This window comes from Cupriavidus phytorum (assembly GCF_003254285.1).
Lineage (GTDB): Bacteria > Pseudomonadota > Gammaproteobacteria > Burkholderiales > Burkholderiaceae > Cupriavidus > Cupriavidus phytorum.
Genome location: NZ_QKZN01000020.1, coordinates 1 through 54,294 on the forward strand (window position 1 = coordinate 1; position 54,294 = coordinate 54,294).

Consider the following 54,294-nt stretch of genomic DNA (forward strand, 5'->3'; position numbering starts at 1 on the left):
TGGTCTTCTTGAACCCCGAACGAGCTGAGCAGGAAGCTACCGGGCACCGGAAAGCAGCATAACGGCGGACGCGACAACTACCTTGACACACACCGGAGCGACAGAAAGTAACCAAAGAACGCGTCGCCTAAGCGGCTGGCTAAGGCGGCGTTGGTGGTTCGAACGGCGGTGACTTGCGGTCGTGCTGGTGGTGGTTCGACCCTGCTGACGCTACCGGGAGGTGCCTGGCGTTCGGGGTCGGATGGACGAACCCGACTTTAGGTCGGTGGCAGCCTGCTAAGCACGTTATTGGTGGGACGCCTTCGGCTGCGCTGCGCGCGCTCACTATCTCAGGTCTGCTGCTCTGGCACGGAGTGCGTCGCTGCGCTCGCACGCGTTGTCGCGGGCGAACCCAAAGGATTTCCGCCCCACGCTGGTTTGCTCCCCTCTCCCGCGCGCGGGAGAGGGGCGGGGGAGAGGGCGGGAGCCTCAACGAAGTCGGGCCCATGCAGGTCGGTGACCCAGGCAATCTGGCGATACCGCATCAACGCCTTTGCCTGCTCTACGCGCAAACACCCAAAGATCGTCAGCGCATATTTAGCCTGCACAGCAGCCGCAGGCCTTAGCAGGCTCGGCCAAAACGTGACTCGCAGGCTACTCCGGCGAAACAGCCGCGCCTGCAAGCACGATAGCTCTGCAGCAATTCTCCAAGTCTCCCTAAGGGTTCCACCTTAATTGACGCGCCTCCCCTTCCCTCATATATTTTTATGAACATCTAGTTCATTTTTGAACACAACTACCATCACTCAACTGGAACCCATGCCTCTCAAAATCGGAATCAACGGCGCCGGCATCGGCGGCCTGGCCGCGGCCATCGCGCTGCGCAAGCTCGGCATGGAAGCCGTGGTCTACGAGCAGGCGCCCCGCTTTGCCCGCGTCGGCGCCGACATCAACCTGACGCCCAACGCGGTACGCGCCCTGGACGGGCTTGGCGTGGGCGAGGCCCTGCGTGAAACCGCCGCGCGCCCCAGCCACCGCATCAGCCGCACGTGGGACACCGGCGCCGAAACCTCGCGCCTGCCGATGCAGGAAGAGGCCGAGCAGCGCTACGGCGCGCCCCAGTTGACCATGCACCGCGCCGACCTGATGGCGGCGCTGGAAGCCGCGGTGCCTGACACATGCGTGCGGCTCGGCCACAAGGCCGTGGCGATCGAGACCCGCGCCGATGGCGCGACGCTGCGCTTTGCCAACGGCGCGCAGGAAGATGTCGACGTGCTGGTCGGTGCCGACGGCATCCACTCCACCGTGCGCACCGCGCTGTTCGGTCAGGAGAGCCCGATCTTCACCGGCGTGGTTGCGTATCGCGCGGTGGTGCCGGCCGAGCGCCTGGCCGGCGTGCCCAACCTGGGCGCCTTCACCAAATGGTGGGGCCCGGACGCGGCCACGCAGATCGTGACCTTTCCGCTCAACCGCGGCCGTGACATCTTTATCTTCGCCACGGTCGCGCAGGAAGCCTGGCGCCATGAGTCGTGGACCACGCCGGGCCGCGTGGAAGACCTGCGCAGCGCCTATGCCGGCTTCCACCCCGAGGCACGCGCGCTGCTCGACGCCTGCGACGACGTGCTGATCTCCGCGCTGTACGTGCGCGATCCGCTGCCGGCCTGGTCGGCGGGCCCGGTCACGCTGATGGGCGATGCCTGCCATCCGATGATGCCGTTCATGGCGCAGGGCGCGGGCATGGCGATCGAGGACGGAGTGGTGCTGGCGCGCTGCCTGGCCGATGCCGCAGGCGACGGCGCCGCCGGCGTGCCGGCCGCGCTGGCGCGCTACCAGGCCGCGCGCCACGCGCGCACCAGCCGCATCCAGGTCGGCTCGCGCAGCAATGCCTGGCTCAAGGAAGGCGGCAATGCCGACTGGGTGTACGATTACGACGCCTGGAACGTCGCGCTCGGCTGAAACCGCCGGCCCGCGTTCTGCGTCAGCACGGCCGCCTGCGCGGCCGTTTTCCATGGACAGTCCACGCCAACATGCCCAAGTCCCGCCTGCCGACCGAACCTGATCTCGATGACGGCGCTGCACCGGATGATGCCCGCGAGGCGCAGCTGGTGTCCCCAGTCATCCGCGGCCTGCGCCTGCTGCGCTTTATCGCCGAAGGCGGCGCCACCGCCAACCTGAGCGAGGTGGGCCGCCGCATCGACGTAAACCGGGTCACGGTGATGCGCCTGCTCGATACGCTGGAGCATGAAGGCATGGTCGAACGGCTGCCCCAGGGCGGCCACCAGGTCGGCTTCAATTTCCTGAAGCTGGCGTCGCGCGTGCTGGCCTCCAACGACCTGACCAGTTTTGCCGGGCGCGTGCTGGCCCGGCTCAGTGCCTCGCTGCAGCTGTCGGCCTACCTGGCGGTGCGGGATGGCGGCGATGCGCTCTACCTGCTGCGCCAGATGCCGGCAGCGGCGCTGGTCAGCAATATCCAGGTGGGCAGCCGCGTTGCCGCGCACCTGACCACGCCGGGCCGGATGCTGATCGCAGAGCTTCCGCCCGAGACGCTGCGCGAATTGCTGGGGCCCGATCCACTGCCGGCGGCTACCGGCCAGAGCCCGGCCACCCACGCGCGCCTGGCCGAGATCCTGGCCGCCGACCGCGAGCGCGGCTGCGCCTGGAGCTTCTCTGCCTACGAACCCGGCATCGATGCCTGCGCGGCACCGGTGCGCGGCCCCGACGGCGCGGTGATTGCCGCCATCAGCGTGGCCGGGCCGCAGCAGCGCTTCGAGGCCGACGGTACGCTGCGCGAGCGCGTGCAGAAGGAAGTCCGGCTGGCGGCGCGCGACCTGTCCGGACTGATGGGCTATCGGGGCGACGCTACTCCGCGGTAATGCCGTATTGCCGGATCACCTTTGCCCACGTCGCGGTTTCCTCGCGGATACGCTGAGCGAGCGCCTGCGGCGTGCTGCCCACCGGCTCCATGCCCTGGCGCTGCAGCTCGGCCCGCACCGCGGGCGTGGCCAGCAGCGCCCGCACGTCGGCGCCGAGCGCATCGGCCGCGGGCTGCGGCGTGGCTTTCGGCACCAGCAGCGCGTACCACGAACTGACATCGATGCCGGACACGCCCTGCTCGGCCAGCGACGGTACGTCGGGCGCGGCCGGCGAACGTTTCGGCTGCGTCACCGCCAGCGCGCGCAGCGCGCCGGTCCGGATGAACGGCGCCAGCGTCGGCCAGGTGCCGAACAGCAGCGGCACCTGCCCGCCCACCACGTCATTGAGCGCCTGCGTGGTGCCCTTGTACGGCACGTGCAGCAGCGCGATGCCGGCCTGGTGGCGGAACAGTTCGCCGGCCAGGTGCAGGCCGCTGCCGACGCCCGGGCTGGCATAGCCCAGCGGCTTGCCGGACTGGTCGGCCTGCCGCGCCAGCCGGATCAGGTCCTGCACCGAACTGGCCTGCACCGACGGATGCACCGCCAGCACGTTGGGCGAGCCCGCCAGCAGCGACACCGGCCGGAAGTCGCGCTCGACGTTGTAGGCCAGCGCCGGCATCAGCGTCGGGTTGATGGTCAGGTTGCCGGCGGGAGCCACCAGCAGGGTGCAGCCATCGCCCGGCGCGCGCCGCACCGCGTCGATGCCGATATTGCCGTTGGCGCCGGGCTTGTTGTCGACCACAAAGGGCGTGCCGCGCCGCTGCTGCAGCCCGTGGGCCAGCGTGCGCGCGAGCTGGTCCGCGGGCCCGCCCGCCGGAAACGGCACCACGATGCGCACACTGGCGCAGGCCGCCGCTTGCACCGCCTGCCAGGGCAGGCATGCCGCCAGCGCCGCGGCCACCGCCGTGCCCGCCAGCCATCGCCGGCGCCGCGGCGCCGCCTTTCGTTGCTTGCATTGCTGCATCTTGCTTTCCCCTGGTGGCGGGCGGCACCGTGCCGTCAGGCAAACGGCCTGGGCACCTCGGGCCGGTAGTCGAGCAGCCGCGACAGCTCCGCCGCGGCGCGCCGCACCTGCTCCACCATGTTGTCGAGCTGGTCCGGGTCGATGCGCGCGGCCGGGATGGTGGCGCCCAGCGCCGCCGTCACCTTGCCGCTGCGGTCGCGCACCGGCGCCGCGATGGTGGAGATGCTGGCCTCGAAGAAGCCTTCGTGCAGCACATAGCCGCGCTGGCGGTCGCGCTGGACCATCTCGTACAGCTCTTCGACCGTGCGCGGCGTGCTTTCGGAATAGACTTCCAGCCGCTCTTCCGGATAGAGCGCGCGCAGCTCGGCCAGCGACAGGTCTTCGAGCAGCACGCGCCCCAGCACCGTGGCATGCGCCGGCAGCCGGGTGCCGACATTGACGGTGCTGGCAAACGGGCGCGACGCCACCGACTTGGCCACATAGACGATGGAGCGGCCGTCGCGCACCACCAGGTTGCACGGGTAGTGGATCTCGTCGCGCAGCCGGTCCAGCAGCGGGCGGCCCAGCTCGGTCAGCTCCAGCGAGGCCAGGTAATCGAAGCCGAGGCGCAGCACCGCCATGCCCAGCCGGAACTCGCGCCCGCCGTCGGTGCGCTCGACGAAGCCCATCATTTCCAGCGTGGCCAGCAGCCGGAACACGGTCGAGCGCGGCACCTTGAGCCGGCGGGCCAGCTCGGCGGCCGACAGGGTGCGCTCGCGGCTGCTGAATTCGCCCAGCAGGCGCAGGCCCCGCTCCAGCCCCGGCACGATGTACTTGTCCTGCGCGCTTTCCGGAGTACCCTCCTGCGCACCCTCCTGGCCGCCTTCCTGCGTGTCTTCCTGCGGCGAATCGGTCGTCATGGTCTGTCTCTGCAATAGTCGGTCTTGGCGCAACGCTCTCATATATCACGCCCGCACCCGATAGGGTACCCGTATTGCGGACAGTCCCCGCTGCCAGGGCCGCCGACGCCGCTATGCGCCAGGGCGCAGGTAGTCGCGCAGCCACGCCGCGCACTGCTCGCCATGCGCCGCGGGCCAGCGCACCACGATGGTCTCGTCGGGGCGGCGCAGCTCGATGCAGATCTCGGCATGCGGCCCGCGCGCGGCGCTGCCGCGGCCGAACAGCCGCGCCAACAGTCCGGACGGAGCCGGCGCAACGGGCCGCGCCGGCAGCACCGCATGGCCGTTGGTTGCCGAGGGCGGCGCGACGGCGGCAGGCTGCGTCGCCGCCGCTTGCTGCGCCGGCTCGGGCGCAGCCTGCCCGTCCTGCGGCGACAGCCGCGCCAGCAGGTTGGCGCCGAACTCGTCCCACATGCGGTCGGCCTTGGTCTTCATCACGCTCAGGCCGAAGGTGCCGAGCCGTCCCAGCACATCGACCTGCACCTTGATGCGCAGCTGCGTGCCGCCGTGGTCCAGCGGCGTCAGGAACAACTCGCTCGACTGCCGCAGCGAGCTGGCCACCGAAGCGTCCTCGCCAGTGCCCTCGGTGCGCAGGTAATGGGGCGCGCGGGTCTCGACGATCTTCGTATGCAGCCGGAAGCGCGCGTTGATAAAGGCGATCTTTACCGCCATGTGCGCGATGTACTCCACATCGCTGAGCACTTCGATCGATTCCATGCCGGGCACGCACGCGCCCATCACATTGGGGTCGAGCAGCAGCTCCCACACGCGAGCCGGCGGCGCCGCGGTGACCAGGGTCTTTTCAATTTCCACGCATTGCCTCCGCGGCGGACAGGACCGATTCGACGATGCCGACATAGCCGGTGCAACGGCACAGGTTGCCGTTCAGGCCATGGCGAACTTCTTCTTCGGTCGGATTGGGATTGTTGGCGAGCAGCGCGCACGCCGCCATCAGGAAGCCCGGCGTGCAATAGCCGCACTGCAGGCCGCCGTGCTCCATGAAGCTTTGCTGCAGCGGATGCAGCTGGCCGTCGGCGGCCAGGCCTTCCACCGTCATCACATGACGGCCGCGCACCTGCACCGCGAGCATCAGGCAGGACTTGACCACCTCGCCGTCGACCAGCACCGAGCACGCGCCGCAGATGCCGGTCTCGCAGCCGCGCTTGGTGCCGGTCAGGTTCAGGTCGTCGCGCAGCAGGTCGGCAAGCAGGCGCCGCGCCGGCACCTGCACCTGGTGTTCTTCACCGTTGACGGTGACTTCGATGCTGACTGGATTCATGGGTAGGCTCCTTACTCCGATGCCACGCCGAACAAGGCGGCAATGGTGCGGCGCGCGACCACGCGCACCATCTCGCGGCGGTAGCCCTCGGCCCCGCGCGCGTCCGACACGGCGTTGATGTCCTCGGCGACGATGGCAGCGGCTTGCGCGGCCAGTTCCGTCGTCACCGCCTGGCCCGCCAGCAGCGCCTCGGCGCGCCGCAGCCGGCATGGCACCGGCGTCGATGCGCCCACCGCCAGGCGGGCCTCGATACAGAACGCGCCCTCGCGCCGCACCGCCAGCGCCACGCTGGCCAGCGGGCGGTGCTCGGCTGCCGTGCGCAGGAAGCGCGCATAGTGGCCGTCGGCGCCGGCAGCTGGCGCGGGCACGCGGATCTGCGTGACGATTTCGTCCGGCGCCAGCGCCGTGACGTAGTAGTCGACCAGGAAGTCCTCGATGTCGATCACGCGCTCGCCGCCGCGGCCACTGACCACGATCTGCGCGCCCAGCGCCATCAGGCAGCCCGGCGGATCGGTGGCCGGATCGGCATAGCAGAGGTTGCCGCCCAGGGTGCCCTGGTTGCGCACCTGCGGATTGGCGACGCGCGCGGCCATGCTGGCCAGCATCGGATAGTGCGCCTGCACCAGCGGCGAGCGCGCGAGCTCGGCATGCAAGGTCAGCGCGCCGATGCGCAGGCCTTCGCGCGCATCGAAGCTGATGCCGCGCAGCGCATCGAGCCGGCCCAGCGAGACCAGGTGGCTGGGCGCCAGCATGCGCTGGCGCATGCCCAGCATCAGCGCGGTGCCGCCGGCAAAGAGGCGGCAGCTGTCGCCGAGGTCGGCCAGCATGTGGCTGGCCTCGGCCACGGTGGCCGGCTCAAGGAACGCAAAGTCACGCACGGGCGGTCTCCTCCTCGTTTAGCGCGCGCAGGGCCGCCAGCACCTTCTCGGGCGTGATCGGCAGCGACTGGATGCGCACGCCGACCGCGTCGAACACGGCATTGGCGATCGCCGCCGCGCCCGGCAGGATTGCGGTCTCGCTGGCGCCCTTGGCGCCGTAGGGGCCGTTGGGGTCGTTCGATTCGACCACGTCGGTGCGCAGCATCGGCACCGCGTCGGCGGTGGGCATGGTGTAGTCGGCGAAGTTGCCGTTCATCAGGCGGCCGTCCTCGTATTGCAGTTGCTCGTACAGGGTCCAGCCGATCGCCTGCACGGTGGCGCCGTGGGTCTGGCCATGCACCGCGAGCGGGTTGATGGCCTTGCCGCAGTCGTCGGCGACAAAGCTGTCGATCACGGTGACCTGGCCGGTGCAGGTATCGACCTCCACTTCCACCGCCTGCGCCGCGAACGAATGCGCCGGGGCGACGTTGCCGTAGTAGTCGGCGTCGTGCATCACCGTGGGCGCGTCGTAAGTGGCGCGCACGTGGATGCCCTCGCCGCCGTGGCGGAAGATATGCAGGCGCGCGATCTCGGCCAGCGTGGCGGACTTGTCGGGCTGGTCCGGCACCGCGATGCGGCCATCGGCGATTACCAGTTGCCGCGCCTCCACGCCGAGCTTTTCCGCCGCCAGCGCCGCCAGCTTGTGCCGCGCCTCGCGCGCTGCGCGCAGCACCGCGTTGCCGGAGATGATGGTCACGCGCGATGCCAGCGAGCCCAGGCAGAACGGCGCGGTATCGGTATCCGGCGCCATCACGGTAACGTGCGACAGCGGGATCCCCAGCTCCTGCGCGCAGATCTGGCTGAGCATGGTGTTGGCGCCCTGCCCCATGTCGCACTCGCTGGTCTGCAGCATCACGCGCCCGTCCTCGTTCATCTTGAGCAGGATGGTCGAGCCGTCCCAGTTGCCCAGCGTGCGGTTGCCGCTGACGTGCATCGCCGCGGCAATGCCGAGGCCGCGCCGGCGCGTGCCGGTGCCGCGCGGCGCGGCGCGCTTGTCGTCCCAGCCGATGGCGCGGCGCGTCATGTCCAGGCACTCGGCCATGCCGGTGCTGCTGATCTTCCAGCCATGCACGCTGGTCTCGCCGGCGCCGATCGCATTGCGCTTGTGCACTTCGATCGGGTCGATGCCGAGCATGCCGGCCAGCACCGTCAGGTGGCAGTTCAGCGGAAACTGCATCTGCTGCCCGCCGAAGCCGCGGAAGGCACCGCGCGGCGGGTTGTTGGTATAGGCCAGCACCGCGTGAGAGCGCACGTTGTGCACGCGGTGCATGTTGTCGCTGCGCATGGCGGTGACGTGCATCACATCGCCGGCCAGCCCGGAATAGGCGCCGCACTCGGCCGTGATGCGCACGTCCTTGGCCAGGATCACGCCGTCGGCGTCAACGCCCAGGCGCAGCCAGACCTGCATCGGCACGCTGGCGCGCGCGCCCTGGAAGTCTTCCAGCCGGTTGTTGACCAGCCGCACCGGGCGCTCCAGCCGACTCGCCAGGAAGGCGCAGATCAGGCTGTTGTTCTCTTCGACGATCTTGGCGCCGAAGCCGCCGCCGGTGGTGGCCTGCACCACGCGGATGGTCGAGACCGGACGGTCCAGCGCCTCGGCCAGCCGCGCGCGCGCCAGGAACACCGACTGCGTCGACGCCCACACCGTGAGCCGTCCGTTGCCGTCCTGCGCCGCGACCGAGGCCATCGGCTCGAGGTAGCCGGGATACTGCGAATGCATCTCGTAGGTGGCTTCATACACCGCGGCGCACGCCGCGAACGCGGCCTCGACATCGCCGCGCTCGATGCGCATTTCATGGCCGATATTGCGCGTGCCGGCATGGATCTCCGGCGCGCCCTCGGCCAGCGCCGCGGCCGGCGTCAGCAGCGCGGGCAGCGGCTCGTAGTCGACCCGGATCAGGTCGAGCGCGTCGCGCGCGATCTCCTCGCTGAGCGCCACTACCGCGGCCACCTCCTCGCCAACGTGTCGCACCACGCCGCAGGCCAGGACGCGCTGCTCCTTGCGGTGCGGGCCCCAGTGACGGGCGGGCACGTCGTAGCCCGTTACCACCAGCTTCACGCCGGGCAGCGCGCTGGCGGCGGCGGTGTCGATGCGCACGATGCGCGCGTGCGGGTGCGGGCTGCGCAGCACCTTGGCGTGCAGCATGCCGGGCAGCTTGATGTCGCCGGCATACTGTGCGCGCCCCATGACCTTTTCCCGCGCGGTCACCTGCGGCGTGGACGTTCCCACGATGGCCCTGCTCATGCCGGCCTCCTGTCTGTCGTTGTTGTTGTTTCCGGTTGCCGATGGCGTGGTGCCGGAAGGCGATGCGCCGGCGCGGCTCATTCCGCGGTGATCGCCAGCTCGCGGACCACCTTGCCCAGGCGCTCGTAGTCGGCCGCGTTGACTTTCTCCAGCGCGGCCGGCGCGCCGCCGACGGGGATGGCGCCGAAGGTGGCCATCTTGTCGGCCACCTCGGGCAGGCGCAGCACTTCGTTGAGCTGCTGGTTCAGTGTCCTGACGATCTCGGACGGCGTGCCTTTGGGCGCCATCACGCCGTGCCACGCGCCGACCACCACGTCCTTGTAGCCCAGCTCGGCCAGCGTCGGCACGTTGGGCAGCAGCGGCGAGCGCCGCGCATCGGTGATCGCCAGCGCAATCAGCCGGCCCGTATTGAGGTACTGCGCCACCGGCCCCAGCGTGACGTAGGCAAACGGCACGTGCCCCGCCACCACGTCGTTGACCGCGGGCGCCACGCCCTTGTAGGGCACGTGCTGGATCTTCACGCCGGCGGCGCGGTTCAGCATCTCGCCGGCGATATGCATCGGCGATCCCGCGCCCGGGCTGCCATAGGTCAGCGCCTTGCCGGCCCTGGCCGCGGCCACCATCTCGCCCACGGTCTTTACGCCCGCCTGCGGGTTGGCCACCAGCAGCACCGCCTGCACCGCAGTCTGGATCACCGGCGTAAAGCCGTGCAGCGGGTCATAGCTGGCCGACGGCGCCAGCTTCAATACCGTCGGCGCCAGCGTGAACGGGTTCGGCGTGTACAGCAGCGTGTAGCCGTCCGCCGGCGCGCGGCTGACGAATGCGGCGCCCACCACGCCGCCGGCGCCGGGACGGTTCTCGACGATGACCGGCTGCTTCAGGCGCGCCGACAGCTTGTCGGCGTAGAGCCGCGCCATGGCATCGGTATCGCCGCCGGGCGGATAGGCCACCACCATGGTCACGGTCTTGGCCGGATACGTGGGGGCAGCCACTACGCTGGCCGTGCTCAGGCCCAGCACGGCCGAGGCGGCAATAGCGACGGCAGCGGCGCGTCGGGGACGTTGTTGTCTCATCTACAGCTCCTGTGGGGGCGCATTCGCGACGCGGGAGTCAGCGGTTGTGCACATCGCGAAAACAGGGGTGGCTTGGGTACAACTCGGCTCGGTTGTTTTATTAATGAAACGCAAGTTCACAAGAGGAACACATCTATCGTAGGCGCTATAAGTTGACTACTCAACTTACGTGAATCACCAATTGACTGATCTGGTTTCTTGCGAATTTATTTGTGTTCATCCGGTTCGCCACAGGGTGGCGGCAATGGCAAGCGCCTGTGAGACAATCTGCCCCGCCAACCGGCCACGCATCCTGGCCGGCAGACCAGACCAAGAGGAACGCATGCCCCGTGATGCCGCGCCCGCCCATGGCACGCCCGCGCCCACCCCTGCCCCCGCCGCCAACGCCAGCCCGTGGACCGACCTCGACGAGGCCGGCAGCGGCCTGACCGTCGACAACTTCCTGACCACGATGCTGAGCCAGCTGGTGACCGCGCTGCGCAGCACGGTCACCAAGCCCTATGCGGAGCAGTTCGGCCTGACCGTGCCCGAATGGCGCATCCTGGCACTGCTGGCGCATGCGCGCGCGTTGCCGTTTGCCGAACTGGTGACCCAATCCACCTCGGACAAGGCGCTGGTCAGCCGCACCCTGCGGCTGCTGGAAGACCGCGGGCTGGTGCAGCTGACCTCCGCCGGCAATACCCCGCGCAAGAAGCTGCTGTGCGCCATCACCGAAGCCGGCATCGCGCTGCACGACCAGGTGATGCCGCTGGCGCGGCGCGGACAGGCCGAGGTAATCCGGCAGCTGTCGCCGCAAGAGCGCGAAGCGGTGTACCAGGGACTGCGCAAGCTGTTGCGCGCGCAGGCATAAAAAGAAGGCGCCGCGGCGAGTGCGGCCAGCTTTCCTCCCGCATGACTTCTCCACGCCCGGGCATGACGGCACCGGCCGGATCGCCTATAACGTCTGCTACCGGTTTCCTGCAAGGAAGACCGGACCCGGGCGACGAACGACGCGACCAGCCCTGGCCGCGACGCCGATCGCCACGGGCTGACCGGAATGAGAAATCACTACACGGGAGGAGACACCATGACGCTTCGCCATTCGATCCGGCGCCGGGCCGCCGGCATGCTCGCTGTTGCCACGGCACTGGCCTGCGGCGCCGCGCAAGCCCAGCCCAGGGCCGCGATTTCCGATGACGTGGTCAAGCTCGGCATGCTGCTCGACATGAGCGGCCTGTACGCCGACGTCACCGGCCGCGGCAGCGCCACCGCGGCGCAGATGGCCATCGACGATTTCGGCGGCAAGGTGCTCGGCAAGAAAATCGAGCTGCTAGTGGTCGATCACCAGAACAAGGCCGATATCGCCGCCAACAAGGCGCGCGAGTGGTACGACACCGGCAATGTCGACGCCATCCTCGACGTGGCCGCGTCGGCGCCGGCGCTGGCGGTGCTGGAAGTGGCGAAGCAGAAAAACCGCATCGTGGTGTTCTCGGGGCCGGGCACCGAGCGCATCACCAACGACCTGTGCACGCCGGTGTCGGTGCACTACGCCTACGACACCTACGCGCTTGCCAACACCACTGCGCGCGCGACGGTGCAGCGCGGCGGCAAGAGCTGGTTCTTCCTGACCGCCGACTACGCCTTCGGGCACACGCTGCAGGACTCCGCCACCGCGGTCATCAACGAGACCGGCGGCAAGGTGGTGGGGGCCGCGCGCCACCCGATCGGCGCCAGCGACTTTGCCTCGTACCTGCTGCAGGCGCAGGCCAGCAAGGCGCAGATCGTCGGACTCGCCAACGCCGGCGGCGACGCCATCAACGCGATCAAGGCGGCATCGGAATTCGGCCTCACGCGCAACAACGCCCAGCGCATGGCGGGGCTGCTGCTGTATGTCAACGACATCCACGCCCTCGGGCTGAAGACCACGGCCGGCCTGCTGCTGACCGAAGGCTTCTACTGGGACATGAACGACGCCACCCGGGCGTGGTCGCGCCGCTATTTCGAGAAGCTGAAGAAGATGCCCAACATGAGCCAGGCCGGCGCGTATTCGTCAGTGATGCACTACCTGAAGGCGGTGCAGGCGGCGGGCACCGATGAGACCGCGGCGGTGATGAAGCAGATGAAAGCAATGCCGATCAACGACTTCTTCGCGAAGAACGGCCGCATCCGCGAGGACGGCCGCATGATCCACGACATGTACCTGTTCGAGGTGAAGACACCGGCCGAATCCAAATACCCGTGGGACTACTACAAGGTGGCGGCGACGGTACCCGGCGAGCAGGCTTTCATGCCGGCATCGAAATCTAAGTGCCCGCTGCTGCGGCACTGACAGCGTTGATCGGGGTGCCACGAGCCGCACTCCCCATGCGCTCCTGACGGAAGCAGCATGGGCACGCGCCCGCTCAGACCTCCAGCTCTTCCAGCACCCGTCCCTTGGTCTCGATGCCAAGGCAATGCACGGTGATGGCGGCCAGCGCCGGCACCACCGACAGCGCGAAGAACGCAAAGCTCAGGTCGCCGCTGCCGATGGTGCTGGCGATCAGCCCCGGCGCGAAGATCGCCGCCAGCTTCAGCCAGGCCCCGCCTAGGCCACAGCCCATGGCCCGCACGCTGGTCGGGTACAGCTCCGGCGTATAGACGTAGGCGGTGATGAAGCCGCTGGCGAGGAAGCCCATCGCCAGCGCGCAGAAGGTCGCGACCACGTACACGCTGGCGGCGTGGAACACCCCGGCCAGCACCAGCGACAGCGCGCACAGCAGGAACGACACATTGATCACCGGCTTGCGCCCGACCTTGTCGACGATCATGGCGCAGACCAGCGAGCCCACCACGCCCAGCACCGATGCCGCCGCGGCCAGGTTCAGCGCCAGCTGCAGCGGCGCGTGGTAGACGGTCTTGTAGACCGTGGGCAGCCAGGTCGACAGGCCGTACTGGATAAAGCCGCAGGTGGCCCACAGCATCCACACCGCCATGGTGCGCCCTACGTAGGCCTTGCTGACCAGGTCCCGCACGCGGCGGCGCGGGTGCTGGGTCATGCGGTCGTAGGCGCTGGCATTCTGCGGCGGCGGCAGCGGTCCTTTGGCGCGCGCCTCGAACGCGCGCAGCGCGGCGTCGGCTTCTTCCAGGCGGCCCTTCTCGGCCAGCCAGCGTGGCGATTCGGGGATCACGCGCTTCAGGAGGAAGAACAGCACCAGCGGGACGCCGCCGATGAAGTACATGACCTCCCAGCCATAGTGCGGCACCAGCCAGGCACCTACGCCGTTGGATACCATCAGGCCGATCGGGAACACCACCTCGTACAGCAGCACGAAGCGCCCGCGGCCGTGCGCGCGCGTGACTTCGTTGATATAGGTGGCGGCGACCGGCAGCTCGCCGCCGAGGCCCAGGCCCTGCACGATGCGCAGCAGCAGGAAAATCTCGAACGATGGCGCGAAGCCACAGGCAATGCTCATCAGGCCGATGATGCCCGCGCTCCAGCCGATCGAACGCAGGCGCCCGAAGCGCTCGGCCAACCCGGGGAACAGCAACGCCCCGACCAGCTGCCCGACCGACGGCGCCGCGATCAGGACCCCGATCTGCCCGGGCGTGAGTGACCACTGCGCGATCAGCAACGGCAGCGTGGCGGCGATGGCGATCACATCGAAGCCATCGAAGAAGGTGGCCAGCCCGATCAGCAGCCGGGCGCGCACATGCATGGCGTTGCCGGGCATGCGCTCGATGCGGGCGACGATATTGCCGCGCGTGAGCGGGCCGGTGCGGGCGCTGGCGGCGCTCTGGCCGGCACTGTCGGCCGTGGTCACGATACCTGCGGTGGCGGCCACCGGTGCGCCGGGGGACGCTGCGTCTTGTCTCTGGGTTAGCACGGGTACTTTTTGGGTTGAGTCTTTCGAATGGCTCCCCTCTCCCGCTTGCGGGAGAGGGGTTGGGGGAGAGGGCAGGCGGTTGCAGGCGGCAGATGCCTGGCTTGCCGATGGCCCTGGATGAGGAAGCCGGGACTCTGCATGCCGCAGGCTTCGGCCGGCGCTGGCCCTCTCCCCCGCCCCTCTCCCGCACGCGGGAGAGGGGAGCAAACACGCGCGGATCGAGCGTTTGTGGATTACAAATCCAGCACCAGCCTGCTGCCCTTGCACCCCGACACGCACACCATCATGGTCTTGTTGCTGGCGCGCTCGCTGTTGCTCAGCACACTGTCGCGGTGGTCCGGGCAGCCTTCCAGCACGGCGGTCTCGCACGAGCCGCACACGCCTTCGCGGCAGCTGTATTCGACCTCCACGCCGGAATCGAGCAGCGCGTCCAGCAGCGACTTGCCCGACGGCACCTTGACCAGGCTGCCGGTGCGCGACAGCTGCACCACGTACTCGCCTTCCTGCACCGCCTCGGTCGACGGGTCGGCGGCGAAGCGCTCGATATGGACGTTGGGGTAGGCATGCGCTTCGCATGCGGCCTCGAACGCGTTGAGCATCGGGCCGGGGCCGCAGCAGTAGAAATGCGTCTGCGCGTCCTGCCCTGCCAGCAGCGCTTTCAGGTCCGGCGGCGCGCCGGCTTCGTCGTCGAAGTGGAAGCGCACCGCGTCGCCGTACGCCGACAGCTGCTCGACGAAGGCCGCCTCGGCGCGCGAGCGGGCGCAGTAGATCAGCGTGAACGAGCGGCCCAGCTCGGCCAGCCGGCGCGCCATGCAGACGATCGGCGTGACGCCGATGCCGCCGGCCACCAGCACCGTATGCGCGGCGCTCTCGTCGAGCTCGAAGTTGTTGCGCGGCGCGCCCACGGTCAGCGTGGCGCCCACGCGCAGCTGCTCGTGCACGTAGCGCGAGCCGCCGCGGCTGCCGCGGTCCAGCAGCACGCCCACGGTGTAGCGGTTGCGCGTCTCGGGCGCGCCGCACAGCGAGTAGCTGCGCACCAGGCCGTTGCCCAGGTGCAGGTCGATATGGGCGCCCGGGCTATACTCGGGCAGGGTCTTCCCTTCGGGGTCTTGCAGTTCGATGCTGACCACGCCGCGCGCTTCGTAGCGCATGGCCTGGACCCGCAGGGTCAGGGACTGGTGGGCACTCATTGCTGCTTCCTTCTGTTGCGCTGCTGCTTACCGCTTCTCGGTCAGGAACTTGCCTGCCGGGCCGCCCGCGTCCTTCTGGCGGCGGGTGTTGCCGTCGATGCCGCCCTCGATCGCCCATTCGGCGAACATGGTCGGGCCCGGCTCGAAGGCGCGCGGCTCCCAGTGCTCGTCGAGCTGGTCTTCGTCGGCGTAGTACTCGATCAGGCCGCCGGCCGGGTTCTTGAAGTACCAGAAATAGGCCGAGGAAATCGGATGCCGGCCCGGCCCGAGCTGCGTGTCCCAGCCCTTGCGCGACACATGCATGCCGCCGCCGAAGACCTCGTGGATATCGCGCACGGTGAAGGCGACGTGGTTCAGGCCGCTCTTCGGTTCCGGCAGCTGCAGCAGGAACAGGTCGTGGTGGCCGCCGTCGGCGGTGCAGCGCAGGAACGCGCCGCGGTCCGGGTAGCGGTCGGACGGCACGAAGCCGAACTTCTCGACATAGAAGCGCTCCGTCGCCTTGACGTCCTTGACGAAGAACACCACGTGGCCGACTTCGATCGGCGTGGCGTGGTCGTAGATCGGGCTGCGCTGGTTCAGGCGCGGCTTTTCGTTCCAGGTGTTCATCAGCGCGCATTCGACCTGCACCTCGTGCTTGCGCGTGACCTGGAAGCGCACCGCGAGGCCGTTGGGGTCGGTACAGCCGAGGCGCAGCGTGTCGCCTTCGCCCTGTTTCACGAAGCCCGGCGCATCGGCGATCGCTTCGGCGAGCTGGTCGAGCGATGCCTGCGACTCGACGCCCCACACCACTTCGCGCAGCGTCGGTCCGGCCTCGATCGCCGGCGGCAGCGACGGATCGTCGATGCGGCGCACCAGCACGCGGCATCCATTCAGCGTTTCGAAGTCCAGCCCTTGCGCGTCGTCGCGCTTGATGGCCAGGCCCCAGTCGGTGAAGAAACCGCGGCAGGCGTCGAAGTCATCCGCGCCGTACACGATCTCGTCGATTCCCAATACCTTGATCATGGTTTTTCTCCAGCGTGCCGGGTTCAGTGGTTGGCCCACGGCAGCGGTTGTTCATTCAGGCCCCAGTACACGCTCTTCTGCTCCATGTACTGCAGGATGCCCAGCCGTCCCTTCTCGCGGCCCAGGCCGCTGTCGCGCCAGCCGCCGAACGGCGTCGAGATCGAGAACTGCTTGTAGGTGTTGATCCACACATTGCCCGCCTGCACCGCACGGGCGACGCGCCAGGCGCGCTTGTAGTCGCGCGTCCAGATGCCGGCGGCAAGCGCGTAGACGCTGTCGTTGGCCTGCGCGATCAGGTCGTCCTCGTCGTCGAACGGGATCGCCACCAGCACCGGGCCGAAGATCTCTTCCTGGCTGATGCGGGCATGGTTATCCAGCCCTTCGATGATGGTGGGCGTGTAGAAATAGCCGTTGGGCAGGCCGGCCACGTCGGGACGCACGCCGCCGGTGCGCAGCTGGCCGCCTTCGTCCACGCCGGCGGCGACATACGACTCGATCGAATCGCGGTGGCGGTCGGTGATCAGCGGGCCCATCTGGGTGCGCTCGTCGGCCGGGTCGCCCACGCGCAGCTGCGCGGCGCCGTGCGCCAGGCGGTCGATAAAGGCCTCGTACTGCGAACGCGCGACGAACAGGCGCGAGCCTGCGATGCACGATTCGCCCGACGAGCTGAAGATGCCGTACAGCACGCCGTTGACCGCGTGGTCGAGATCCGCGTCGTCGAACACCATGGTCGGCGACTTGCCGCCCAGCTCCAGCGACACCGGCATCATCTTGTCGGCGGCGATATGCGCGATGTGCTTGCCGGTGGTGGTGCCACCGGTGAACGATACGCGCCGCACCAGCGGATGCTTGGTGATGGCGTCACCGATCACCGAGCCCTTGCCCGGCAGCACGCTGATCAGCCCCCTGGGCACGCCGGCCTCTTCGCAGATGCGCGCCAGTTCCAGCGCCATCAGCGGCGTGACCTCGGCAGGCTTGACCACCACGGCATTGCCGGCGGCGAGCGCGGGCGCCATCTTCTGCGCCTCGCTGGCGATCGGCGAGTTCCACGGCGTGATCGCCGCGACCACGCCCATCGGCTCGTAGACGCTCATGGTCAGGCAGTCGCCGCGCTGCGGCGTGATGGTTTCTTCCAGCGTTTCGCAGGCGGCGGCAAAGAACTGGAAGGTGCCGGCGGCGCTGGCGACCAGTGCGCGCGTTTCGCTGATGGGCTTGCCGTTGTCGAGGCGCTGGCGCTGGGCCAGCGGCTCGGCTTGTGCACGGATCAGTTCGGCCACGCGGTACAGCACGGCGGCGCGCTCGTGCGGCTTGCGCCGGGCCCAGCCACTGGTCTCGAACGCGCGCTGCGCACCCTGCATGGCTTCCTCGACATCGGCCAGGCTGGCGGCGTTGAGTTCCGCGACGACTTCGCCGGTGGCGGGATAGCGCGTGGCATAGCGGTCGCCGGTACCGGGGCGCCAATGGCCGGCGATGCAGATGGGGAGTACTTCTTTGGTGGTCATGTCGTTGCCTGCTAAGTCTGTCGTTGCCTGCGGTGCCTTGCCGCCGGCCTTACTGCCTTATTTCACTGCGATGCCCTCGCCCATGCTGCGGCGGGACTCCCCTCTCCCGCCTGCGGGAGAGGGGTGGGGGAGAGGGCCGGCGCTTTTCACGGAGTGACGCGCGTCGTGCTTGGCACGCTCCTGCCCTCTCCCCCGGCCCCTCTCCCGCGCGCGGGAAAGGGGAGCAAACCGTCGGTCCTTTAAATCGATACAGCGTGCGCCCGATTCCCCAGCGCCCGCACCACGCTGAACACCGTCAGCGCCGATGTCTTCGGATTTGCCGCCAGCGGCTTCCCCCGCATGGTCAGCTCAAACCCGCCGAACGCCCCGCGCGCTTCCACGTGATGCACGTTCTCCACCGCATGCGGATCGGCCAGCAGCTTCACCGCGGTGCGGTCCAGCCCCAGGCCGGCCAGCGACACCGTCGCGGCTACGTTGGCGTTCTTCGGGTACAGGCGCGCGGCATCGCGCGCGGTGCCTTCGAAGATCACCGTGGCCTCGGTCAGCGCCTCCAGGTCGAACAACTGCTCGGCCGGCGTGCCGGTCCATGCGCGCGCGGGCTTGCGGCCGGTATAGATGACTTCGTCCAGCCCGCCGACGCGCGCCGCGGCCAGCGCGTCGATGGCGCCGATCGCGCCGGACAGCAGCTGCACCTGGGTGCCGCCGCGGCGCGCCGCCGCTTCCAGGCGCTCGGCCATGCCGGGCTCGGACAGCGCGCCCACCGACACCACCATGCACGGGATGCCGCGCTCCAGCGCCGGCACGATGTGCTCTTCCAGCGCATGGTGGCCGGCGCACTCGACCAGCAGGTCGGGCCGCTGGTCGTCCAGGTGCGTGGCGACGCGGGCACGCGGTGCCAGCGCCGAGACCGCGCCGCGGGCCTCGTCCATCGTGTGCTCCGGCACGATCACCACGTCAAACACCACGTCCGGATCGCTCTTGAGCAATTCCAGCACGCCGCGGCCGATCGCGCCGCAGCCAACCATGGACACATGCAGCATTGCGGCTCTCCCTCAGGCGGTGACAGTGGTTTGTTCGCGGGCCGGCTCTTCGTTGTCCTTGTTCACCGGGGGGCCGGCGAAGATGGTCTTGAAGGAACCGATCGAAAGCATGTCGATTTCCAGCAGGAACGGGCCGGACTCGGCCGTGGCCGCCGCGAGCGCGGCGCCGACCTCGGCCAGGTTGCTGACGCGCGCGTGGCGCAGCGACAGCGACTTCGCCAGCGTGGCGTAATCCGGCGTGTGCAGGTCCACATAGTGGCGGCGGCCGCCGTACTGCGCGTCCTGGATGTTCTTGATCACGCCGTAGCCCTTGTCGTTCATCAGCACGATCACCATGTCGGCGCGTTCCTGCACCGCGGTCGCCAGTTCGCCCAGGTTCAGGATGAAGCCGCCGTCGCCGGCCAGCGTGTAGGTCTTCTTGCCCGAGCCGGTGGCGGCGGCGCCGATCGCCGCGCCAATGCCCATCGCCAGGCCCTGGCCGATGCCGCCGCCCAGCGCATGCACGCCGGCGCGCGAGTCGAAGATGCGCAGCTGGCGGTTGCCCCAGGTGCTGTTCGACACGGTCACGTCGCGCACCCAGTTGAAGTTGCGGCCGACCGCGTGCTGCAGCGCCTGCACCAGCGCCGAGTACGGTCCCAGGCCGTCGACCAGGCTGTTGACCGCGGTCTCGTGCGCGCGGCGCAGGTCGGCGGCGAAGGCCGGGTCGATCTGCATGCGCTGTTCGAGTCGATCCGCCAGCGCATCCAGCGCCAGCGCGGCATCGCCGCTGACAAAGTAGTCGCTCATGTAGCAGCGGCCTTCGGCGGCGGGATCGGCGTCGATGCGCAGCAGCGGGCGCGGCAGCTTCAGCTCGTACTTCAGGGTTTCATTGCCGCGCAGGCGCGAGCCCACCACCAGCATCGCGTCGCAGCTCTGGTAGAAGGCCTCGACCGGCTTGTGCAGGTTGAACGCGCCCAGCGAGCGCGGATCGTCCTCGGGCACGATGCCGCGGCCCTGGGTGCTGGTGACCACGCCGAAGCCCAGGTCCAGCAGGCGCTGCACCTGCTTGCTGGCATGGCGCGCGCCGCCGCCCAGCCACAGCAGCGGGCGCCTGGCCTTCACCAGGCGTTCGGCCAGCGCGTCCAGCGCGTGCGCCGACGGCACGTGCTGCGGCACCGGCAGCGGCTGCAGGTCGGCCGGCAGGTCGATCAGCGCGGCCTGGATGTCGATGGGGATCTCCACGCTGACCGGGCCGGTCGGCGCCGTCAGCGCGGTCTGCACCGCCAGCTTGATGGTGCTGAGCGCGGTGTCGGCGCTGCGGATGCGGAAGGCGGCCTTCGACACCGCCTTCAGCATGGTGAGCTGGTCCGGCGCTTCGTGGATGTAGGCCAGGCTCTGGTCCAGGTACGGCGTCTCGATCTGGCCGGTGATATGCAGCATCGGCGTGCCGGCGGTCAGCGCTTCGACCATGGCGCCGGCGGCGTTGCCGGCGGCGGTGCCGGTGCTGGTCAGGCACACGCCCAGGCCGCCGGTGGTGCGGGCGTAGGCGTCGGCCATGTTGGTGCCGCCGGCTTCGCCGCGCGCCGGCACGAAGCGGATCTTGCCGCGCTCGCCCATGGCGTCGAGGATCGGCATGTTGTGGATCGAGATCACGCCGAACGCGGCCTTGACCCCGCACTGCTCGAGAAACGCCGTGATGGCGCAGCCGACGGTGACCTGCTGCTGTTCGTACTGGTGTTGATTAGGCATGACGGGAGTGTCCTCCGGAGATATCGATATGGCTGCCCGTGGTGTACGAAGACAACGGCGAGGCAAGGAACAGGATGGCGCGGGCTGCCTCGACGGGCAGGCCCAGGCGGCCAAGGGGAATATGTTTCTGCCGGGCCAGGCGCGCGGTCCACGCGGCCCAGTCCAGGTGGCGGTCTTCCTCGGGACGCGCGTCGAAGCGGCGGCGCCACTGGCCCGACTCGACCAGGCCGATCAGGATGCCGTTGACGCGCACGCCCCTGGGCGCGAACTCGGTGGCCATCGAGCGCACCAGGTTGAGTACCCCGGCGCGCGCGGCGGAGGTCGCCACCATATGCGGCTCCGGCTGCTGCGCCAGCAGCGAGTTGACGCAGACGATCGCGCCCTGCCCCGACTGCTCCAGCTGCGGCAAGAAGGCACGCGTCGGGTGGATCACCGAGAAGAACTTGAGCTGCAGCTCGTCCATCCAGGCCGCGTCCTCGGTATTGGCGAAGGTGGAGACGCGGCCCTGGCCGGCGTTGTTGACCAGCATGTCGACGTTGCCCAGCTTCTGCTGCACCTCGGCGGCAAAGGCCGCGACCTGTTCGGCCTTGAGCACGTCGCAAGTCGCTGCATAAAGCCGGCAGCCGGGGAATTTTTCGCGCAACTGCGCTTCGGCGCCGCGCAGGCGGGCTTCGTCACGGCCGCACAGGGCGACGGCGGCGCCAGCCTCGAGCAGCAGTTCGACGGTCGCCAGCCCGATGCCGGAGGACCCGCCGGTAACGACGGCAACCTTGCCGCCGAGATCAATCATGGACATAGTCCTCACTCCCGATACAGATTCACGACCTTGCCGGCGCTGTGCAGCGACGGCCGGTAGTCGAGCAGGCGCGACAGTTCGCCCGCGGTGTTCCGCACTTTCTCCACCATCGCGTCCAGCTGTTCCGGATCGATATGCGCGGCAGGGATGGTCGCGCCCAGCGCCGCCACCACCTTGCCGGTGCGGTCGCGCACCGGCGCCGCGATGGTCGAGATGCTCGATTCGAAAAAGCCTTCCTGCAGCACGTAGCCACGCTCGCGGTCGCGCTGGACGATGGCGAAGAGCGCATCGGCGGTGCGCGGCGTGCTGTCAGAGAACACTTCGAGCTGCGCCTCCGGATACAGCGCGCGCAGCTCCGCCAGCGACAGGTCTTCCAGCAGCACGCGTCCCAGCACCGTGGCATGCGCGGGCAGCCGCGTGCCGACGTTGACCGAGCTGGCAAAGGGCCGCGGCGACACCGCCTTGGCCACGTAGACGATCGAGCGTCCGTCGCGCACCCAGGTTGGTCGGATAGCCGATCTCGTCGCGCAGCCGCTCCAGCAGCGGGCGGCCCAGCTCGGTCAGCTCCAGCGACGCCAGGTACTCGAAGCCCAGCCGCAGCACCGCCATGCCCAGCCGGAAATCGCGGCCGCCATCGGCGCGTTCGACGAAGCCCAGCATTTCCAGCGTGGCGAGCAGGCGGAACACGGTGGAACGCGGCACCTTGAGGCGGCGCGCCAGTTCCGCGGCCGACATGCTGCGGTCCTTGCTGCTGAATTCGCCGAGCAGGCGCAGGCCGCGTTCCAGCCCCGGGACGATGTACTTGTCCGGGGTCTCGTTGGCGGCGGGCGTGGCCGGGATGGCGTTGGTGCTCATGGTCAGTGCGTGCGGACGGGCCGATGGCGCATCAGCGCTTGATCTTCGTCAGCGGGTGCTCGGGCGGGTAGGTCGGCGTGATCGGCTTCTTGGCACCGAGCATCACGCACATCAGCGCGTCTTCCTCGCCGATGTTGATTTCCTCGCGATACACGCCCGGCGGCACCGAGACCAGGTCGCGGTCGGTCAGGATGGTCTCGAAGCGCTCGCCGTCCTTTTCCAGGATCAGCTTGATCTTGCCGCGCAGGATGAAGAACACCTCTTCCACGTCGGTGTGCAGGTGCGACGGGCCCTCGTGGCCGGCCGGGATGATCATCGTGGAAAACGTGAAATGCTCGCTCGGCACGGTGTTGGTGTCCGCGGCCACGCCGGTGCCGCCGGTGCCCAGGTAGCGCATCTGCGCGCGGCGGTACTTGGGGTCGTAGTCGGCCTGGAACTTCAGCGCATCCCAGTCGTACTTGCGCGTGGAGAAGCGCGCCACGCGGCTTTCCATCCACTGGTCGAACGAGGCGCCGTCCGGCTGGTCCCAGGAACGCTTGATGTTTTGCTGTTGGGAAAGATCGCTCATTTGGATTCCTTCTGCTTGCAGGGGATTTCGGTGGGTCGGTTGGATCAATGCATGACAAAGCCGCCGTTGACCGCGAGGGTCTGGCCGGTCACGAAACGGGCGAGGTCGGACAGGGCGAACAGCACCGCGCCGCAGACATCGTCGGGCAGCTGCTCGCGCGAGATCGCGCGCTGCTCGCGGTACAGGTCGTGGCGATGCTGGGGCACGTATTCGGTGGCTTCCACCAGGGTCAGGCCCGGCGCCACGGCATTCACGGTGATCTGGTCCTTGCCCAATTCACGCGCCAGCGAGCGGGTCATGCCGATGATGGCGCTCTTGCTGGCCACATAGGCGAGCAGGTTGGGCGCGCCCCACAGCGGCGTGTCCGAGGCCAGGTTGACCACCGCGCCCCGGCCGCTGGCGCGCAGCGCCGGCAGGCAGGCGGCAGTCATCAGCCAGGTGCCGCGCACGTTGACATTCATCACGCGGTCCCAGGTGGCGATGTCGATGGCGCTGGCGTCGCGGCCGCCCGAGTCGGTCACGGCGGCGTTGTTGACCAGGCCGTCGAGGCCGCCCAGGGCCTTCACCGCGGCGTCGGCGCAAGCCTGCACCGAGGCGGGATCCGACAGGTCCAGCGTCACGGGCACCACCTTCAGGCCGCGGGCGCGCAGCGCATCGGCTTCCTGCTGCAGGCGTTCGGCCAGGATGTCGGCCATCGCCACGCTGGCGCCGGCTTCGGCCAGCGAGCTGGCGAAGGCCAGGCCCAGGCCGCGCGCGGCGCCGGTGACCAGCACCTTGCGCCCGGCCAGCAGCTTGTGTTGGGTGATGGCCTCAGGCATGGCTGGCGGCTCCGGCAGGCTTGAGCATGGCCACCGGCTCGTCGGCGACTTCCTGCTCGGCGCGGCGCTTCAGCAGGCGACGCACGCGGGTGATGCCGGCATCGTGCTGGTACAGCATCTCGTGGTCGCGCGCATTCGGCGCCATCATTTCCAGCACCACGCGGTCCTGCTCCAGCACGTCCCAGTGCAGCTGCTCCAGGCGGTTGCGATACAGGAAGCGCCACACGTCGCGCTCCCAGCCCTGCACGTGGCGGGTGCGCCAGAAGAACACCATGCAGTGGTCTTCATCCACCGGCGTGGCCATGCCGACGATGCCGAAGGGGCCGCCGGGGCCGACCTTGGCGCGGTACGGGATCGCCAGGCGCAGCCACAGCGTGCCGGTCTCGCCGAACTCGACCCAGTCGAAGTTGACGCCGCGCTGGCCGGTCTTCTCGAACACCAGGCCGTGCTCGGTCTCGCGGATCTGCATCACTGCGGACTTCTCGCCGGACGCCATCGAGTGCGACACCGCGTGCAGGTAGGCGCCGTGCATCGGGTCCATCACGTTGTCGATGGCATAGCGGTAATTGCAATCCCAGTGCGCCACGCACAGGAAATGGCTGTGTTCTTCGCTGACCAGTTCTACCGGCAGGCGCAGCTCGTCGGGGCTGCCTTCACCCTGCGGGGCCTGCTCGCCGAACCAGAGAAAGATCGCGCCGGCCTGTTCCTGCACCGGGTAGCTGCGCACGCAGGTGCGGCCTTCCAGCGGGCAGCTTTCCACCGCCGGCACGCTCTTGACCTGGCCGTCGCCGCCGACTTCGACGCCGTGGTACCAGCAGGCGACGCGGTCGCCCAGGTTCCAGCCCATCGACAGCCGCGCGCCGCGATGCGGGCAGCGGTCTTCCAGCGCGTGGACCTGGCCGGCGCCGTCGCGCCACAGCACGATGTTCTGGCTCAGGCGGGTGATGCCGATCGGGGCATGGGACACGGCCCAAGAGGCGGCGACCGGGTACCAGTAGTTGCGCAGGCCGGTGTTGAGGCGGGCTTCGGCGCGGGCTTGCTTGTTCGATTCCATGGGGTTCTCGCTAAGACGCTGTGCTGGGGCGGCTGGTTGCTCAGGCGTTCAGGCGCCCAGGCGGCGCATTTCCGACAGGAAGCGCTCTTCGGTCCAGGGCTGGCTGTCGGCGGTGAGGAAGCCGGCGGCGTTGAACGCGCGCACGATGTCCTGCGGGTTCTGCGCGCCGCCTTCGAAGGCGCTCTCGAGCGCGTCGCCCAGCGCGTTCTCGTACGCGCTCGGTGCGGCGGCGCGGGTCTGCCAGACGATGTTGGCGACCTTGCCGGGTTGCTCGATATGGCCCTTGCCCGCGACGTTGTTCGGCGCCGGACGCTCCCAGGGCACCAGGTTCGGGTTGTACGAGAGGCTTTCCATTGCGCTTGGCTCCATGTCTTGCAGCAGGGGGACCGTGTTCCGCGTGCGCGCCTGGCCGTCTTCCGGTTGCTGCGCTACGTTTTACTAATGAAACACTGGTTTAGATATTGAACACAGGTACGACTATAGACAACGACGGCGTAAAAATTGACTGGGGTTAACCCGCGACCCGGCAGATTGCCCGGCGCTGCGGCGCAAGCGAGGCGCCGCCCATGCGGAGACCGCGGCGGCAGGACACCGCCGCGGGAATCAGTGGCCGGCCGGCAGCGCCGAGCGGATCAGCCGCGCCGTGGCGGCGGCCTGGTCGATATAGCAGGCATGCCCGGCATCCGGGATCAGCGAGAACGGCAGGCCGAAGCGCTCGGCCAGCGCCGCGCAGGCGGGCGGCGTGGTGACGACGTCGCGGCCGCCGCAGGCGATCTGCGTCGGCAGGCGTTGCGGGCGGCGCGCCAGGTAGGCATCGATGTCGTCGCCGCACAGCATCGCCACCGCCTGGCGGTAGCCGTCCGGGTTCAGCCGCCGCATGTTCCAGCGCACCCAGGCCTGTGCGCCCGCATCGGCCGCTTCGCTGAGGAGCCGCGCGGGACCGCGCTGGGCCAGCCCGTCGACACCCAGCGAAGCCAGGGCCTCCAGCCGCTGGCTTGCCACCGCGCTGGCCTGCGCTTCCTTGCCCGCCGCGCCGTAGCCTTGCGCCACGCTCAGCAGCAGCAGGCGCGCCGGCAGCTGGCGTGCGGTGGCGGCATAGGCGGCCGCCATCAGCGCACCCAGCGAATGCCCCACCACCAGCGCCGGCTGCACGCCCAGGGTCTCGAGCAGGCGCTCGAGCCGCCGCGCGTAGTCCGCGGCCAGCGGCCGTGCCTGCGCCAGCGGCGACGACTCGCCGTAGCCCGGCGCGTCCCAGGCGATCACGCGCGCATGCGCGGCGAGCAGGCTGGCGCACGGCAGCCACGACGCCGCCCCGGAGCTGATGCCGTGCAGCAGCACCACCACCGGTCCGGAGCCACCGCCGCAGCGGTAGGCGACGCGCTCGCCATCCACCTGCGCCACGCGCTGGGCAAAGCCGGTGTCGAGGGCCTCCAGCAGGCTGCGGTCCGGCTCGGGAGGCGTCTTGGGCGGATTTTGTTCCATATATAAAACTGTAGTTGGTAAATAAAACCCTTGAAGGATAGGCGTTGCTGCAGCGCCAACGGGATCAGGGTTAACGATAGGCACACCGGCAAACGGCGTCGCGACGCCAGCCCCAGTCATGCAGGCCCCCGCCTTTAGGGATAACCCTCCTCACATCTTCCGGAAAGTCGCAGCTATATTTTGCCCAACGTTTCTTATGTTGTTTGATGTTTCATATATAAAACACAAAAGAGACCGAGAAGACATCCAGTGCCGCCATCCGCAGGGGTACCGGAGCACAAGACCAAAACACCAGAAGACGGAAAACGGAAGGAAACGGTAGATGAAACTTGCACGAACCGCCGCGGCGCTGCTTGCGGCCTCCCCCCTGCTGGCCTCGGCGCAATCGGCGCAATCGTCGGTCACGCTGTACGGCGTGATCGACAGCGGCGTCGAGTACGTGAGCAATGTCGGCGCCAACGGCGACGGCCTGGTGCGCATGCCCAACAACACCGCCACGGTGCCGTCGCGCTGGGGCATCCGCGGCACGGAAGACCTGGGCGGCGGGCTCAAGGGCCTGTTCGTGCTGGAATCCGGCTTCTCGCCGGACACCGGCAGCGCCAACCAGGGCGGCCGCCTGTTCGGGCGGCAGGCGCTGGTGGGCCTGAGCAACCCGTACGGCCAGCTGTCGTTCGGCCGCCAGTACACCATGCTGTTCTGGGCCATCCTGGACAGCGATATCCTCGGGCCCAACGTCTACGGCTCGGGTTCGCTCGACAACTACCTGCCCAATACGCGCGCCGACAACGCGGTCGCGTACAAGGCCAACTTCAACGGTTTCGTCGTCGGCGCCACCTACAGCTTCGGGCGCGACGCAGTCAACGCCGGGCCCAGTCCCGCCGGCACCAACTGCGCGGGCGAGAACCCCGCCGACAAGAAGGCGTGCCGCGAATGGTCCGCCATGGTCGGCTACGACAACAAGACCTGGGGCGTGATCGCCGCGTACGACTCGCAGCGCGGTGGCCCCGGCGCTTTCGGCGGCCTGACCAGCAGCAACCTGAGCGACGACCGCCTGTCGCTGGGCGGCTACATGCTGCTGAAGAACACCAAGCTCGGCGCCGGCTGGATCCGCCGCGACAACGAGGGCAGCCCGACGCCGGTCAGCGACCTGTACTACGCCGGCGTCTCGCACGACATCACGCCGGCGGTCAACCTGGCCGGGCAGGTGTACTTCCTGAACTACCACGGCAGCGACAACCAGGCCATGCTGTACGCGCTGCGCGCGACCTACAGTTTCAGCAAGCGCACCTCGGTCTATGCCACCGCGGGCTTTATCAACAACGGCGGCCAGCTGGCAATGTCGGTCAGCGGCGGCTCGCCCGGTTCCGCCCCGCGCCCGGGCGAGAACCAGTGGGGCTCGATGCTCGGCATCAAGCACATCTTCTAAGTCCGCACTATCCATCCGAGCCGCCGACGCGCTCCCGTTCCACGCAACGCGGCACCGCCCCCGGGCCGGTGCCCGGTTTTACCGAGGTCTGAACATCATGAAGTCCGCACGACGCCACCTCCTGGCCACGCTGGCCGCCGCCACGCTCGCTCCCGCCGCCCTGCTGGGCGCCGGCGGCGCGCTGGCCCAGGGTTCGTACCCGAGCAAACCCGTCACCATCGTCGTCGCCTACCCCGCCGGCGGCGACGTCGACGTGCTGGCGCGCATGCTGGCCGAGAAGCTCGCCCCGCGCCTGAAGCAATCCGTGGTGGTGGAAAACCGCACCGGCGCCGCCGGCACCATCGGCAGCGCCTACGTGGCGCGCGCCAACCCGGACGGCCACACGCTGCTGCTCGCGCCCAACACCGTCGCGATTGCGCCGCTGGTGCTGCGCGCCGGCACCGGCGCCAGCTACGACGTGCAGCAGGACTTCACGCCGATCAGCCAGATCGGCACGCAGTCGCTGTTCGTGGTGGTCAACAAGGGCACCGGCATCACCAAGGTCAGCGACCTGGTGGCGCGCGCCAAGGCCGGCAAGGTGGAGACCTATGCCACCCCGGGCAACGGCTCGCCGATGCACATCATGGGCGAGCTGTTCAACAAGTCGGCCGGCATCAAGATCAGCCAGGTGCCGTACCGTGGCCTGGCGCCCGCCATCGTCGACGTGATCGGCGGGCAGGTGCCGGTCACCTACATCACCTACGGCGCGATCTCGCAGTACGTCGGCAACGGCAGCCTGGTGCCGCTGGCGGTGGCCGACCAGAAGCGCTCGCCGTTCGCACCCAACGTGCCGACGCTGGCCGAGCTGGGCTACAAGGATGTCGAGATCGGCGCGTGGCAGGCGCTGCTGGGGCCGAAGAACATGCCGGCCGAGGTGGTGCGCACGCTCAACGCGCACGTCAACGAGATCCTGAAGATGCCCGACGTGGTCGCGCGCATGGCTACCATCGCGGTCACGCCTGCGGGCGGCGAGCCGGCGGTGCTGTCCCGCCTGATCGCCAGCGATACCTCGCGCTATACCAAGGTGGTGAAGGAGTTCGGCATCCAGGCTGACTGATCGCGGTTTGCAGGCACGGGCAGCGTGGCTGGTCCGCGCCTGTAAGAATTACCATTCGATACCTGCGATATAGCGGCGCCGGCGCCACCGCGCGGCCGCTCGATGTTTGCCGGCGGGCTGGCAAGAAAGTTGCAGCGCTGCCGGCATGGACTTTTCGATCGACTGGCGCGAAGCGCTCTTCTTCACCATCTCGCCGCTCGAAATCATCGTACGCGGCACGGTGATGTACTGGTCGCTGTTCCTGCTGTTCCGCTTCGTGGTGCGGCGCGACATCGGCTCGATGGGCATCGCCGACCTGCTGCTGATCGTGATCGTCGCCGACGCGGCGCAGAACGGCATGGCCGGCAAGGGCGAAGGCGTAGCCGACGCCGTGCTGCTGGTGATCACGCTGATCGTCTGGAACCGGCTGATCGACTTCCTGGCCTACAAGTACCCGAGCTTCCAGCGCTTCGCCGAAGCCAGGAAGGTGCTGCTGGTGCGCGACGGTGTCAAGCTGCACGAGAACATGCGGCGCGAGAACATCACCGACGAGGAACTCGAGGCCAAGTACCGCCAGCATGGCGTCGATTCGATCGAAAGCGTCAAGGCGCTCTACCTGGAAGCCGACGGCAAGGTCAGCGTGATCAAGAAGGAGTAGGCATCCGGGCCTGGCGCGGCCGGCGGACTCCAGCCGCCGGCCGCCGCAAGCAAAAGCCCGCCGGGTTGCGGCGGGCTTTTGTCGTACTGCGGCGGGCTTCAGTTCACCTGCCGGTTCATGCCTTCCCAGAAAGGCTCACGCAGCTTGCGGCGCAGCAGCTTGCCCGATGGGTTGCGCGGCAGCGCATCGACGAACTCGATGCTCTTCGGCACCTTGAACCCGGCCACGCGCTGGCGCGTCCAGGCGAGGATGGCATCGCGGTCCGCCGCCTGTCCCGGCTTGAGCACGACCATGGCCTTGACTGCCTCGCCCCACTTCTCGTCCGGCACGCCGATCACGGCCACATCGGCCACCTGCGGATGGCCGTAGATCGCGCTTTCGACCTCGGCCGGATAGACGTTCTCGCCGCCGCTGATGATCATGTCCTTGACGCGGTCGTGGATGTACAGGTAGCCCTCGGCATCCATGTAGCCGGCGTCGCCGGTGCGCAGCCAGCCGTCGGCGTCGATGGTGCGCGCGGTCTCTTCGGGCTGCTTCCAGTAGCCGGCCATGTTGTGCTGCGAGCGCACCACCACCTCGCCGACCTCGCCCGGCGCCAGCTGGCGCCCTTCGTAATCCACCACCTTCAGCTCGACCCCTGGCAGCGCCTTGCCCGCGGCGCGCATGCGCGGCACCTCGTCGGTGGTGTGGTCTTCGGGCGGCAGCGCGACGATGGTGCCGGTGGTCTCGGTCATGCCGTACTGCTGCACGAAGCCGCAGCCGAACACCTCGATGCCTTCGCGCAGCAGCGCCGCGGGAATCGGCGCGGCGCCGTACAGCAGGTACTTCAGGCGCGAATAGTCGACCTGGCGCGCGCGCGGGTCGCGCAGCACGATCTGCATCGCGGCCGGCACCAGGAACAGCTTGCTGACGCGCTCCTTTTCGATGAAGTCGAGCACCGCGCGCGGATCGAACTCGCGCGCGACCACGCCCTTGGCGCCGGACAGCAGGTTGCGCAGGCCCCAGCCGGAGCCGCCGATATGCGCCACCGGCATCGCCACCAGCGAAATATCGTCGGCCACCCAATGCGACCAGGCCAGGTGTTCGCGCTCGCTGACCTCGGTGCCGATGGTCAGGTTGCGGTGCGTCAGCATCGCGCCCTTGGGCCGCCCGGTGGTGCCCGACGTGTACAGCTGCAGCACCACATCGTGCGCGGCCGGCTCATGCGCGGGCGGCGTGGCCGGATGCGCGTCGCGCCAGTCGGTGTAGCAAGGCCAGTCGCCCTGCCCGTCGCACGGCTCCATCACCACCACCTTGCGCACCAGCGGCAGCGCCGGCAGCAGGTTGCGCACCATCGCCGCCGACTCGGCGCCGACAAACAGCAACACGGCATCGCAATGCGCGAGGATGAACTCCACCTCGGGCGGCGCGAGACGCCAGCTGGCCGGCGCCATCACCGCACCGGTCTTGGCCGCGCCCAGCAGCAGTTCGAAATAGTGGTCGCTGTTCTTGCCGATATAGCCGATGCGATCACCCGCGCGCACGCCTTCGGCCAGCAAGGCCTGCGCCACGCGGTCGGTGTTGCGCTCGAACTCGGCATACGTGGTCTGCCGGCCTTCGAACGAATACGCCACCGCCTCCGGCCGCAGGCGCGCGAAATGGCGCACCGCGTGAGGCAGCGTCGTCAGATAGCTGAAATCCATCCGCGTCTCCCAAAGATTTCATGCCATGTGCGGACCCGCGTGGCGCGGTTCCGCACAGGGCGACAGGCCGCTCGTGAGTTCAGCGCGGCGCCATGCGGATGGCGCCGTCGAGGCGCACCGACTCGCCGTTGAAATAGCCGTTGCGGCACATCTCGACCGCCAGCGAGGCAAACTCTTCCGGCTGACCCAGGCGCTTCGGGAACGGCACCGACGCGGCCAGTGCGGCCTTGACGTTCTCGGCCGCGCCCTGCAGCAGCGGCGTATTGAAGATGCCGGGCAGGATGGTGTTGACGCGGATGCCTTCGCCCGCCAGGTCGCGCGCGATTGGCAGCGTCATGCCGACCACGCCGGCCTTCGACGCCGAGTACGCTGCCTGCCCCATCTGTCCATCCTGCGCCGCCACCGAGGCGGTATTGATGATCACGCCGCGCTCGCCGCCGGCGGTGTCCAGCGTCAGCATGCCGGCAGCCGAACGCGCGATGCAGCGGAAGGTGCCGATCAGGTTGATCTGGATGATGCGCTCGAAGGCGTCGGACGGGAAATGCTTGATCTGGTCCGGCGCCTCCTTGGAGCGCGAGGCGGTCTTGATGGCGTTGCCCGTGCCGGCGCAGTTGACCAGGATGCGCTCCTGGCCGATGGCGGCGCGCGCCTTGGCAAAGCCGGCCTCGACCTCGGCCTCGGAGGTCACGTTGACCTGGCAGAACACGCCGCCGAGTTCACGCGCCAGCGCTTCGCCCTTCTCGGCGTTCAGGTCGAACAGCGCCACGCGCACGCCCTGTGCGGCCAGCGCCCGCGCGGTTGCCGCGCCCAGCCCCGAAGCGCCACCCGTCACCACTGCCGATACCGATGCATTGAGTTCCATGCCGTCTTTCCTTTGTCCCTTGTTGCCGTGCGTCCGCGCTGCGCGGCCGCGTTCTGGTTGAAGCCGGCAGGCGCGAGCAGCGCCTGTACCGGAGTGGGTTCGAGATTCGGGGATCGGGGCCGCCGATGCATCGTCTGAAGCGACGAATGCGACGAATGCGCCCGATGCGCGTACCAGAACGCCGCCCGGCACACCACGCGACCGATGCGTTACAGTGGCGCGATCGATGGCCATTCCGGCGCCGGTGCCAGCCGGCAGACGATCACCCGCCATGCGCAAACCCGAACCTCACGCCTTCGCCCGGCGCCGCCGGCATGCCGCCCTGGCCTGGCTGGCCGGCCTGCTGGTGCTGCTGTGCGCCATGCCGGTGCGCGCCGCCCCGGCCGGCCCGCTCTCCACCTTGCTGGCGCCGGCGGAAAAAACCGCGGCCCCCGCCAGCACCGCTGGGGCCAGCGCGCCGCTGGCGCAGTCGCTGGACCAGGTCATCGCCACGCTGCAGGACGACGGCGAGCGGCGCGCGCTGGTGGGCCAGCTGCAAACCCTGCGGCAGGGCCTGGCGGCGTCGGCGGCGATGGCGCCGCCGGCCGCGGCCTCGGCGCCCGGCCTGATCGGCGCGGTGGCGCAGGTGCTGGACGAAGTCGACTCGCAGCTGCGCGAAGACCGCGGCCCGTGGCAGTACTGGGGCTGGCGCACGCGCTTCGCGGCCGAGGAATGGCGCGCCGCGCTGACGCAGGGCGGCACGCGCCCGGCACTGGACGCGCTGCGCGAATTCGCGCTGGTGCTGGCGGCATGGGGTGTTTGCGGCTGGCTGCTGCGCGAGATCGGGCACCGGCTGCGGCGGCGGCGCACGGCCGGCGCCGCGCATGCGCCGCGCGGCAGGCTGCCCGAACTGCCGTCGTGGGTCGACGTCGGTCTGTACATGCTGCGCCATATCGGGCCGTGGGTGGTGGCGTTCGGGCTGACGCTGCTGCTGGCCCGCCAGCTGTTCGCGCAATCGCCGGCCAGCGTCGCCGCCGTGCTGCTGGCCTACGCCATCGTCGCCGGCGCGGTCGCGGCGGCGGTGTGCCAGGTCATCTTCGCGCTGTTCCGGACTGCGCACCGGCGACTGGCGGTGCGCCAGCTGCTGGCACGTTCCCCGTGGCTGCTGTTCTGCACCGGCGCGCTGGCGGCACTGGGCAACGGCGCCGCCGACGGCCGCGTGGTTGCGGTGCTGGGCGGCAACCTGTGCGCGCTGGTCTCGACCCTGGCCAATATCGCCGCGGCGCTGGGCATCGGCGCATTCGCGCTGGGCTTCCGCCGCCAGGTCGGCCAGCTGATCAGCCAGCGTCCGCTGGCCTTCCGCCAGGCCCATCCCGCCGTGACCGACCTGCTGCGCCTGGCCGGCCGCGCCTGGCACCTGCCGGTGCTGGCGGTGGTGGTGGCGTCGGTGATCGGCACGGTGCTGGCCACCGGCCACGCCGATGTGTTCCTGCGCCGCACGGTGGCGTCGGTGGCGCTGTTCGTCGCCGCGCTGCTGCTGACCATGGTGCTGGGGCGCTCGCCCAAGGCCGGCGCGCGCGCGCCGCGCATCCGCGACCGCCGCCGCTCGGCCTACCTGCAGCGCTTCGGGCGCTTTGCGCTGGCGCTGGCGCGCGTGCTGGTGTGGGCGGTGTACGTGGAAATGGTCATGCGCGTGTGGGGCTCTTCGCTGGTGCGGCTGGCCGAGTCGTCCGCCGCCGGGCGCCAGCTGACCGAGACCGCGTTCCACGTCACCAGCACCGTGCTGCTGGCCTGGCTGGTCTGGCTGCTGATCGATACCGCCATCATGCAGTCCCTGTCGCCCGCGCATGCGCGCGCCGCGCAGCCCAGCCTGCGGGCCCGGACCATCCTGCCGCTGGTGCGCAATGCGTCGTTCATCGGCCTGCTGGTGCTGACCGTGATCGCGGTGCTGGCCAACCTGGGCGTCAACGTGACGCCGCTGCTGGCCGGCGCCGGCGTGGTCGGCCTGGCCATCGGCTTCGGCGCGCAAAGCCTGGTGCAGGACCTGATCACCGGCCTGTTTATCGTGGTCGAGGATTCCATCGCCATCGGCGACTCGATCGAGCTGCCCGACCACGCCGGCGTGGTCGAGGCCATGACCATCCGCACCGTCAAGCTGCGCGACGGCCGCGGCGCGCTGCACACGCTGCCGTACAGCCAGATCAAGGCGGTCAAGAACCTGTCGCGCGGCTACGGCTACGCCGTGCTCAGCATCGGCATCAGCTACCAGAGCGACCTGGACCGGGCGCTGGACCTGATCCGCACCACCGGCGCCGAGCTGGCGCGCGACCACCGCTACGGCCGCAAGCTGATGTCCGGCCTCGAGATCCTGGGCCTGGACCGCTTCGACCCGAGCGGCCCGGTGGTGATGGCGCAGATCAAGACCCGGCCGCTGATGCAGGCGGAGATCACGCGCGCCTTCAATGCGCGGCTCAAGCGCAACTTCGACGCCAGCGGCATCCGCATGGCCTCGCCGAACCTGACCATCCAGGTCGATGGCGGAGCGGTGGAACTGCCCGTGGGCGAGCTGGCGACCAAGGCGGCGCCCCAGTGACCGCGATCGCGCCTGCGAGAGTCAAAAAAGCGTCGCGCGATGAGCCTTATTGGGAATCTTGCGCCCACAATCGGGGTTTCCCCCCCTAACACGGGGTATAAAACATACAACATTGTTTGGCATGATTGCGGCACGGCAAGCGCGTCCGACCAGGCGCGCTGCCGGCAGCAGCCGTATCGGCGCCACTACAGAACGCCAGAACGGAACCGATAACACGAAGGGATGTGGCCACTTGCCGTGGCGCAGAGCAAGAGGCGTTTGCCACCGGGGGGATCTGAACATGGGCGAACACCCGACAACGGACGAGGACTTCCATCGTCTGGTCGACTCCATCTATGAGTCCGCGCTGGACGTCGCGGCCATGCCCGCCGCCCTCGACCTGTTTTCACGGTACACCTGCACCGTCAGCCCGCGCTACCTGATCTGGGACAAGCTGGCCGGCCATGCCCGCCTCGGCGTGACCCCGCACGGCTGCTTCACCGGCGGTGCCAGCCTGCCCGAGCGCCTGCCCGGGACGCTCGACGGCGCCTGCCACGGTGCCGGCCCGGCCCGGCTCGACGCGGCCGCGCTGTGCTGCGGCGGCGCCGCAACCGCCACCGATGTCGTGGCGCTGGCCTGCACCGAACTCGAGCAAGGCATCCGGCTGGTCGAGAACGCCGAAGTGTGCGTGCTGATGAGCGGCACCAACGCCGGCAGCATCAGCACGGGCCAGCGCGAACGGCGCCTGTCGCACGTCATGCCGCACTGGGTGCGCGCGGCGCGCATGCAGCAGCGCAACTTCGAACTGAGCGGGCTGGCCAGCCTGGGCCTGGCCGGCCTCGATACGCTGGACTTCGGCGTGATGGTGCTGCAGGCCGACCTGCGCGTGCGCTACGCCAACAGCTGGGCCGAAGCGCTGGTGCAGGCCGACAGCCACCTGTCGCTGCAGGACGGCGTGCTGCGCGCCCACAGCGACACGCTGCAGGCGGTGCTGCGCAAGCTGCTCGACGGCGCCATGCGCGGCCGCGGCGCCGACGCCGCGTCGGGCTCGTGGATGCATATCACCTCGGGCGGGCAGCCGGTGCCGATCATCGTCACGCCGCTGGTGTCGCGCCAGCCGGTGGAGGGCCCGTGGCAGCTGCCCGCGGCGATGCTGCTGCTGGGCAATTCCGAATCGCGCTCGGTGCTGGATGCGGGCGTGCTGACCTCGCTGTTCGGGCTGTCGCGCAAGGAAAGCATCATCGCCATCCGGCTCGCCGCCGGCGAAACCCTGAACGAAATCGCCGAGCGCGAGTTCCTCTCGCCCCATACCGTGCGCGTGCATATCCGCGACAAGCTGCGCAAGACCGGCACGCACCGCCAGTCCGAGCTGGTGCGGCTGCTGCACCTGCTGCCCGGCGTCAACCTGGAGCGCGCCGGCATGACCTCGGCAGTCCGGCCGCGCGCCCCGCGTCCGCGCGCCGCCTGAGCGTCCTGCCTTGTTCGTTGCTTACTGCACCGCGGCCTGCGCCGCCGCCAGGAAGCGCTGCACCTGGCGGTCGCCATCATCGGGCCGCGCCGCCAGCGCAATGCCGATGCGGCCCGCCGGCCGTGGGCTGGACAACGGCAGGAAGCGCACGCGCCGGTTGGCGTAGCGCGCCGCCACGCTCGGCACCAGCGCCACCCCCAATCCGCTTTCCACCAGGCTTACCTGGGTCTGCACCTGCACCGCCTCCTGCGTGACGCGCGGCACGAATCCCGCCTGCTGGCACAGCAGCATCGCCACCGCATGCAGGTTGGGCACCTGCGCCGCCGGATACATGATGAAGGGCTGGTCGGCCAGCGCGCGCAGCGCGATTGCGTCCGCGCGCGCGAGCGGGCTGTCGGCCGGCACCGCGGCGACGAAGACATCGTTCTCCAGCGGCGTCAGCGCGTAGCCGCCGCTGCTCAGGATCGGGAAGCGCACCAGCCCGGCATCGATCTGGTGCTTCTCCAGCCGGTCGAGGATCGCGGCGGTGGTCGATTCATGCAGGATCAGCTCGATGCCGGGATGCGCGGCGCGGAACGCCGGGATCAGCTTGGGCAGCAGCGCATAAGTCGCCGAGCCGATAAAGCCGATGCGCAACGCGCCGCGCTCGCCCTGCCCGGCGGCCATCGCCGCGGCACGCGCCTGCTGCGCGTGGAACAGCGCGCGGCGCGCGTCTTGCAGCGCGGCCTCGCCCGCCTGCGTCAGCCGCACCCCGCGCGAGGTCCGCACGAACAACGCCGTGCCGAGTTGCTCCTCGAGCTTGCGGATCGAGATCGAAAGCGGCGGCTGCGCCATGTGCAGCCGTTCGGCGGCGCGGTGGAAGTTGCCGGTCTCGGCCAGGGCGACGAACTGCTGCAGTTGGCGCAGGTCCATGGTTGCCAATATCCACAGGATATCGATTGCTAAAAAAGTAATATTAGACCAGCCGGTGCCCGCTGATCTACCCTGTGGCCCACAGTACAAAAGACCGGAGACACTATGCTGCCGCTTGCAGGTATTCGCGTGGTCGACCTGTCCACCGTAGTGATGGGGCCGTATGCCAGCCAGTGGCTGGCGGATCTCGGCGCCGAGGTGATCAAGGTCGAGCCGCCCGAAGGCGATTCCACGCGCCGCACCGGGCCCGCCGCCGAACCGGGCATGGCGGCGATCTTCCTGGGCGTCAACCGCGGCAAGCGCAGCGTGGTGCTGGACCTGAAGCAGCCCGCCGCGCAGGCCGCGCTGGAGCGCGTGCTGGCCGGCGCCGACGTGCTGATGCACAGCATGCGCCCGCAGAAGCTGGCGGCGCTCGGGCTGGACCCCGACGCGGTGCGGGCGCGCCATCCGGACCTGGTCTTCGTCAGCCTGCTGGGCTTTGCCGATGACGGTCCCTATGGCGGCCGGCCGGCCTACGACGACATCATCCAGGGCCTGTCGGGCAATGCCGCGCTGATGGCGGCGCAGACCGGCGACAGCCGCTACTTCCCCACCATTGCAGCGGACAAGACCAGCGGGCTGGTGGCGGCGCTGTCGGTGTGCGCGGCGCTGGCCGGCCGCGCGCGGCGCCAGGCTGACGGCGGCGCCGGCCATGGCACGCTGGTCGAGGTGCCGATGTTCGAGTCGATGGTGGCGTTCAACCTGGTCGAGCATTTCTACGGCCACCACTTCGAGCCGCCGCGCGGGCCTTGCGGCTATCCGCGCGTGCTGGCGCCATTGCGCCGCCCCTACCGCAGCGCCGACGGCCATGTCTGCATGATGCCGTACACCGATGCGCACTGGCGCGACTTCTTCCACGCCGCCGGGCGCCCCGAGCTGGCTGCCGATGCGCGCTTTGCCGACATCGCCGCGCGCACCGAGCATATCGAGACCCTGTACGAACTGACCGGCGAGATCGTGCAGGCGCACGGCACCGCGCACTGGGTGGCGCTGTGCGAACGGCTGCAGATCCCGGTGGCGCGCATCAACACACTCGACGACCTGCCGCGCGATCCGCACCTGGCCGCCACCGGCTTCTTCGAGACCGCCGACGATCCGGCCATGGGCAAGCTGCGCTTTCCCGGGGCGCCGGTGCGTTTCGACGGCCAGCGCGCGCCGCTGGCGCTGCCGCCGCGCCTGGGCGAGCACACCCGCGCGGTGCTGGCCGGGGCCGGCCTCGCTGAAGAACAGATCGCACAGCTGCAACAGAGCGGCGCCGCGCACTGCGCCGCCGCCACGGAGACACCATGACGCATGCCGAACTGCCCCGCCTGGGCCAGGGCTTCTACTGGCAAGACCTGCACCAGGGCCAGGCCTTCCGCACCTTTGCCCGCACCGTGACCGAGACCGACCTGGTCAACTTCATCTCGGTCACCGGCATGGTCGAGGCCATCTTCATCGAAGCCGGCTACGACGGCGGCGCGATCCAGGGCCGGCCGGTGCCGGCGGCGCTGACCTATGCGCTGATCGAGGGCTTCATCCTGCAGACCATGATCCAGGGCACCGGGCTGGCGATGCTGGAGCTGACGCAGCAGATCCACGGCCCGGTGCTGGTCGGCGACACCATCCACGCCACCGTGACCGTGACCGGCATCCGCCCGACCTCGCGCAGCGGCCGCGCCGTGGTGGACTCGCGCATCGAGGTGTTCAACCAGCGCGGGGAAAAGGTGATGACCTATACCGCGCGCCGGCTGCTGGCGGGTCGGTAACGCTGCGCGGCATCCAAGGCACGCCTCTGCCATATCAAGCGACAGGACTCAAACGTGACCGCATTGCTCTCCACCTTCACCCTCACCACCTTGCCGCCCCACGCCGCGGCATTCCGCGCCGAGGTGCGGGCCTTCCTGGACCAGCACCTGCCGGCGCTGCCGCCGGAAACGCGGGCGCGCTCGTGGATGGGCTTCGATGCCGGCTTCAGCCGGGCGCTGGCCGCGCGCGGCTGGGTCGGCATCACGCTGCCGGCGCAGTACGGCGGCGCGGGACTGGACCCGTTCTCGCGCTTCGTGCTGGTGGAAGAGCTGCTGGCCTCCGGCGCGCCGGTGTCGGCGCACTGGATCGCCGACCGCCAGAGCGGCCCGCTGATCCTGCGCTACGGCAACGACGCGCAGAAGGCGCGCTACCTGCCCGCGATCAGCCGCGGCGAGGCCTTCTTCTGCATCGGCATGAGCGAGCCCAATTCCGGCTCTGACCTGGCCAGCGTGGCCACGCGCGCGGTGCGCCAGCCGGATGGCAGCTGGCGCCTGAACGGGCGCAAGATCTGGACCACCAATGCCGACCGCTGCCACTTCATGATCGCGCTGGTGCGCACCTCGGGCACGCCGCAGGACCGGCAGGCCGGGCTGTCGCAGTTCATCGTCGACCTGCATGCGCCGGGCGTCACGGTGCGGCCGATCCGCGACCTGGCCGGCGATGCGCACTTCTCGGAAGTGACCTTCGACGACGTGGCGCTGGCCGCGGATGCGCTGGTCGGCAACGAAGGCAGCGGCTGGGAGCAGGTCAACGCCGAGCTGGCATTCGAGCGCAGCGGCCCGGAGCGGCTGTATTCCAGCGTAGTGCTGCTCGACACCTGGCTCGACGCCCTGCGCCGGCTGCCGCCGGCGCGGCGCGACACTGTCACCGCCGGCCGCCTCGCCGGCCACCTGGCGGTGCTGCGCGCAATGTCGCTGGCGGTCACGGCGCGGCTGGCCGCGGGCGAAAGCCCGGTGGTGGAGGCCGCGCTGGTGAAGGACCTGGGCACCACCTTCGAGCAGTCGGTGCCGGCCCTGGTGGAAGCCGCGCTCGGCGACGAACCGGCACTCGCGGCCGACGGAGCGCTGTACCGCACGCTGGCCTATGTGACGCAGATCGCGCCGTCGTACTCGCTGCGCGGCGGTACCCGCGAAATCCTGCGCGGCATGATCGCGCGCGGGCTGGGCCTGCGCTGATCCGCTCCCGCCGACCGCCATCCTGAACGAGACTGCCCATGCATAACGCCTACTCCGATGTCCTCGACGCGCTGCTGCGCGACTGCTGCACGCCCGCCACGGTGCGCGCGCTGGAACAGCAGGCCAATCCGCAGCCGCTATGGCAAGCGCTGCAAGACAGCGGCTTCGCCGACTGCCTGTTGCCCGAATCCGCCGGCGGCGCCGCGCTGCCGCTGCGCGAACTGACGCCGGTGCTGTTCGTCACCGGCCGCCACGCCCTGCCGCTGCCGCTGGCGCAGACCATCTTTGCGCGCGCGCTGCTGCAGGCCGGCGGCGTCGCGCTGCCAGACGGCCCGATCGCGCTGGCAAGCTTCGACGACGGCGCCGCCGCCACGCTGGCTGCGGACGCCCGCCATGCGCAATGGTTCCTGCTGCAGGACGGCGAGCGCTGCCTGCTGCTGCCCGCCGCGGCGGCGCGCGCCGAGGCCACCGGTGCGCACGGCGACCTGACCCGGCGCGTGCCGCGCCCGGACCCCGCCGCGCCCGCGGCATTCCAGCTGCCGGCCGGCACCGTGCGCACGCTGGGCGCCTGCCTGCACGCGGCACAACTGGCCGGCGCGCTGTCGCATGTGCTCGATATGACGCTGCAATACGCCAACGACCGCCAGCAGTTCGGCCGCGCCATCGGCAAGTTCCAGGCAATCCAGCACCAGGTCAGCGAGATGGCAGAGCATGTCGCCGCGGCGCGGGTGGCCGCGCAGCTGGCCTGCGACAGCGACGGCGCCACGCCCGACCGCCTGCGCGCGGCGATCGGCAAGCTGCGCGCCAGCGACGCGGTCACGCCGGTGGCCGCGATCGCGCATGCCGTGCACGGCGCGATCGGCATTACCGAGGAATATGACCTGCAGCTCTATACGCGCCGGCTGCATGCGTGGCGCGTGGCGGACGGGTCGGAACAGTGGTGGGGCCGCGTGCTGGGCGAAGCGGTCTGTGCCAGCGACGGCCGCAACGCGGTGGAACTGGTGCGCGACTGGTGCGAACCGGCGCCCGCCGCCTGAAGCGGCGGGGCCAGCGGCGCCGCCTGTCGGTCAGGCGGCCAGGCTCAGCCCGCTGCCGTGCGGGCGGCGGTGGCGGCGCTCAGGCTTGCATTCGTACTTGAGCTCGGTGCGGCCGTCTTCATAGGCCACCTCCAGCCGCACGGTAAAGCCCCATAGCCGGGTCACGTGCCGCACCACCTCATCGAAGTTGTGCGCCAGCGGACGCCGGTCGTTCTGCAGGTGGCGCAACGTCAGCGAGCGGTCGCCGCCGACATCGACGTTGGTAACCTGGATATTGGGCTCCATGCTGGACAGGTCGTACTGCGCCGCCATCAGCTGGCGAATCGCGCGGTAGCCCTCGTCGTCATGGATCGCGGTCACGCGCAGCTTGCCTTCGCGGTCATCGTCCAGTACCGAGAACAGCTTCAGTTCGCGGATCACGCGCGGCGACAGGAACTGCAGCAGGAAGCTCTCGTCCTTGAAGTTGCGCATGGCGAAGTCCAGCGTCTTGCGCCAGTCGGTGCCGGCGATCTCGGGCGCCCAGCGGTAGTCCTCGTCGGTCGGGTTCTCGCACATGCGGCGCAGGTCCTGGAACATCAGGAAGCCCACCGTGTAGGGGTTCATGCCGCTGTAGTAGGGGCTGTGGTACGGCGGCTGGTAGATGACGTTGGTGTGCGCCTGCAGCAGCTCCATCATGAAGGCGTCGTTGACCAGCTTTTCCTCGTACAGCTGGTTGATGATGGTGTAGTGCCAGAACGTGGCCCAGCCTTCGTTCATCACCTTGGTCTGGCGCTGCGGATAGAAGTACTGCGCGATCTTGCGCACGATGCGAACGATCTCGCGCTGCCACGGTGCCAGCTTGGGCGCGTTCTTCTCGATGAAGTACAAAAGGTTCTCCTGCGGCTCGGGCGGGAACGGCACATCCGGCTCGGGCGTGTCGTCGTCCGACGCCAGCGCGTGCGGCCGGTGCTTGGGCAGCGTGCGCCACAGGTCGTTGACCTGCATCTGCAGGTAGTTCTCGCGGTCGGCCTGACGCGCCTTTTCCTCGGTGATCGACAGCTTCTTGGGCCGCTTGTAGCGGTCCACGCCGTAGTTCTGCAGCGCGTGGCAGGAGTCCAGCAGCAGTTCCACCTCCTGCTCGCCGTAGCGCTGCTCGCACTCGGCTACATAGTTCTTGGCGAACAGCAGGTAGTCGACGATGGCGTCCGCGTTGGTCCAGGTGCGGAACAGGTAGTTGCCCTTGAAGAAGGAATTATGGCCGTAGCAGGCATGCGCAATCGTCAGCGCCTGCATCGGCATGGTGTTCTCCTCCATCAGGTAGGCGATGCAGGGATTGGAGTTGATCACGATCTCGTAGGCCAGCCCCATGTGCCCGCGCTGGTAGCTGCGCTCCGACGCCAGGAAATGCTTGCCGTAGGACCAGTGGCTGTAGCCCACCGGCAGCCCCGCCGACGCATAGGCGTCGAGCATCTGCTCCGCGGTAATGATCTCGATCTGATTGGGATAGGTATCCAGGCCGAATTCGCCGGCGATGCGAGAAATCTCGCGGTCATACCGGTTGATCAACTCGAAGGTCCATTCCGAACCCGTGGACAGATAAGCCATCTTCGCCCCTTTTGTCCGGGCAAGACAGGCAGGCCGGTGCTTGCGGCGCGGGCGCGCCGCCGGATCCCCTGTCTTGCCAATATTGCCTTCTTCACCGCGGCTTGCCGGCAATCCACCGGCCAGCACTGATTATGCCGCGCGTTTCTGGAACAGGTCGTGCAGCACCGGGTAGATCTCGTCCGCGCCGATGATGCGCTGCATCGCAAAGTGATCGAACTGGCTCTTCACCGTCAGATACTCTTCCCAGAGGTTCTGCGGCTCTTCCGACGCTACCTCCACATAGGCGTAATACTGCACCAGCGGCAGGATCGACTCGCGCAGCAGCCGCCCGCACAACTCGGAATCGCCGGCCCAGTTATCCCCGTCCGAGGCCTGCGCGCAATAGATGTTCCACTGGCTGGGCGGATAGCGGTCGTGGATGACCTCTACCATCAGCTTCAGCGCGCTCGACACGACGGTGCCGCCGGACTCGCGCGAGTGGAAGAAATCTTCCTCTTCGACTTCCTTCGCCACGGTGTGATGGCGGATGAACACCACGTCGATGCGCTCGTAGTTGCGCTTCAGGAACAGGTACAGCAGCATGAAAAAGCGCTTGGCCAGGTCCTTGCGGCTCTCATCCATCGAGCCGGACACGTCCATCAGGCAGAACATCACCGCCTGGGCCTGCGGGCGCTTCTTCAGCACGCGGTTGTTGTAGCGCAGGTCGAGCTTCTCGATAAAGGGAACGCGGTCGATGCAGGCGCGCAGGTGCCGCATCTTCTCCATCAGCTCGAGCGTGCCTTCGGCATACGGTCCGTCCTGCTCCAGCGCCTCGGCATAGGCCAGCTCCAGCTGGCGCAGGCGCTTCTGGTAAGGGCTGGACAAGGCGATGCGCCGCCCCAGCGAGCTGCGCATGGTGCGCAGGATCGACAGGTTGGACGGGGTGCCGTCGATCGAATAGCCGGCGCGCACCTTGCGCACCTCGGCGATCTTGGCGAGGTGGCGCTTGGCCAGGTCCGGCAGCGCCATGTCCTCGAAGAAGAAATTGAGGAAGTCCTCGCGCGACAGCGTGAAGACGAAATCGTCCTCGCCCTCGCCGCTGTCGCTGGCCCGCGAACCGCTGCCGCCGCCGCCCTGCTGCTGGCGGTCGAAGGAATCACCCTTGACGAACTTCTTGTTGCCAGGGTGAATCCACTCGCGCCGCCCGCCCGGGCCGTGGTGGAAGATCGGTTCGCTGATGTCCTTGACCGGAATGGACACCTGCCCGCTCTGCTCGATGTCCATGATCTTCCGGCCGGACACCGCCTTTGCCACCGCTTGCCGGATCTGCTCGCGGTAGCGCTTGATGAAGCGTTGCTGGTTGACGGCACTCTTGTTGCCGCCGTTTTCGCGCCGATCGATGACCGTAGCCATATGTTGCCCTCGTTGAGAGACCTGTTCCGCGGCGCCGTTACGATGACTTTCTTACGCGCAGATACCACTCCACCAACAGTCTCACTTGCTTGGGCGTGTACCCCTTCTCGACCATGCGGTTGACGAAGTTCTCGTGCTTGTCCTGGTCTTCGCGCGAAGACTTGGCGTTGAACGAGATCACCGGCAGCAGGTCCTCCGTGGTGGAGAACATGCGCTTCTCGATCACCATCCGCAGCTTTTCATAACTGGTCCAGACCGGGTTCTTGCCACCGTTGTTGGCCCGCGCCCGCAGCACGAAATTGACGATCTCGTTGCGGAAATCCTTCGGGTTCGAGATCCCCGCGGGCTTTTCCACTTTTTCCAGCTCGTCGTTCAGCGCGTTGCGGTCGAGGATTTCGCCGGTGTTGGGATCGCGGTACTCCTGGTCCTGGATCCACAGGTCGGCGAACACCACATAGCGGTCGAAGATGTTCTGCCCGTACTCCGAATACGATTCCAGGTAAGCGGTCTGGATCTCCTTGCCGATGAACTCAACGAACGGCGTGGTCAGGTACTCCTTGATATACGACAGCAGCTTGGCTTCCTGCTCCGGCGGGAACTGCTCGCGCTCGATCTGCTGCTCGAGCACGTACAGCAGGTGCACCGGGTTGGCCGCCACTTCGGTGTTGTCGAAGTTGAAGACCTTGGACAGGACCTTGAACGCGAAGCGCGTCGACAGACCGTTCATGCCCTCGTCGATGCCGGCGTAGTCGCGGTATTCCTGGTACGACTTCGCCTTCGGGTCCACGTCCTTCAGGCTCTCGCCGTCGTAGACGCGCATCTTCGAGAAGATGTTGGAATTCTCCGGCTCCTTGATGCGCGTGAGCACGGCGAACTGCGCCATCATCTTCAGCGTGTTGGGCGCGCACGGCGCGGCCGACAGCGAACTGCTGCGCAACAGCTTGTCGTAGATCTTGACCTCGTCGGACACGCGCAGGCAGTAAGGGACCTTGACGATATAGATCCGGTCGAGGAAGGCCTCGTTATTCTTGTCCGCCTTGAAGGTCTGCCACTCGGCCTCGTTCGAGTGCGCCAGGATGACGCCGTCGAACGGGATCGCGCCGAAGCCTTCCGTGCCCTTGTAGTTGCCCTCCTGGGTCGCGGTCAGCAGCGGGTGCAGCACCTTGATCGGCGCCTTGAACATTTCGACGAACTCGAGCAGGCCGCGGTTGGCCAGGCACAGGCCGCCGGAATACGAGTACGCGTCCGGGTCGTCCTGTGGGAAGTCCTCGAGCTTGCGGATGTCGACCTTGCCCACCAGCGACGAAATGTCCTGGTTGTTCTCGTCGCCCGGCTCGGTCTTCGAGATCGCGATCTGCGACAGCACCGACGGACGCAGCTTCACCACCTTGAACTTGGTGATGTCGCCGTTGAACTCGTGCAGGCGCTTCACTGCCCATGGCGAGGCAATGGTATTGAGATAGCGCAGCGGGATGCCGTAGTCCTCTTCCAGTATCTTGCCATCTTCTTCGGGCGAGAACAGGCCCAGGGGCGACTCGTGAATGGGCGACCCCTTCAGCGCGTAGATGGGAATCTGCTCCATCAACGCCTTCAGCTTCTCCGCGAGCGAGGACTTGCCGCCGCCGGGAGGCCCGAGCAGATACAGGATCTGCTTGCGCTCTTCCAGGCCCTGCGCCGCGTGCTTGAAGAACGAGACGATCTGCTCGATCGTGTCCTCCATGCCGTAGAAGTCGCGGAAGGCCGGATAGATGCGAATGACCTTGTTGAAGAACAGGCGGGACAGCCTGGGATCGTGGTGGGTATCCACCAGCTCAGGCTGACCGATCGCGGCGAGCATGCGTTCGGCAGCGGTCGCGTAGGCAGTCGGATCCTTCTTGCAGATCTCCAGGTATTCCTGGATGCTGTATTCCTCTTCCTTGCGAGCTTCGAACCGCGTAGCGTAATGGCCAAAAATGTCCATACCTCACTCCCGTCAGAGTTCACGTCCGAGGCGTAGGTAGTGCTACCCCCAAGGCTTCGCGCAACGTTCGCGGTACACCACCCCGGCCTGGCGACCTGTCATGTTGCGAAGTCTTTACTTCATCATAGTCAAATAACGGCGATGGTGGAGTCCGAGTTGACGAATCTTGCATCGATGCAACGGGTGTTTCGCTGCTGCGTCGCTGCTGCAATTCCCGCTGCATTCCTGCCGGATGTCGCTGTCAGCCTTTGGCTGATTCCACTCGGCTTCGCCCCCGCGCGCGACGGGCCATTGACCATGCTTGTGACACACCTTACACCTTTCCCGCGATCCGTGCACATCCGGTTTTGTAACCATAAGCACGAAAGCCGGCAGGGCTGCCGGCTTTCATTTTTGCGCATGTCGTCAGGCGTTTTGCGCTGCCTCGCGCTGCCTGCGCGCACTAGCACACAGACAGTGCTGATAGCGCAGCGCCCGCGCTGACGACGCTCACAGCGTGCGCGCGACCAGCTCCTTCATGATCTCGTTGGAGCCGCCGAAGATCTTGCTGACGCGTGCGTTCGCGTACATGCGCGCGATCGGGTATTCCAGCATGTAGCCATAGCCGCCGTGCAACTGCAGGCACTCGTCGATGACCTGGCAGTTCTGTTGGGTGCACCACCATTTGGCCATCGCCGCGGTCGCCGCGTCGAGCTGGCCGTCCATCAGGCGCTGCATGCAGTCGTCGACGAAGGTCGCGGCGATGGTGGCCACGGTCTTGCATTCGGCCAGCTTGAAACGGGTGTTCTGCAGGTCGCCGAGCGGCTGGCCGAACACCTTGCGCTGGCGCACGTAGTCGGTGGTCAGCTCGATCGCGCGCTGCATGGTGGCGACCGCGCCCAGCGCAATGATCATGCGTTCCTGCGGCAGCTGCTGCATCAGCTGGTAAAAGCCCTGCCCTTCCTGCGTGCCGAGCAGGTTGTCGCAGGGCACCAGCACGTCGTCGAAGAACAGCTCGGCGGTGTCCTGGCCCTTCTGCCCGATCTTTTCCAGGATGCGGCCGCGACGGAAACCCGGCAGGTCGCGGGTTTCCACCATGACCAGCGACACGCCGCGCGAGCCGGCTTCCGGATCGGTCTTGGCCACCACGCAGATCAGGTCGGCGTGGTAGCCGTTGGTGATGAAGGTCTTGGCGCCGTTGATGCGATAGCAGTCTCCGTCCGCGGTCGGTTCCCGCAGCGCGCGCGTGCGTATCGCTTTGAGGTCGGAACCGGCGCCGGGTTCCGACATCGCGATGGCGGCCACCAGTTCGCCGCTGGCCATCTGCGGCAGCCATTTCTGCTTCTGCGCCTCGGTGCCGTAGCGCAGCAGGTAATGGGCCACGATGCCGCTGTGCACGTTGTTGCCCAGGCTGGTGCAGACCGCGCGCGACATCTCCTGGGTGATGATGGCCTCGTGGGCGAAGGTGCCGCCGCCGCCGCCGTATTCCTCGGGGATGCTGGCGCACAGCAGCCCGATCTGGCCGGCGCGGCGCCACATGTCGCGGTCGATGTAGCCTTGTACGGCCCAGCGCGCCTCGTTGGGGGCGAGTTCGCGCTCGACGAAGCGGCGCACCGTGTCCTGGAACATTTCCAGCTCTTCGTTCATCCAGGGGGTCTGGCGTGCGGCGGGCGCCGCGTTCTGGTCTTGGGATCCCATAAGTCGTACCGGTATCAGGGTAAACGTGAACAATGAAGCGGCAGGCGTCGGACGATGCCGGAAACCTGCCTATATAAATAGGGGCGAAGAACAGGGTGGCCGATGCTGCGGGGCAGCAAGCCTTGTCCTGTCCTTTCAGTCCGGCCAGCGGTAGCGCAGCGGCTGCTTGGCCATGAAGCGGTCGGCGGCCTCGCGGCGGTAGCCGGTGGAGAAGGCGATGCCCTGCGCGTCCGCCTCCATCGCCAGCATGGTGCCCAGGTCCTGGCCCAGCGACGCGTTGAGCGCCTGCTTGGTCAGGCTGACCGCCACCGGCGAGGCCTCGGTGAATGCCTGCGCGAGCGCCCGGGCGCGCGCCTGCAAACCGTCAGCCGGCACGATTTCCATGACGATGCCAAGGTCTTGCGCGGCCTGGGCATCGAGCTCTCGCATCGAGAACATCAGCGCCTTGGCCCGCTGCAGGCCGATCATGCGCGGCAGCGTGTAGAACACGCCACAGTCCGGCACCAGCCCCATGCGCAGGAACGGCAGCCCGAAGCGCGCACGCGGCGTGGCGAGGATGATGTCGGCCGTCAGCGCCAGGCTGAAGCCCGCGCCATAGGCGGCGCCGTCGACCGCGGCAATGACCGGCACGTCGAGCTGGAGCAGGTCTTCCAGCCAGCCGTGCAGCTTGCGCAGCCGCCTGCGGCCCTGCTCGGCGCTGATCTCGACCTGCATCGAGCTGATGTCGCCGCCCGACGAGAAATCGGTGCCGGCCGCGGTCAGGATCAGGGCGCGCACGCTGTCGTCGTCCCGTATCCGCCGAATCACTTCGCCGATCTCCTCGCGCATCTGCAGCGACAGCGCGTTCTTGCGCGCCGGCGCGTCCAGCGTCAGCGTGGCGATGCCGTCCTCCAGGGCAAAACGGATGGTTTCCATGGCTTGGCCTCTGCTACGGTGTCAGTCGAGCTGGATGTTGGCGTCGCGCACGATCTTCGCCCACTTGGGCGTGTCGCCGGCGACCACGGCAGCCAGTTCCTGCGGCGTCGAGCCGACCGGCTGCAAACCCATGCCGGCGAGCTTTGCCGTCACTTCGGGCAGCCGCACGATGCGCGCGGTCTCGGCGGCCAGTTTTGCCGTCACGTCCCTGGGCGCATTGCCGGGCAGGAACAGCCCGAACCAGCCATTGGGCTCGAACCCCGCCAGGCCCAGTTCGGAGAAGGTCGGCACATTGGGCAGCGCCTTGTAGCGCTGGGTCCCGGTGATGCCCAGGATCTTGAACTTGCCGCTGGTGAGATAGGGGTTGGCCGAGGTCACGTCGACAAAGGCGCTGTCCACCTGGCCGCCGAGCAGGTCGCTCATCAGCGGCGCCGCGCCCTTGTACGGGATATGCGCGATCTCGATGCCGGCCTGCTGCCGCAGCAGCTCGCCGTGCAGGTGCGACGAGGTGCCGTTGCCGTACGAGCCATAGCTGAGCTTGCCGGCCTTGGCCAGCGCCAGGAATTCGCGCATGGTGCTGGCCGGCACGCGGTTGGGCACCACGAACAGGTCGGAAGACTTGGCGATCAGCGACACCGGGGTGAAGTCTTTGGCGACGTCGTACGGGGTGCGCTTGTACAGCGCCGGCGACTGGATCAGCGCGGTGATCGCCAGCAGCAGGGTGTAGCCGTCGGCCGGCGCCTTGGCGACGGTGTCGTTGCCCAGCATGCCGCTGGCGCCGGGCTTGTTTTCCACCACCACCGGCTGGCCCAGGCTTTCGGCCAGGCGCTGGCCGATCAGCCGCCCCACGGTATCGGTGCCGCCCCCGGCCGGGTATGGCACGATCAGCCGGATCGGCTTGGCGGGGTACGGCTGCTGCGCGAAGGCCTGGCCCGCGTTGCCAAGGATGGCCGCGCCGGCCAGGGTGCCGGCCTGCGCCAGCCAGTTGCGTCTGCTCTGCTGCATGGTGTCTCTCTCTTTGCTCCTCGGGTTGCTGCGCTGGGTGGGCATCACCGCCACCATCAGTTGCCGGGATGGTCCGCCTGCATCTCGCGCTCCTGCAGCGCGCGCCACAGGATCTTGCCGGTGGCCGACTTGGGCAGCGCGTCGACCACGTCGACGATGCGCGGCACCTTGTACGCCGCCATGTGCTCACGGCACCAGGCCATGATGCGTTCGGGGTCGGCCTCGGCCGTGCCGCGCGCGTCGGGGCGCAGCGCCACCACCGCCTTGACGGTTTCGCCGCGGCGCTCGTCGCGCGCCGCGATCACGCAGGCCTCGTGGATGGCCGGGTGGCCGTACAGCATGTTCTCTACCTCGGCCGGCCAGACTTTGTAGCCCGACGCGTTGATCATGCGCTTGAGGCGGTCGCGCATGAAGAAGTAGCCGTCCTCGTCCATGAAGCCCAGGTCGCCGGTGCGCAGGAAGCGCTTGCCGTCGAGCTCGATGAAGGTGGCGGCGTTGGCGTCTTCGTTGCGCCAGTAGCCCTGCATCACCTGGCCGCCGTGGACCACGATCTCGCCGGTCTCGCCGTGCGGCAGCTCGCGCAGCGTTTCGGGGTCGACCACGCGCGCGTCCACGCCGAAGGTGGCGATGCCCAGGCATTCGCGCTTGGGCTGGTTGCGCGGGTTCGACAGGATGAAGGCCGCGGTCTCGGTCATGCCGTAGGCCTCGACATAGGGCAGCCCGAAGCGCTGCTGCAGCATGTTGGCCACCGCTTCCGGCATGGCCGCGCCGCCGCCGCCGACGTAGGCCAGGCTGGACAGGTCGCGCGCGTCGATGCCGGGCTGGGAGAAGAAGTCCACCATCATCGCCGGCGGCGCGCCCCACACCGAGACGCGGTAGCGCTCGATCAGGTCCGCGGCCAGCGCCCGGTCCCAGCGCGGCATCAGCACCACCGTCGCGCCAAGGTAGAGCGGCGAGTTCATGCAGTTCTGCATGCCCAGCAGGTGGAACATCGGCGCTACCGCCAGCACCACCGATTCGGGCGAGCCGCCGCGCCAGATCACCGAACCGGCGGCCGCGGTCATCAGCGTGCCGTGGGTATGCATGCAGCCCTTGGGATTGCCGGTGGTGCCCGAGGTATAGGCCAGCATGCACAGCGTGTCGTGGCCGGCCTGGTGTGGCAGCGGCCGGTGTCCGGCGCGGCTGGCGGTGTCCCATGCCACCGGCATCGCGCCGGAGGGAGCAGCCTGCGGCGCGGGCGGCGCTTCGCGCAGCCAGGCCGGCACCGGCAAGCCGCCGTCGTCGCGCAGCATGCCCGCGTAGTCGTGCAGGATCACGTGGCGCAGCGCGGGACCGTGCAGCGGCGTCATGCGCGAGTACAGCTCGCTGCCGGCGAAGGCGGCGACCGCGCCGCTGTCCTGCACCACGTGGGCCAGTTCGGCTTCCAGCCACATCGGGTTGGCGGGCACCACCACGCCCTCGGCGCGCAGGATGGCGTAGTAGCCAATGATGAACTGCGGGCAGTTCTGGCTGAACAGCACCACCCGGTCGCCGGGCTGGATGCCGCAGGCCTGCTGCAGGTAGCCGGCCATCCGTTCGATCTCTTCGCGCAGCTCGCCATACGAGATCGGGGTGCCGAAGTACTGGATCGCGGTCTTGTCCGGATAGCGCTGCGCCGCGACCTCGACGTTGTAGAACAGGCTGGTGCGCGGCGTATGCAGCGTGGCGGGCAGGCCGGGCGGCCAGGCGGGGGAACGGAACGGCTGGGTGGTGCGTGTGGCAGGCTTCATTGCAGCAATGGGTGGGTCAAATGCGAGTCGGATTCAGTTCAAGCGGAAAGGGAGCTCAATCCAGGCGGATATTGCGCGTGCGGATCACCTTGCCCCAGCGCACGTAGTCGGCCTGGATGGTCTGGGCGAATGCATCCGGCGTGCTGCCGGTCAGGATCACGCCGAGGTCGTTCATACGCTTGCGCACATCGGGCTGGGCCAGCACGCGGTTGACGTCGGCGGAGAATTTCTCGACGATCGGGCGCGGCGTGGCGGCCGGCAGCAGCAGGCCGAACCAGCCCATTGCGTCCATGCCTTCGATGCCGGCCTCGCGGAAGGTCGGCACGTCCGGCAGTTGCGGCGCGCGCGCGGGTCCGGTCACCGCCAGCGCACGCAGGCGGCCGGTGGCGACATGGGGCTTGGCGCCCATCACCGAGATCACCGCGGCCGGCACCTGGCCGCCGAGCAGGTCGTTCAGCTCCGGCGCCTCGCCCTTGTACGAGACATGGAGCATGTCGATCTTGGCGGCATCGTTGAAGACCTCGCCATACAGGTGGCCGCTGGAGCCCGCGCCAAACGAGCCATAAGAGAACTGCCTGGGCTTGGTACGCACCAGCGCGATAAAGTCCTTCAGGTTGGTGGCCGGCACGGCGTTGGTATTGACCGCGAACACCAGGTTGGTGGTGCCGAGCTCGGACACCGCGGCGAAATCCTTCACCGGGTCGTACGGCGCGCGCGCATACAGGCTCGGCGCCTGCACCAGCGGCGTGATGGTCAGCAGCGCGGTATGGCCGTCGGCCTCGGCACGGGCGACCACTTCGGCGCCCAGCATGCCGCTGGCGCCCGGGCGGTTCTCCACCACCACCGGCCGCTTCCACTGCTTGCCCAGGCCCTCGGCCAGCGCGCGCGCCAGCACGTCGGTGGCGCCGCCGGCCGGGAACGGCACCACCATGCGCACGGTGCGTGCCGGGAAATCAGCCTGGGCGTGGGCCACGCCCGCGCCCAGCATGCCGGCTGCGAGTCCGCTCCACGCCAGCAATCCGGCGCCGAGGCGGCCGAGGGTACGGCGACGCGGACTACGCTCCCCACTGCGACGATCTGCCTGCATGTGCTGTCTCCTTTGGTTTTTCCGGGGGCGGGCACGGGGCTTTTTGCCCGTTGCAGGATCCGCCCGGGCCGGTGGGCCGGCCTTGTAGAGGTACTTGCCGGAGAGTGCGCGATGCTGCGGTGCGTGGACAATGACCAGACGCGCCAAAATGATTGGCCGAATCGCTCAGGCGGAAGGCAGGCTTTGGCAAATCCCGATTGTGCGGCGCCGCGCGGGCTTGCTAAGGTGGCGCCATGATGTGGCCAGAGGGCTGAAAAGGCCTGGACAGGCCGGCACCGGCGCGTCGCCGTGACGAGGAGACCCATGCAAACAGCCGTTCTGCCATCGCTGCGCCCGCCGATGCCGGGCAAGCCGCACATTTCCGGGCACGCGCTGCCGGGAGCGCGCCTGCGCGACGCCGGCAGCCTGCCGGCATCGGGCGCGACGGCGGAGCCGCCCGCGCCGGCTCGCCACACCATCGCCATCCAGCATGTGACGCATATCCTGCAGGGAGCGCGGCGGCTTGGTTACGACATCGACGCGCTGCTGCGCCGCGCGGATATCTCGCCGGCGCTGCTGGCCTCGCCCAGCGCGCGCGTGACGCAGGGCCAGTATGCGGCGCTGATCCGCACGCTGCGCCGGGTCACGCGCGACGAATTGTGGGGCCTGCTGGACCGGCCCGTGACACCCGGCGTGTTCGCGCAGGTGTGCCGCAGCCTGGTCCATTGCGCCACGCTCGAGGACGCCATCCGCACCGGGCTGCGCCTGTACCGCCAGCATATCGACGCCTTCGCGCCGCGCCTGCATGTGGGCACCGACGGCAACACCGCCGCAGTGGTGCTGCATCCGCGCGCGTCCGCGTCGGCCTGCCGCAGCTTTGCCGAATCGACCTTCGTGTTCCATGCCTATGCGCTGGTCAGCTGGCTGGTGGCCGGTCAGATCCCGCTGACGCGCGTCGACCTGAGCGCCGCCGCGTCGCAGGGCCGCACCGATACCGAGCGCGTGTTCAAGGCCAGGGTCAGCTACGGCCAGCCCGTTACCGCGCTGCACTTCGACGCGGCCTCGCTGCGCCTGCCGGTGATGCAGGACGCGGCCAGCCTGCGCGACTTCCTGCACGAGACCCCGCGCAACCTGCTGATCCGCTACCGCGACAACAGCTGCCTGGCCGAACGCATCCGGCAGCACCTGCGCTCGCACCTGGACGACGAACTGCCGTCGCTGGAGCAGATGGCGCAGCTGCTGCGGCTTACCCCGCAGACCCTGCGCCGCCGCCTGCGCGACGAAGGCCGCGGCTACCAGAGCATCAAGGACAGCCTGCGGCGCGACGTGGCCATCGGCATGATGGAGCGCCCCGGCATGACGCTGCAGGACGTGGCACTGCGGCTCGGCTTTTCCGAGCCCAGCACGTTCCACCGCGCCTTCAAGAAATGGACCGGCGTGGCGCCGGGGGAATACCGTATGCGCGGGATGCGCAAGGAAGGCGTGCCGGCGGCCTAGCCGGCGATGGCGCAGCCGCCGGCCTACTCGAGCCGGATCTCGCCGTCGAAGCGCGCCTGCAGCTTCACCGCCGCCAGCTCCAGCGTCACCGACACCGGCAGGTGCTCGTTGCCCGCCAGCGAGCCGTCGGCCACGGCACGGGCGATGGCCTGCTCGATCTCGCGCTGGGAATTCACGCCCACCACCTTCAGGAACTTGCGGATGCTGAGGTTGAAGGTTTCTTCGTCCATGGCTGTCTCCGGGAAGGACGCGGCATGCCGCCGCTATCCGGACAGCCTACGCCAGTGACGGCGTCTGTCCAAGATTGAATCACGTTCATGGCGGAGGTCCGGGGATGACGTGGGCGCAGGGGTTGATGCGGTTGACTTCGTGGAGGCGCCGGCCCTCTCCCCCGCCCCTCTCCCGCTGTATAGACCGAGGACATGGTGGACACATGTGCGAGGACATGGTGGACACATTGTAGAGGTCAGGACGTTACGTCCCTGGGTGATGTTTGTGGCCTGCACGCCGCAGCGGCGTGCAGGTTAATTTCGCCGATCTCGAAGCGGCTGAACCATATGGTCAGCACGCCG

Annotated in this window: 45 protein-coding genes and 1 pseudogene; 14 read left to right on the plus strand and 32 right to left on the minus strand. The window is 68.6% G+C overall.

Going from position 1 to position 54,294, the window contains the following annotated elements; all coding sequences use genetic code 11:
• Positions 1-798 precede the first annotated feature (798 nt).
• The gene (locus C7416_RS27665) at positions 799-1,935 is read left to right on the plus strand and encodes an FAD-dependent monooxygenase (protein ID WP_111521823.1); all 1,137 of its coding nucleotides are present in this window, start codon (positions 799-801) and stop codon (positions 1,933-1,935) included.
• A 71-nt stretch (positions 1,936-2,006) separates the two neighbouring features.
• Positions 2,007-2,852: an IclR family transcriptional regulator gene (locus C7416_RS27670; protein ID WP_111521824.1), complete on the plus strand. Its 846-nt coding sequence runs from the start codon at positions 2,007-2,009 to the stop codon at positions 2,850-2,852.
• Here C7416_RS27670 and C7416_RS27675 read toward each other — a convergent pair.
• The 7 genes from C7416_RS27675 to C7416_RS27705 all read right to left on the minus strand — a co-directional run bounded on the left by C7416_RS27675 (position 2,839) and on the right by C7416_RS27705 (position 10,307).
• Positions 2,839-3,855, minus strand: coding sequence for a tripartite tricarboxylate transporter substrate binding protein (locus tag C7416_RS27675; protein ID WP_111521825.1), 1,017 nt, complete (start codon positions 3,853-3,855; stop codon positions 2,839-2,841). The two genes, C7416_RS27670 and C7416_RS27675, sit on opposite strands and share 14 nt — an antisense overlap.
• A 35-nt stretch (positions 3,856-3,890) precedes the next feature.
• Positions 3,891-4,754, minus strand: a complete 864-nt coding sequence (locus C7416_RS27680) for an IclR family transcriptional regulator (protein ID WP_111521826.1) — start codon at positions 4,752-4,754, stop codon at positions 3,891-3,893.
• A gap of 111 nt (positions 4,755-4,865) precedes the next feature.
• A complete protein-coding gene (locus C7416_RS27685; RefSeq protein WP_111521827.1) occupies positions 4,866-5,606 on the minus strand; it encodes an SRPBCC family protein in 741 nt (246 codons plus the stop codon).
• On the minus strand, positions 5,596-6,072 hold the full coding sequence (locus C7416_RS27690; protein WP_111521828.1) for a (2Fe-2S)-binding protein: 477 nt from the start codon (positions 6,070-6,072) through the stop codon (positions 5,596-5,598). The genes C7416_RS27685 and C7416_RS27690 overlap by 11 nt, the downstream gene beginning before the upstream one ends.
• 11 nt (positions 6,073-6,083) lie before the next feature.
• The gene (locus tag C7416_RS27695; RefSeq protein WP_111521829.1) at positions 6,084-6,950 is read right to left on the minus strand and encodes an FAD binding domain-containing protein; all 867 of its coding nucleotides are present in this window, start codon (positions 6,948-6,950) and stop codon (positions 6,084-6,086) included.
• Positions 6,943-9,234: a xanthine dehydrogenase family protein molybdopterin-binding subunit gene (locus C7416_RS27700; protein ID WP_111521864.1), complete on the minus strand. Its 2,292-nt coding sequence runs from the start codon at positions 9,232-9,234 to the stop codon at positions 6,943-6,945. Before C7416_RS27700 ends, C7416_RS27695 begins: the two co-directional genes overlap by 8 nt.
• Before the next feature lie 77 nt (positions 9,235-9,311).
• Positions 9,312-10,307, minus strand: coding sequence for a Bug family tripartite tricarboxylate transporter substrate binding protein (locus C7416_RS27705; protein ID WP_111521830.1), 996 nt, complete (start codon positions 10,305-10,307; stop codon positions 9,312-9,314).
• Between the two features lie 322 nt (positions 10,308-10,629).
• On the opposite strand from C7416_RS27705, the gene C7416_RS27710 reads away from it, so the two are divergent.
• Both C7416_RS27710 and C7416_RS27715 read left to right on the plus strand, forming a co-directional pair.
• Positions 10,630-11,157 carry a MarR family winged helix-turn-helix transcriptional regulator gene (locus C7416_RS27710; RefSeq protein WP_111521831.1) on the plus strand — a complete coding sequence of 176 codons (528 nt, stop codon included), beginning with the start codon at positions 10,630-10,632 and terminating at the stop codon, positions 11,155-11,157.
• A 216-nt stretch (positions 11,158-11,373) separates the two neighbouring features.
• Positions 11,374-12,615 carry an ABC transporter substrate-binding protein gene (locus C7416_RS27715; protein WP_111521832.1) on the plus strand — a complete coding sequence of 414 codons (1,242 nt, stop codon included), beginning with the start codon at positions 11,374-11,376 and terminating at the stop codon, positions 12,613-12,615.
• A 73-nt stretch (positions 12,616-12,688) separates the two neighbouring features.
• On the opposite strand, the gene C7416_RS27720 is transcribed toward C7416_RS27715, so the two are convergent.
• The 13 genes and pseudogenes from C7416_RS27720 to C7416_RS27780 all read right to left on the minus strand — a co-directional run bounded on the left by C7416_RS27720 (position 12,689) and on the right by C7416_RS27780 (position 26,184).
• Complete coding sequence (locus C7416_RS27720) at positions 12,689-14,107, minus strand: MFS transporter (protein WP_111521833.1); 1,419 nt, start codon at positions 14,105-14,107, stop codon at positions 12,689-12,691.
• A gap of 275 nt (positions 14,108-14,382) precedes the next feature.
• The gene (locus tag C7416_RS27725) at positions 14,383-15,339 is read right to left on the minus strand and encodes a PDR/VanB family oxidoreductase (protein WP_111521834.1); all 957 of its coding nucleotides are present in this window, start codon (positions 15,337-15,339) and stop codon (positions 14,383-14,385) included.
• Between the two features lie 27 nt (positions 15,340-15,366).
• Positions 15,367-16,341, minus strand: a complete 975-nt coding sequence (locus C7416_RS27730; RefSeq protein WP_111521835.1) for a VOC family protein — start codon at positions 16,339-16,341, stop codon at positions 15,367-15,369.
• Between the two features lie 23 nt (positions 16,342-16,364).
• A complete protein-coding gene (locus C7416_RS27735) occupies positions 16,365-17,843 on the minus strand; it encodes an aldehyde dehydrogenase (protein WP_111521836.1) in 1,479 nt (492 codons plus the stop codon).
• A 239-nt stretch (positions 17,844-18,082) separates the two neighbouring features.
• A complete protein-coding gene (locus C7416_RS27740) occupies positions 18,083-18,883 on the minus strand; it encodes an aspartate dehydrogenase (protein WP_012355417.1) in 801 nt (266 codons plus the stop codon).
• A 12-nt stretch (positions 18,884-18,895) separates the two neighbouring features.
• Positions 18,896-20,611, minus strand: a complete 1,716-nt coding sequence (locus tag C7416_RS27745) for a thiamine pyrophosphate-binding protein (RefSeq protein WP_111521837.1) — start codon at positions 20,609-20,611, stop codon at positions 18,896-18,898.
• Positions 20,604-21,407 carry an SDR family oxidoreductase gene (locus C7416_RS27750; RefSeq protein WP_111521838.1) on the minus strand — a complete coding sequence of 268 codons (804 nt, stop codon included), beginning with the start codon at positions 21,405-21,407 and terminating at the stop codon, positions 20,604-20,606. The genes C7416_RS27745 and C7416_RS27750 overlap by 8 nt, the downstream gene beginning before the upstream one ends.
• Before the next feature lie 5 nt (positions 21,408-21,412).
• Positions 21,413-22,262: pseudogene (locus C7416_RS27755) on the minus strand (IclR family transcriptional regulator).
• A gap of 31 nt (positions 22,263-22,293) precedes the next feature.
• Positions 22,294-22,830, minus strand: coding sequence for a cupin domain-containing protein (locus C7416_RS27760; RefSeq protein WP_111521839.1), 537 nt, complete (start codon positions 22,828-22,830; stop codon positions 22,294-22,296).
• 44 nt (positions 22,831-22,874) lie between these two features.
• Positions 22,875-23,648 (minus strand): SDR family oxidoreductase, encoded by a 774-nt coding sequence (locus C7416_RS27765; protein ID WP_111521840.1) that lies wholly within the window; start codon positions 23,646-23,648, stop codon positions 22,875-22,877.
• Positions 23,641-24,702, minus strand: coding sequence for an aromatic ring-hydroxylating dioxygenase subunit alpha (locus C7416_RS27770; protein ID WP_111521841.1), 1,062 nt, complete (start codon positions 24,700-24,702; stop codon positions 23,641-23,643). Before C7416_RS27770 ends, C7416_RS27765 begins: the two co-directional genes overlap by 8 nt.
• A 48-nt stretch (positions 24,703-24,750) precedes the next feature.
• Positions 24,751-25,056, minus strand: coding sequence for a recombinase-like helix-turn-helix domain-containing protein (locus C7416_RS27775; RefSeq protein ID WP_240988257.1), 306 nt, complete (start codon positions 25,054-25,056; stop codon positions 24,751-24,753).
• A gap of 249 nt (positions 25,057-25,305) precedes the next feature.
• Positions 25,306-26,184: an alpha/beta fold hydrolase gene (locus C7416_RS27780; RefSeq protein ID WP_111521843.1), complete on the minus strand. Its 879-nt coding sequence runs from the start codon at positions 26,182-26,184 to the stop codon at positions 25,306-25,308.
• A gap of 322 nt (positions 26,185-26,506) precedes the next feature.
• On the opposite strand from C7416_RS27780, the gene C7416_RS27785 reads away from it, so the two are divergent.
• From C7416_RS27785 to C7416_RS27795, 3 genes are all read left to right on the plus strand, one after another.
• On the plus strand, positions 26,507-27,610 hold the full coding sequence (locus C7416_RS27785) for a porin (protein ID WP_111521844.1): 1,104 nt from the start codon (positions 26,507-26,509) through the stop codon (positions 27,608-27,610).
• A 97-nt stretch (positions 27,611-27,707) separates the two neighbouring features.
• A complete protein-coding gene (locus C7416_RS27790) occupies positions 27,708-28,706 on the plus strand; it encodes a Bug family tripartite tricarboxylate transporter substrate binding protein (RefSeq protein ID WP_111521845.1) in 999 nt (332 codons plus the stop codon).
• Positions 28,707-28,851: 145 nt separating this feature from the next.
• Positions 28,852-29,343, plus strand: a complete 492-nt coding sequence (locus C7416_RS27795; RefSeq protein ID WP_111521846.1) for a DUF421 domain-containing protein — start codon at positions 28,852-28,854, stop codon at positions 29,341-29,343.
• A 98-nt stretch (positions 29,344-29,441) separates the two neighbouring features.
• Here C7416_RS27795 and C7416_RS27800 read toward each other — a convergent pair whose 3' ends face one another.
• Both C7416_RS27800 and C7416_RS27805 read right to left on the minus strand, forming a co-directional pair.
• Positions 29,442-31,025, minus strand: coding sequence for a fatty acid--CoA ligase (locus C7416_RS27800; protein ID WP_111521847.1), 1,584 nt, complete (start codon positions 31,023-31,025; stop codon positions 29,442-29,444).
• Between the two features lie 79 nt (positions 31,026-31,104).
• A complete protein-coding gene (locus tag C7416_RS27805; protein WP_025586544.1) occupies positions 31,105-31,887 on the minus strand; it encodes an SDR family NAD(P)-dependent oxidoreductase in 783 nt (260 codons plus the stop codon).
• Between the two features lie 271 nt (positions 31,888-32,158).
• On the opposite strand from C7416_RS27805, the gene C7416_RS27810 reads away from it, so the two are divergent.
• Both C7416_RS27810 and C7416_RS27815 read left to right on the plus strand, forming a co-directional pair.
• The gene (locus C7416_RS27810) at positions 32,159-34,459 is read left to right on the plus strand and encodes a mechanosensitive ion channel family protein (RefSeq protein WP_111521848.1); all 2,301 of its coding nucleotides are present in this window, start codon (positions 32,159-32,161) and stop codon (positions 34,457-34,459) included.
• A 280-nt stretch (positions 34,460-34,739) separates the two neighbouring features.
• A complete protein-coding gene (locus tag C7416_RS27815) occupies positions 34,740-35,906 on the plus strand; it encodes a helix-turn-helix transcriptional regulator (protein WP_111521849.1) in 1,167 nt (388 codons plus the stop codon).
• A gap of 21 nt (positions 35,907-35,927) precedes the next feature.
• On the opposite strand, the gene C7416_RS27820 is transcribed toward C7416_RS27815, so the two are convergent.
• Positions 35,928-36,818, minus strand: a complete 891-nt coding sequence (locus C7416_RS27820) for a LysR family transcriptional regulator (protein ID WP_111521850.1) — start codon at positions 36,816-36,818, stop codon at positions 35,928-35,930.
• Between the two features lie 105 nt (positions 36,819-36,923).
• On the opposite strand from C7416_RS27820, the gene C7416_RS27825 reads away from it, so the two are divergent.
• The 4 genes from C7416_RS27825 to C7416_RS27840 are packed head-to-tail and all read left to right on the plus strand — an operon-like array spanning position 36,924 to position 40,857.
• Complete coding sequence (locus tag C7416_RS27825; RefSeq protein ID WP_111521851.1) at positions 36,924-38,147, plus strand: CaiB/BaiF CoA transferase family protein; 1,224 nt, start codon at positions 36,924-36,926, stop codon at positions 38,145-38,147.
• Positions 38,144-38,605, plus strand: a complete 462-nt coding sequence (locus C7416_RS27830) for a MaoC family dehydratase (RefSeq protein ID WP_111521852.1) — start codon at positions 38,144-38,146, stop codon at positions 38,603-38,605. The genes C7416_RS27825 and C7416_RS27830 overlap by 4 nt, the downstream gene beginning before the upstream one ends.
• A gap of 54 nt (positions 38,606-38,659) precedes the next feature.
• Positions 38,660-39,820 carry an acyl-CoA dehydrogenase family protein gene (locus C7416_RS27835; protein ID WP_111521853.1) on the plus strand — a complete coding sequence of 387 codons (1,161 nt, stop codon included), beginning with the start codon at positions 38,660-38,662 and terminating at the stop codon, positions 39,818-39,820.
• Between the two features lie 38 nt (positions 39,821-39,858).
• On the plus strand, positions 39,859-40,857 hold the full coding sequence (locus tag C7416_RS27840; protein WP_111521854.1) for an acyl-CoA dehydrogenase family protein: 999 nt from the start codon (positions 39,859-39,861) through the stop codon (positions 40,855-40,857).
• Positions 40,858-40,887: 30 nt separating this feature from the next.
• Here C7416_RS27840 and C7416_RS27845 read toward each other — a convergent pair whose 3' ends face one another.
• The 8 genes from C7416_RS27845 to C7416_RS27880 form a co-directional block, all read right to left on the minus strand.
• Positions 40,888-42,441, minus strand: a complete 1,554-nt coding sequence (locus C7416_RS27845) for a SpoVR family protein (protein ID WP_111521855.1) — start codon at positions 42,439-42,441, stop codon at positions 40,888-40,890.
• A gap of 129 nt (positions 42,442-42,570) precedes the next feature.
• Positions 42,571-43,833 carry a YeaH/YhbH family protein gene (locus C7416_RS27850; RefSeq protein ID WP_111521856.1) on the minus strand — a complete coding sequence of 421 codons (1,263 nt, stop codon included), beginning with the start codon at positions 43,831-43,833 and terminating at the stop codon, positions 42,571-42,573.
• 37 nt (positions 43,834-43,870) lie between these two features.
• A complete protein-coding gene (locus tag C7416_RS27855; RefSeq protein ID WP_012355394.1) occupies positions 43,871-45,793 on the minus strand; it encodes a PrkA family serine protein kinase in 1,923 nt (640 codons plus the stop codon).
• Between the two features lie 489 nt (positions 45,794-46,282).
• Positions 46,283-47,470, minus strand: a complete 1,188-nt coding sequence (locus C7416_RS27860; RefSeq protein WP_111521857.1) for an acyl-CoA dehydrogenase family protein — start codon at positions 47,468-47,470, stop codon at positions 46,283-46,285.
• A 135-nt stretch (positions 47,471-47,605) separates the two neighbouring features.
• Positions 47,606-48,385 carry an enoyl-CoA hydratase/isomerase family protein gene (locus C7416_RS27865; protein WP_111521858.1) on the minus strand — a complete coding sequence of 260 codons (780 nt, stop codon included), beginning with the start codon at positions 48,383-48,385 and terminating at the stop codon, positions 47,606-47,608.
• A 21-nt stretch (positions 48,386-48,406) separates the two neighbouring features.
• Complete coding sequence (locus C7416_RS27870) at positions 48,407-49,390, minus strand: Bug family tripartite tricarboxylate transporter substrate binding protein (RefSeq protein WP_111521859.1); 984 nt, start codon at positions 49,388-49,390, stop codon at positions 48,407-48,409.
• 56 nt (positions 49,391-49,446) lie between these two features.
• Positions 49,447-51,159 carry a long-chain fatty acid--CoA ligase gene (locus tag C7416_RS27875; RefSeq protein ID WP_111521860.1) on the minus strand — a complete coding sequence of 571 codons (1,713 nt, stop codon included), beginning with the start codon at positions 51,157-51,159 and terminating at the stop codon, positions 49,447-49,449.
• 55 nt (positions 51,160-51,214) lie between these two features.
• Positions 51,215-52,246 carry a Bug family tripartite tricarboxylate transporter substrate binding protein gene (locus C7416_RS27880; RefSeq protein ID WP_111521861.1) on the minus strand — a complete coding sequence of 344 codons (1,032 nt, stop codon included), beginning with the start codon at positions 52,244-52,246 and terminating at the stop codon, positions 51,215-51,217.
• 303 nt (positions 52,247-52,549) lie between these two features.
• Between C7416_RS27880 and C7416_RS27885 the strand changes: the two genes are divergently transcribed.
• Positions 52,550-53,722 (plus strand): AraC family transcriptional regulator, encoded by a 1,173-nt coding sequence (locus tag C7416_RS27885; RefSeq protein WP_111521862.1) that lies wholly within the window; start codon positions 52,550-52,552, stop codon positions 53,720-53,722.
• A 23-nt stretch (positions 53,723-53,745) separates the two neighbouring features.
• Here C7416_RS27885 and C7416_RS27890 read toward each other — a convergent pair whose 3' ends face one another.
• Complete coding sequence (locus C7416_RS27890) at positions 53,746-53,952, minus strand: DUF6494 family protein (RefSeq protein ID WP_111521863.1); 207 nt, start codon at positions 53,950-53,952, stop codon at positions 53,746-53,748.
• Positions 53,953-54,294: the final 342 nt, after the last annotated feature.

Coding starts and splice junctions, on each gene's coding strand:
- C7416_RS27665 (WP_111521823.1), top strand. CDS start 799: ATGCCTCTCAAAATCGGAATCAACGGCGCCGGCATCGGCGGCCTGGCC.
- C7416_RS27670 (WP_111521824.1), top strand. CDS start 2,007: ATGCCCAAGTCCCGCCTGCCGACCGAACCTGATCTCGATGACGGCGCT.
- C7416_RS27675 (WP_111521825.1), bottom strand. CDS start 3,855: ATGCAGCAATGCAAGCAACGAAAGGCGGCGCCGCGGCGCCGGCGATGG.
- C7416_RS27680 (WP_111521826.1), bottom strand. CDS start 4,754: ATGACGACCGATTCGCCGCAGGAAGACACGCAGGAAGGCGGCCAGGAG.
- C7416_RS27690 (WP_111521828.1), bottom strand. CDS start 6,072: ATGAATCCAGTCAGCATCGAAGTCACCGTCAACGGTGAAGAACACCAG.
- C7416_RS27700 (WP_111521864.1), bottom strand. CDS start 9,234: ATGAGCAGGGCCATCGTGGGAACGTCCACGCCGCAGGTGACCGCGCGG.
- C7416_RS27705 (WP_111521830.1), bottom strand. CDS start 10,307: ATGAGACAACAACGTCCCCGACGCGCCGCTGCCGTCGCTATTGCCGCC.
- C7416_RS27710 (WP_111521831.1), top strand. CDS start 10,630: ATGCCCCGTGATGCCGCGCCCGCCCATGGCACGCCCGCGCCCACCCCT.
- C7416_RS27715 (WP_111521832.1), top strand. CDS start 11,374: ATGACGCTTCGCCATTCGATCCGGCGCCGGGCCGCCGGCATGCTCGCT.
- C7416_RS27725 (WP_111521834.1), bottom strand. CDS start 15,339: ATGAGTGCCCACCAGTCCCTGACCCTGCGGGTCCAGGCCATGCGCTAC.
- C7416_RS27730 (WP_111521835.1), bottom strand. CDS start 16,341: ATGATCAAGGTATTGGGAATCGACGAGATCGTGTACGGCGCGGATGAC.
- C7416_RS27735 (WP_111521836.1), bottom strand. CDS start 17,843: ATGACCACCAAAGAAGTACTCCCCATCTGCATCGCCGGCCATTGGCGC.
- C7416_RS27740 (WP_012355417.1), bottom strand. CDS start 18,883: ATGCTGCATGTGTCCATGGTTGGCTGCGGCGCGATCGGCCGCGGCGTG.
- C7416_RS27745 (WP_111521837.1), bottom strand. CDS start 20,611: ATGCCTAATCAACACCAGTACGAACAGCAGCAGGTCACCGTCGGCTGC.
- C7416_RS27750 (WP_111521838.1), bottom strand. CDS start 21,407: ATGTCCATGATTGATCTCGGCGGCAAGGTTGCCGTCGTTACCGGCGGG.
- C7416_RS27760 (WP_111521839.1), bottom strand. CDS start 22,830: ATGAGCGATCTTTCCCAACAGCAAAACATCAAGCGTTCCTGGGACCAG.
- C7416_RS27765 (WP_111521840.1), bottom strand. CDS start 23,648: ATGCCTGAGGCCATCACCCAACACAAGCTGCTGGCCGGGCGCAAGGTG.
- C7416_RS27770 (WP_111521841.1), bottom strand. CDS start 24,702: ATGGAATCGAACAAGCAAGCCCGCGCCGAAGCCCGCCTCAACACCGGC.
- C7416_RS27775 (WP_240988257.1), bottom strand. CDS start 25,056: ATGGAAAGCCTCTCGTACAACCCGAACCTGGTGCCCTGGGAGCGTCCG.
- C7416_RS27780 (WP_111521843.1), bottom strand. CDS start 26,184: ATGGAACAAAATCCGCCCAAGACGCCTCCCGAGCCGGACCGCAGCCTG.
- C7416_RS27785 (WP_111521844.1), top strand. CDS start 26,507: ATGAAACTTGCACGAACCGCCGCGGCGCTGCTTGCGGCCTCCCCCCTG.
- C7416_RS27790 (WP_111521845.1), top strand. CDS start 27,708: ATGAAGTCCGCACGACGCCACCTCCTGGCCACGCTGGCCGCCGCCACG.
- C7416_RS27795 (WP_111521846.1), top strand. CDS start 28,852: ATGGACTTTTCGATCGACTGGCGCGAAGCGCTCTTCTTCACCATCTCG.
- C7416_RS27800 (WP_111521847.1), bottom strand. CDS start 31,025: ATGGATTTCAGCTATCTGACGACGCTGCCTCACGCGGTGCGCCATTTC.
- C7416_RS27805 (WP_025586544.1), bottom strand. CDS start 31,887: ATGGAACTCAATGCATCGGTATCGGCAGTGGTGACGGGTGGCGCTTCG.
- C7416_RS27810 (WP_111521848.1), top strand. CDS start 32,159: ATGCGCAAACCCGAACCTCACGCCTTCGCCCGGCGCCGCCGGCATGCC.
- C7416_RS27815 (WP_111521849.1), top strand. CDS start 34,740: ATGGGCGAACACCCGACAACGGACGAGGACTTCCATCGTCTGGTCGAC.
- C7416_RS27820 (WP_111521850.1), bottom strand. CDS start 36,818: ATGGACCTGCGCCAACTGCAGCAGTTCGTCGCCCTGGCCGAGACCGGC.
- C7416_RS27825 (WP_111521851.1), top strand. CDS start 36,924: ATGCTGCCGCTTGCAGGTATTCGCGTGGTCGACCTGTCCACCGTAGTG.
- C7416_RS27830 (WP_111521852.1), top strand. CDS start 38,144: ATGACGCATGCCGAACTGCCCCGCCTGGGCCAGGGCTTCTACTGGCAA.
- C7416_RS27840 (WP_111521854.1), top strand. CDS start 39,859: ATGCATAACGCCTACTCCGATGTCCTCGACGCGCTGCTGCGCGACTGC.
- C7416_RS27845 (WP_111521855.1), bottom strand. CDS start 42,441: ATGGCTTATCTGTCCACGGGTTCGGAATGGACCTTCGAGTTGATCAAC.
- C7416_RS27850 (WP_111521856.1), bottom strand. CDS start 43,833: ATGGCTACGGTCATCGATCGGCGCGAAAACGGCGGCAACAAGAGTGCC.
- C7416_RS27855 (WP_012355394.1), bottom strand. CDS start 45,793: ATGGACATTTTTGGCCATTACGCTACGCGGTTCGAAGCTCGCAAGGAA.
- C7416_RS27860 (WP_111521857.1), bottom strand. CDS start 47,470: ATGGGATCCCAAGACCAGAACGCGGCGCCCGCCGCACGCCAGACCCCC.
- C7416_RS27865 (WP_111521858.1), bottom strand. CDS start 48,385: ATGGAAACCATCCGTTTTGCCCTGGAGGACGGCATCGCCACGCTGACG.
- C7416_RS27870 (WP_111521859.1), bottom strand. CDS start 49,390: ATGCAGCAGAGCAGACGCAACTGGCTGGCGCAGGCCGGCACCCTGGCC.
- C7416_RS27875 (WP_111521860.1), bottom strand. CDS start 51,159: ATGAAGCCTGCCACACGCACCACCCAGCCGTTCCGTTCCCCCGCCTGG.
- C7416_RS27880 (WP_111521861.1), bottom strand. CDS start 52,246: ATGCAGGCAGATCGTCGCAGTGGGGAGCGTAGTCCGCGTCGCCGTACC.
- C7416_RS27885 (WP_111521862.1), top strand. CDS start 52,550: ATGCAAACAGCCGTTCTGCCATCGCTGCGCCCGCCGATGCCGGGCAAG.
- C7416_RS27890 (WP_111521863.1), bottom strand. CDS start 53,952: ATGGACGAAGAAACCTTCAACCTCAGCATCCGCAAGTTCCTGAAGGTG.